This window comes from Ruania albidiflava DSM 18029 (genome assembly GCF_000421225.1).
Lineage (GTDB): Bacteria > Actinomycetota > Actinomycetes > Actinomycetales > Beutenbergiaceae > Ruania > Ruania albidiflava.
Genome location: NZ_ATWL01000017.1, coordinates 1 through 56,656, shown reverse-complemented (window position 1 = coordinate 56,656; position 56,656 = coordinate 1). Strand labels below are relative to the sequence as shown.

The window sequence follows — 56,656 nt, the reverse complement described above, 5'->3', positions numbered from 1 at the left end:
CCAGACTCAAGGGTTTCGGCTCGCGCCTCATCGCTAAGTCCAGAAAGATCCAACGAACGACGGACGACCTCACGGCGCGTACGTGTTTCGCCGTCGGACAAAACCTGGAGCACCGGCCGTACGAACACGGGCCAGATCGGCACTTCGGACACATCGCTCATAGTTCTCCTCGAAACGCGCGGGACTGCAGGGAGGCAAAGAGCTCGTCGTCAGCGGCGACTGCGCGCTCGGCTAGAGCATGCTGATGCCGAGACTTGATTACCCGCTCGGAGAACTGCAATTGCGTTGATCGGTCTGCGACGGGAATCGGGGTGGCTTCGAGGACTGCGGTCTCTAGGCGCTTGGTGCCATGTGCTGCGGTTGCCACGCGGGCAAGGAGCCACTGCGACTTGGCCCGCAAGGAAGCAGCAAGAAAGTCCACATCAAGATCCTTGCGGGGTAGCACTGCCTTGAGGTCCTGATTGATCGTCGATGTCACACGCAGGACCGAGATAGGCAGAGTATGCGCGAGAATCATCCCGCGGACAACGAGGGCAACCGAGTCTGGTGGAAGCAGCCTTAGGTTGGTCTCTGTTGGTACCTTCTCAGATATGTGGTCCTGTGCATCGGTCAGATCTCGCCTCTTCAGATCCTTTGGACTAAACCAAGGGAGTTGGCCGTCCCAGAACTCCGGTCTGCTCTTGGATGGCGTACCACCGCTGTAGAAGGTCGCGAGTTCCCCCAATGTAGTGGTCGGTCGACCCCGGTCGCCGAACATGTCGTGGAAGATCGCCTGGGTGAGGGAGTCGAGGTGGGCGAGGACTTGGCGACGCTTGGCGCGGAGCGCGTCGGCGTGGTCGAGGATGGCGGCGATGCGGCGCTGCTCTTGGAAGGGTGGGAGGTCGACCTCCAGGCGGTACACATCGTCGCGGTTCAGCCCGGGCACTGCAGCAGACTTGTTCATCGTCTCCATACCGAGCGACCTGAGCATCCAGTACATCCAGCGACGATCGAGATCCTCGCGCTTGGCTTTGACGAAGTAGGCCGTGTCGATCGGCCACGCCGATCCGTCGATCCAGGTCACGCTGCCGATGCTTCCCTTTCGGCCGACCACGATGGTGGGCGCGTCCGTTAGGCCCTTGGAGTGTCCGCCGACAACGCCACCAGAACCGACGACCGGCACATCACCACCATCCCGGTCAGACGCCGTGAGAGCCTTGCCGTACGACAGTTCCAGGATCTCTCCGACCGTTGTCACTGCAGCATCGCCTTCAGCTCATCCATCCCCTCGGCGATCTCGCCGTTCAGCTTCTCGATGTCGGCGATGATCTCCAGCGGCGGGCGGTGTTCCACCTCGTCGTAGACGATCTCCTTATACCGGTTGATGGACAGGTCGTAGTCCTGCTCGATGATCTCTGCCTTCGGCACGCAGAACGACTGCGCCGTCCGAGCCCGCTCTCGCTCCGTCGTCGTGCGCTCGGCCCATCGCTTCCGGACGTCGTCCAGATCGTTGGTCTCCACCGGATTGCGCTTGTCATCCAGCGAGAAACCGTCCGCCTGCACGTCGTAGAACCACACGTGGTCCGTGCCGCCGGAGTCGGTCTTGGTGAAGAACAGGATCGCGGTCGACACTCCGGCGTACGGCCGGAACACACCGCTGGGCAGCTTGACCACACCGTCCAGCTTCTGCTCCTCCACCAGCGTGCGCCGCAGCGTCTTGTGCGCCTTCGACGAACCGAACAGCACACCGTCCGGCACGATCACGGCCGCCCTTCCCCCGGACTCGAGCAGCCGCAGGAACAGCGCGAGGAACAGCAGCTCGGTCTTCTTCGTCTTCACCACCCGCTGCAGATCCTTCGACGTCTCCTCATAGTTCAGCGAGCCGGCGAACGGCGGGTTAGTGAGAATCAGCGAGTACTTGCTGTTGTCCTCACTCGCCCCTTGCGACAGCGAGTCGCGGTAGCGGATGTCCGGCGACTCGATCCCGTGCAGCAGCATGTTCATGCTGCCGATGCGCAGCATCGTGCTGTCGAAGTCGTAGCCGTGGAACATCGACCGATGGAAATGGCTGCGCTGCTTCGCATCCCGCAGCGCGCTGGGGTGGTGCTCGCGCACGTACTCGCTGGCTGCCACCAGGAACCCGCCCGTGCCGCACGCCGGGTCGCAGATCCACCGTTGGTGTCCCGGTCCGCCATCGGGATGTCGTCGAGCATGTCGACCACGCGGCTGAGCAACGCCGCTGTCGGGATCGTGAACCGCGCATCCTTCATGTGCTCGCCGTAGGTGGACTCCTCACCACCCAGCTGCCGCAGGAACGGGAACACTTCGTCGGACACCGTCTGGTACATCTGCTCCGGCGCCAGGTCCTTGAGCCGACCCCAGCGAAGATGGGTCTGCCCGGGCAGGAACACCGGGTTCTCGAGCGGCTGCTTCGTGGCGCGCGCCTTCCCCTCGGCGAGGGTCTGCAGGTCATCCAGACGGCGCATGAACAGCAGGTAGGTGATCTGCTCGATCACCTCCAGCGGATTGCTGATCCCCCCGGACCAGAAGGCGTCCCAGACGCGATCGACCTTGCTGCGCAGCTCACCTGTGATCACGCGTTCAGGGTAGTAGGTACCGACGACATCAAGTTGCTGCTCCACCGCTGAGCCATGCCCGTGCACATGCGCACCCGCCCCGCGAATGTGAGGCTGGGTCCAGGAGGCAGCCACTATGGCCGAGGACAAGCTCAGCGACTACCGCAAGAAGCGGAGGGGCTCGCGCACCGATGAACCCGCGGGCGCCGGCAAGGACCGCCGCTCTGGTTCGTCGAACCGCGGCGGGGGCTCCAGGGGCGGCACGAAGCAGCCCCGCTTCGTGGTCCAGCGCCACGACGCCTCCAGCCTGCACTTCGACTTCCGGCTGGAGATCGACGGTGTGCTCGTCTCCTGGGCGGTGCCCAAGGGCCCCTCGGTGAACTCCGCGGACAAGCGGCTCGCGCACCGCACTGAGGACCACCCCCTGGACTACGTCGACTACGAGGGGCGGATCGAGGAGGGCTACGGGGCCGGCACGGTGATCGTCTGGGACACCGGCGGCTTCGAGAACCTCACTGAGACCGCCGGCGAGCCGGTCAGCGCCGGGGAGGCGCTGGCTGCCGGACACCTCAAGGTGGAGCTGTACGGCCAGAAGCTCACCGGCGCGTTCGCGCTCACGCACACGAAGATGGGTGGGGACGAGGCGAACTGGATGCTGGTGAAGGTGGACGACCACGGTGCGGACCGCCGTCGAAAGCCCACTTCCACACAGAACGAGTCCGTGCTCACCGACCGCACCAACGCCGACCTGCAGGAGTGAGGCGGCTCACCATCCGTCCCGGCCAGACCGGCTACCCTGGTCAGGCAGCACGCGCGCGACGGGACGACCCGATCGCCGAAGTACGAACGGGGACGACCTCGTAGAACACAGGCATCACCGATGTCCGCTCTTCTACGCTCGATCCTCACCCCTGCCGCCCTGGCCCGGCTCGCCGTCGGCTGGAGCGCCGTCCTCGTGATGGCCCTGGCGGCCCCGCTGCTGACGCCGCCGGTCCCGGCGCTGCTGCTGATCGCGCTCCTCGCGGCGATCATCGCAGTCATCCTCGGCTGCGCGTTCGGCGTGGTGGGTGAGGCCGAACACCTGGCCCGCCGCCTGGGTGACCCGTATGGCTCTCTGGTGCTCACCCTGTCCATCGTGACCATCGAGGTCATCCTCATCTCCGCGGTGATGCTCGGCCCGGGTGTGCACACCACGATCGCGCGGGACTCGGTGCTGGCGGTCTCGATGATCATCCTGAACCTCGTGGTCGGGCTGTGCCTGCTCGTCGGCGGCCTGCGGCACGGCGGGATGAGGCACAACCGCACGGGCACGTCCGCCTACCTGGCGATGATCGTGGTGCTCGCTTCCCTCGCCTTCGCGCTACCTGCGGTGATCGGCGTCGACGGTTCCTACACCCCGGCACAGGAGATCCCGATCGTGCTGCTCACCGTGGGCGTGTACGCGTTCTTCCTGTTCCGGCAGATGGGCGCTCAGGCCGGAGACTTCCGCGAGGTCGACCCGCGCGTGACCATCGGGACGGCGGAGCTCACCGGGGCAACGCAGCTCGCCGGGGCAACGGAGCTGACCCGGGCAACGCAGCTCGCCGGGGCAGGCGAGCGCACCAGCATGACGGCGGAGCTCACCGGGGCAGCGGACCCTTCTCCGGCGCAGGGCATCCGCGAGGTGCTGGCTGAGCACCGGGGCGAGGTGCTGCTGCGTCTCGGCCTGCTGGTCACCACAGTGCTGCCGATCGTGCTGCTCTCCCAGCACATGGCCGCCCTCCTCGACGACGGGCTCGGCCGCCTCAGTGCCCCGACCGCCCTGTCCGGGGTGCTGATCGCGATGATCGTGTTCCTGCCGGAGTCGATCACCTCCGTGCGCGCCGCCCTGGGCGGGGAGATCCAGCGGGTGAACAACCTGTGCCACGGCGGCCTGGTCTCCACGGTGGGCGTGACCATCCCGTCGGTGCTGGTGATCGGACTGCTCACCGGGCAGCAGGTGGTGCTCGCGGAGTCCCCGGTGAACCTGCTGCTGCTCGGGGTGACCGCGGGGCTGTCGGTGACCACCTTCAGCGCACGCCGAGTGACCGCCATGCACGGGGCCGCGCACCTGGTGCTGTTCGCGGTGTACGGGCTCGCCCTGTTCTCGTAGCGTCCGACGATTGACGCGCAGCCGTGGGTTCCGCACTGTGGAGCTATGGCAAACGGCACATCCGCACCGGTCACGAGCGGCTTCACGATCCAGCTGTACGTACCCGCCCAGGCGACTGCTGCAGCACGCGAGTACTACGTGGACCTATTCGGTCGTGAGCCGGACTTCCAGCCGCATGACGACTTCTTTGAGTGGGCACCGGTCGACGGGCAGGAGTGCTGGGTCCAGGTCGCAGCGCACCCCGAACCCAGTCCGCTGACGAACCGGATTCGGTTCCGCGTGCTCGATCTGCAAGCTGCGGTGGCCTTTCTCGATGATCGCGCCATCGTGCACTCACAGCCTTCGCAGCTTCCAGGAGTCGTCGCCTTCGTGAACTTCACGGATCCCTGGCACAACCGGCTCGGCTACTACCAGGACCTCGTGCCGTCCGGGCTCCAGCAGGAGCACCTCGGCACATCCGTGAACGACGCCTCCCAGTTCACCAGTGTTCCGGGCGTGTCCGACAGCTGAGAAGCCTGGGGATGCTCCCTCAATCGGTCAGCCGACGCAGACGTTCTGCTGCCTTGGTCAGCGTCTGCCGGCGGCGCCCGATGCCGGCCCAGGGGTCGTCGATCTGCGCCAGCCGACGCTTGATCGACCTGATCGTGTGCCCACCCGGCGCCACCCGGGAGACCTCGTCCCAGCCGATCGGAGTGGCGACCGGAGCGCCCGGGCGGGCCCGGAGCACATAGGGAGGGACCGCCGTCTGGCCGTAGGCGTTGCGCTGGATGTCCACCAGCACCCGCTCCCCCCGCTTGTTCTTGCGGGCCTCGAGGGTGAGCAGGTCCGGCGCCCGGGCGATGAGCACCTGGGCGAAGGACCTCGCGAACTCGCGTACGCCGTCGAAGTCCCGCTCCGGACGCAACGGCACGAGCACGTGGTACCCGCGGGACCCGGTGGTCTTCACGAAGGAGGTGAGGCCGATCTCGTCGAGCAGCTCGCCGACCGCAGTCGTGGCCCTGCGCACGGCGGCCAGGCCCGGCACCGACGGGTCCAGGTCGATGATCAGCTGGTCCGGCTGGTGCAGGTGCTCGGCAGTGGCCAGCCACACGTGCGGGGTGAGGCAGGCCTGGTCGGCGAGGTAGACCAGGGTGCGCTGGTCCTCGATCGTCACCTGCTGCTGCGCCCCGTCGGCAGTGTCCACCTCCACGCGGGTGACGAAGTCCGGGAAGTGGCCGGGCACCTTCTTCTCGTAGAACGAGCTGCCCTCGATCCCGTCCGGGAACCGTTGCATGCTGATCGGCCGGCCGCGCAGATGTGGCAGCATCGCCTCGGCCAGGTCGGCGTAGTAGCCCGCCACGTCCGCCTTGGTGACCGCCACAGCCTCATCGGTGGCCGGGTACATCTCCTTCTCCGGCCTGCTGATCCTCACGCCGGCGATGGTGATCTCCCTGCTCATCACGCCTCCCGGACCACGTCGCGGGCGGCCTTGTCGGTGCGCAGGCCCTGGAACCGCGGGTGGCGCAGCTGGTTGGCGGAGGTCCACTCGGTGAACGCCACCTGGGCCACCAGCTCCGGACGCACCCAGTGCACCCCGACCGAGGGCAGCTTCCCCCGGGTGCACGGCGAGCTCTTCACCTCGAGCCCGGTCAGCCGGGAGTGCAGATCCTGCAGCACCTGCTCAGTGAACCCGGTGCCGACCTTGCCGGCGTACACGAGCTCCTCAGACCCACCCGACCGGTCGTAGTAGCCGAGCAGCAGCGCACCGAGCGCTATCCGGGTTCCCTCCGGCTCGGTCCAGCCGACCACCACCAGCTCCTGACCCGCCTCGCACTTGAACTTCAACCAGTCCTTCGTGCGGCCGCGGGCGTAGGCGGCGTCCGTGCGCTTGGCGATCAGCCCTTCCCAGCCGCGGCCGCAGATCTGCCCGAAGTACTCCTCACCCGCGTTCCTGCGGTGCGGGGTCCAGCGAACCGGGTCGGTCCACTGCAGCAGCGTCCGCAACCGGCGCTTGCGTTCGGTGAGCGGCTCGTCCCGCACGTCCTGGCCGTCGAGGCTGAGCAGGTCGAACACGTAGTAGTACACCGCCACACCGGTGGCCCGGGCGCGGCGGGCGTCGGAGACGTGGATACGCGGCTGAAGCCGAGCGAAGCTGGTGCGCGACCCGGAGAAGGCGACCACTTCGCCGTCCACGATGAAGTCCGCCCCTGCCCCGGTGAGCGCATCTGCCACCTCCGGGAACGCCGTCGAGGCATCGTGCCCGCTGCGGGAGTACAGCCGGGCGGATCCGCCCTCACGCACAGCGAGGCAGCGCTGACCGTCCAGCTTCCGCTCGTAGATCCAGCCGTCGGCCCAGAACCGCTCATGGCTGAGCGTTGCGAGCGCAGGTTGCGGCGTGCTGGCCATCTGGGCCTCCTGTCTCCCCGGGGCCGGAGCGGCACTCCTCCCGGCAGGATGCGACGGCGGGATCGGCCCTGCAACCGGAGATCGTTCAGGACAGCGCTTCGCAGACGACGTCCGGGGTCTCGGCCAGCCACTGCTGGGCGCCGGCAGGGTCGCCTTGGCCTGCGTCGGTCAGCGCAGTGTTCACCATCGAGTTCACCTGCTCGGCCGTGAGGGAGATCTCCGTCAGGCAGGCAGCCAGCTCCGGCTGGTCGACAGAGAAGCCATCTCTGGCGTAGGCATGGATCGACTCGGGCTCACCGAACGCGGCCTCCGGATCCTCCAGGAACCGCAGCGGCAGCTCGTCCAGCGCCCAGTGCGGCGACCAGAAGGTGGCGGCGACGTTCTCCCCGGCGTCCACTGCCTGCGCAACGTCCTCCAACAGGTCGGCGGTCGAACCGTTGCTCACCGTCAGGTCTTCCAGACCGTATGCCGGCACCGCCTCCTCGTTCGTGAGCCACACCAACCCGGATTCTGCCTCGATACCGAGGATCTCGCCGTCGAACTCCTCAGCATGGTCAGCCAGCTCTGCCAGCGAGGTGATCGGCGCGTCCTCGTTGACCACGATGCCCATCCGAGCCTCGTCGAACCAGCTGCCCAGATCCTCCAGGTCCTCACCATGCTGGTCGATGTACTCCTGGTTCGAGGGAACCCAGGACCCAAAGCTCATGTCCACCTCCCCGTTCGCCAGGGCGGCGTAGAGGACGCCAATGTCCGGAAGCTCGACGATCTCCGCCGCATAACCGGTCGCCTCCAGCGCCTGCGCCCACACCTGCGAGGCGGCGACGGTCTCGTCCCAGCCCTGCGGGACGCCGATGCGCACCGAGGCGTCCCCGGCCGTGCCGCTGTCGGGGCCGGTTCCATCGTCTGCTGCGCCGTCATCTGCTGCCGCGGCCTGCTCCTCGAGCTCGGAGACCTGCCGCTCCAGCTCCGCGATGCGGTCGCGCTGTTCCTGCACCTCCGACGCCGTGACCCCACCACCGAGCACATAGAAGCCACCAGCGAAGCCGGCCACCCCACCCAGCACCAGGGCGAGGAGGCCAGCCAGCAGCAGGTGCCAGGCACGCAGGCCAGTGCGCGGCGATCTGGGTGCACCGGGTGGGTGCGGCTGGCCAGGGCCACCGCCTGGTGGGCCGCCATAGCCCGGGCCACTGCTCGGTGGGCCGCCGTGGCCCGGGCCACCGCCGTAGCCCGGTGCGCTACCATACGGCGCCCCCGGAGGCTGGCTGCCATGCTGGGGAGCGCCGTAGGCCGGCCAGGAGCCAGCTGTGGGGTACGCCCCCGACTGGGCCGGGCCATAGGAGCTCGGTGCATCGGGCGGGTGCGTCATCACAGAGTCCAAACGTCAGCAGGTGCCGAGGCACTGGGGGACTCCATGAACGCGCGGGCCCCCGGCCGCTTGCGAACATCCGAGGCATCGTAGCGTGCCGATCCGGGCAGAGCACAACGGGAGACCCTGCGCCGGGGTGGGCGGCGGACACCCTCGGCCACCTGTCGGCGGGTCCGCCAGTACGCGAGAAGATAGGTGACCATGACCGTGGTGGACTGGTGGGCTCAGGTGCTCGGCGCCGCGGGTGACGTGTGGGCACTGCGCGCACCCGAAGTGCTGGAGCTCGGCCCACGGGCGTCGATCCCGGTAGCTGCTGGTGTCGCCGTGCTGGCTGGTATCGCCACGATGATCGGGCACACCGTGGTGTTCGCCATCAACCGGGTGACCGGCCTGCGGATGGCCGCCGGTATGGCCCTCGGAGCGCTCTACCTCACCGTGCTGCGCAGCCTGACGGCTGTGGTGATCGCGCTGCTCGCCCTGACCGTCACCCGTGGGGCGGTGGACGGCGAGCTGCTGGCGGTGGTCTACCTGCTCGCCGTGGCTCCGCACCTGTTGGCGTTCCTGGTGTTCATCCCACACTTCGGTCTGGTCATCGGCCGGCTGCTGGAAGTCTGGACCCTGGTGTGCCTGGCGGCGCTGCTGGTGCACGTGCTGGCGATCGGCCGGCTGCCGGCGGTGGCGATCGCCGGTGCGGCGTGGCTCACCGGCCAGCTGCTCTCCCACCTGCTGGCCAAGCCGCTGGCGGTGGTCTCCTCTCGTGCCTGGTCTATGGCTACCGGTCGGGACACGTTCATCACCAGCCAGGACATCCTCGCCGGCGCGCCGTTCGTGCCACTGCAGCGCGAGGAGCCGACGACATGATCGAACGGGCCTTGCTCGCGGTGTTCGCCGTGCTGGTGCTGCTGGCGTTCCTGGCGCCGATCGAGTCGTTGCGCTGGTGGTCCCGCCGTCGAGATGAGGTCACCCTGGGATCGTTCGCGCACCCCGCGGCCGACGACGGCGCAGCCACCCAGGTGCAGAACGCTCACCTGTTCGTGGTGTACCTGTCCGGGATCGGCACCGTCGATGGGCTGAGCGGGTCGCGACGAGAACGGGCCGTGCTGACCGCTGTGGCCGAACGGGTGCCCGATGCTGTGGTGGCGGCGGACGTCTTCCCCTACGCCGTGGAGAACCGCGGCCTCACCCAACGTGCCACCACCTGGTTCTGGGGCCGGCTGCACCGGTGGCAGCGTGTCCCGGTGGCCGCCTGGCCGGCCAAGCTCATCAACGTGCGCAACGCGCTGCGCGTGCTCGTCTCGGCCGACCCACGGTACGGACCGACGTTCAACCTGGCCGTGGCCCAGGAGATCACCCGGTCCCTGACCCGGCACGGATACGACTGGTCGGCCCGGCCACCGGTGACGGTGATCGGCTACAGCGGCGGCGGGCAGATCGCGCTCGGGGCGAGCGGGTACCTCGCGGCGCTGGACATCCCCACCTCGGTGGTGTCCATCGGCGGGGTGCTGAGCAGCGACCCGGCACTGAACCGGGTGCAACGGCTGTGGCACCTGTACGGGTCGCGGGACCGGCTGCAGCTGCTCGGACCAGCGGTGTTCCCCAGCCGATGGTGGCTCTCCCCCCTGTCCGCATGGAACCGGGCGGACCGGGAGGGTCGGATCACCCGCCGTCGGATCGGCCCGATGCGGCACATGGGCAACGGCGACTACTTCGACCGGCATCACCGGACAGAAGACGGCACCAGCTACCGCAACCTCACCGTCGACGCGCTGGTCGAGGTGCTCTCGCCACACAGGTGACCAGATGGGAATACCCCTGAGATGCCAGACCCTTGCACGGGTATGAAGTTTGACGAGTTGCGCACGATGTTGGCGAGCACCCCGGTCGTAGCTCTGGTGACTACGCGCAGGAGCGGCGACCCCGTCGCGACACCGATCTGGACGATGGTGATCGATGGCGTCCCCTACCTGCGATCCGCCTTCGGGCCCGGTTCATGGTGGTACCGACACATCCGAGCGGGTCGCCCGGTGGCGTTCGCGCTCGGTGATGGTGCGATCGCCGAGCGGGACCGTGCCGCAGCACTGGCGCTACCGCGCGTCCCGGTGGCCGTTGCCGGGGTCTCCGGCGAGGACGAGGTGCAGGACCGGATCGACGCGGAGATCCTGCGCAAGTATGCCGGCGCACCTCAGTCATCGATCGACGCGATGCTCAGTGCCGACGCCCGTGGCTGCACGCTCCGGATCGAGCCTGCGACGACCTGAGCGATCGTGCTGCGCGATCGTGAGCGATCTAAACGTTCGCCTGCTACCACTTACCACCGACATTTCCACGAGCACAGAACCACATCTACTCAAATCTGTGGAAATCTTGTCGCTGTCCACATTTCATCACTATCGCGTGTCGAGGCTCGGTTCGCTGCACCTTATTTCGTAGAATGTTTGTACGAGCAGAGCCATAGGAGCACGGGGAGGTGAACAGTGGTGACAGATTCCGTCGATGAAGCAGCCGCTCCGCCGGAGGTGTCGCTGGGCGCTCTTCTGCGGGCCGATCTTCCGGTGCAGCTCGCCGCTCTGGAAGCCCTCGGTGAGGCGATCGCTGGTGCGGACATCCAGGACGAACGCGACCGCTACTGCGGGCCCGAGCTCGGCGAAGCAAGTATCCGCGTCCACCGGATCTGCTCCCAGCTGACCGGTAAGAGGTATCAATGGCTGCTGGCCGAAGAAGCCGACGGCCGCTGGGCAACCTCCGCATTCCGCCCCCGCACCTTCGCCTCCCACGTGGCCCAGTCCCACCACATCTCCTACGCCAACGCCAACCACACCATCCGCCGCGCTCGTCAGCTGCGCGACGAGATCCCCCGCTTCGGCGCGGCCCTGCGCGCCGGGCGGGTCGGACCCGACCACATCGAGGCACTGGCCACCACGGCACTGACCTCACCCACCCGCATCGCCGCCCTCGCTGAACCGGTCGGCAGCACCGAGTCCGAAGGTGGTGACACTCCCGCTGTACCCGACAACGACCCGGACGACGCTGCGTCTACGGCAGGCGACGACTCCTCAGACCCGAGTGCGCAGCACAGCCAGACGGTGGAGGACTTCCTGCTCGAGCAGGCTCGGCAGCTGACGGTCAACCAGGTCCGCCGCCTGGGCCACCACTTTGCGCGTGTTGCCGACCCGGAAGCCGATGAGCGCGGTTACCGCGACGCCAAGCAACGTGAGTACGTCGAGCTGGTGCGCACCCTGGACGGCTGGCACCTGTCCGGCTTCCTCACCGAGGAGAACGGTCGACTCATCCGCACCGCGATGGACGCTGTGATGAGCCCGCCTGCACCAGACGACGAGCGCACCGGCGAGCAGCGCCGCGCTCAGGCTCTCGCGGATGTCGCGCATCTGGTTCTGGATCAGGGCCTGGCCGGCAACCGTGCGTCCGTGCGGCCGCACCTGGGGGTGCTCATCGGAGCCGCCGAGCTCGATCAGCTGCTGATCAACGCTCACGAACCCGACCCGGGCACTCCTGACGCCGCACGCTCTGCTGGTGCCTCGTGGGAGACCCCCGCACTCGCGGACCTGGCCGGCATCGACTGGGCCGGCCGCCTGCGCGAACAACCGCCCACTTTCGACGACGGCACCGGCCCCGTACCACCGGCACTCCTACGCCGGCTGGCCACCTGCGGTGGCATCTACCGTGTGCTGTTCTCACCCGAGGGCGAGATCATCAACCACGGACGAGAACGCCGACTGTTCACCCCCGCCCAACGCCGAGCCCTCATCGCCCGCGACAAAGGCTGCACCTGGCCCGGCTGCACCGCCCCACCAGTGATCTGCGAATCCCACCATGCCCGCATCCACTGGGCCGACGGCGGACCCACCAACACCGCAAACGGCGCACTGCTCTGCTACCACCACCACGCGGTGGTCGACGCCCGGTCGATCAGCATGACCCGCCGCGACCACCGGTGGATCTTCACCCGACCAGACGGCAGCCTCATCAACCGGGACCTCCATCCGCCTGGGGAGCGAGGCATCTGGTCAGACACCGGATGAGGGCACCACGTGCCGGGAGAACTCGGCGGCCGCGGAAGGCTCCGCAGGCCGGGAGAGCTCAGCGAATCGTTCCACCGCATCCATCACCGCACTGAACCGCGGCGAGTGGAAGAAGTCGAAGTTGTGGTGCGTCCCGGGCAGCAGCGCACAGGCGACCGGTGCCTGGGACACCGCACGCAGCTTCTCGGCGAACGCGCTGACATCCTCGTGCAGCACCAGCGGATCCACCCTTCCGTGCACGATCAGGAACGGCGGAGCGTCCGGGGTCAGGCACTCCAGTGGTGACCGCGGGCCAGGACCGGTCCCCACCCCACCGTAGTAGCCGTAGAGCCCGATCACCCCAGCGACGTCTGCCCCGGTCAGGGCCACCGTGGACGCGAGATGGGCACCCGCTGAGCCACCCGCCAGGAACACCCTGCCCGGGTCACCGCCGTGGTCGCCCGCCCGCGCCCGCAGCCAGGCGAGCGCGGCGCGGGTGTCCGCCAGCTGCTCGGAGTAGTCCCGGCCGAGGCGGTAGTTCGCACTCGCCACCACCCAGCCCTGAGCAGCCAACCGGTAGAGCAGCGGGTGGGCGCCGAGGGCCTTGCTGCCGATCCGGAAACCGCCGGAGTGCAGGTACAGCAGCACCGGCGCACCTGTGCCGCCGCTACCTGACTGGCCCAGCTGCGGGCGGACGGTGCTCCGAGCCACGTAGAGGTCGATGCGCCGGCCTCGACCGGGACCGTAGTGCTGGTTGGCGATGCGGCGCACGTCCGGTCGCCAGGACACGAACGGCACCAGCAGGATGCGCCACCACACCGGGCGGGTGTAGCTCGGCGCTGCCGCCGAGCCGAACGCCTCCACCAGGGCCGCGGAGAGAGCACCCCGTGCCAGACGCATCCGCAGGCCCAGCCGGGCGAGCACCGCCAGGTCCAGCAGGATGATCACGACGGCCGCCCACCACACCGGCAGGTTGGTACGCAGCTGGAGCACCGCCGTCGTACCGGAGAGAAGCCAGTACAGCCCGAGCACCGGGTACTCGTTGATCCACCACCCGAATGCGAACTGCAGGTTGAACGGCATGCTGTGCCGCGGGCGCGGTGGGTACAGTGCCAGGCCCGCGTGCAGACCGACGATCAACGCGGTCGTCAGTGCGCCAGTCATGTGCTGCTCCTCGGTCCGGGATGGTGACCGATCCAGACTGGCGGCCGGGCCCGTCGAGCACATCGGCCCTCCGGCGGGCCCAGCACCGCCATTGGTAGGGGGTGCGGGCGTACGATCGCAGGGGTGGAGGTCCTCCTGGTCGGTGCAACGGGTGTGATCGGTCGCGCCCTGCTCCCGGTGCTGCTCGACGACGGCCACCGGGTGACCGGGACCTCCCGCTCGGCAGCGGGCGCGTCGCGCATCGATGCCCTGGGCGGAACAGGCGCCGTGCTGGACCTCTACGACGAGTCGGCCGTGCACCGGGTGCTCGACCAGGTCCGCCCGGAGGTGCTGATCAGCCAGGTGACCGACCTGCCGGACGATCCGGCGCAGCTGGCTGGCTCCCGGGCCGCGAACGCCCGCGTGCGCCGGGAGGCCGTCCCCGCCTGGTCGCTGCTGCCGCCGAGCGGGGTGTGGTGCACATCCTGGTGCAGAGTGTGGCGTGGCCGCTGACCGGTGCCGGGGCACAGGCCGTGGCCACCATGGAGCAAGCCACACTGGATGCCGGCGGCACGGTGCTCCGGTACGGCCAGCTCTACGGCGAGGGCACGTTCCACCCGGTCGCACCGGACGGGCCGGCAGTGTCGGTGCAGACCGCTGCCGCACGGACGGCGGGCCTGCTCAGTGCCGGCTCCGGCATCGTGACCATCACGGACTGACGTCCCCGCCGGGCCGGCGCGCATACAACCGGTAACGCCGCTGGGTGATCCGGATCGAGGTATGCTCCGCGAGCTGACGCAGCGCCTTGCGGTGGTCGTCCACGCGGAAGTCCGGAACGTCCCAGGGCACCAAGCCCAGGTACACCACCAGCGCCTCCACGTCGGCGAACGTCATCCGACCGGCCCACTCCTGCGCCTCGTCCACCACCAGTCCGGCAGCGGTAGCAGCCTGGCGATCGGCGTCCAGGCGCACGTGTGGGTACTGCATCTCGCCGCCGAACCAGTCCCGCAGCTCCTGCGCGTCCCGCCCGTCGACCTGCTGGTCCAGCAGCACCCCACCCGGGGCGAGCACACGCGCCACCTCGGCGAGGTCCACGGCCTCGTGGCGGCACATCACCAGGTCGAGGCTGGCGTCCTCGAACGGCAGCCGGTCCCCGGCCTCGGCATCGTAGGACAGCACCGGTACACCGATCGGGGCCAGGTTCTCAGTGGCCACCGGCACGTTGGGCGGCCAGCCCTCAGTAGCGGTCAGCAGCGGACGCTCCTCCTCCGGCAGCCCACCGAGAAGGCGCAGCACCCGCTCCCCACCACCGGTGCCCAGGTCCACCGCACGCCGGGAGCGGCGCAGGGCAGCGAGGCAGTCCGCCTCGAAATCCCACGGAGGATCGTCGGCAGTCAACCGACCGTCGAGCACGGAGAAGTCCCAGCCCCGCATCTGTGCCCCGGTGTGGGCGCGACGGAGGCGGTCAAGGTCGTCACCGGCTCCCGTCACCGCCTGTCCTCAGTCATCAGCTGTCCTAGCCGTCTCCCCGGTCGCAGGATGCCCGCTCGGCCCGAGGGGCACCATCACTGCCCAGATCCACCTGCACCACGTCGTCGTACACACGCCGTTCGGTGCGCACGAGCTGGTAGTTCTCGTCCAGGACCGGGAACACGTACACCGGGCTGAGCCTCAGCTCGGCCCCGCACCGGGTGTTGCGCAGGTCCATCTGCAGGTGCCCGTAGTGCAGACCACCATCGACGAGCTGTGGGTTGCCGTTGGCGTCCAGCTGCCAGGTCTCCGGCTCGTCCGCCGAGGCCGACCACTGCGAGTGGGTGTTGAAGTCGATCGGCACGTACTCGCCGTCGTCGTTCTCGGCGAGCTGTTCGCCGCGCAGGCCGTCCGCGGCCACGCCCACGTCGTAGACGTTCAGGCCCACGCCGTCGCCGTCCTCGTCCACCCAGGACCGCTCGAACATCTCGTCGTGGCCGGAGATGACGGCCGCCACGCCGTACTCCTCGAGCATCGGGGTGTAGGCGCGCATCGCCACGCCGGACTGGTTGTCGGCGTAGTCCTCGTGGTTCGGCGGGGTGCCGTGCACTCCCGAGGAGTAGGCGGCGTGGTGGAACTGCACCAGGATGATCTGGCCCTCCTCGCGCGCGTCGGCGAGCTGCTGCTCCGCCCAGTCCCACTGCGCGTTGCCCGGGTCCATGTTCGGCAGGTCGGTGTCGGCCGGGCTGGCGTCGAACACTTCCGCGTAGGCCTCGGCGTACTCCTCAGCGGTGAAGCTTCCCTGGGTGTCGGTGCTGAGCCGTTCCGGGGTGAGGTTGGCATCGTCACCGGAGAACGGCTCCCCGGTCAGCACCCCCTCGTCCAGGTTCTCGTCCGGGACACCGTTGGTGGAGTCCAGGGTGATCACGGTCAGCGGCCCGTAGTCGAGCCGGTAGTAGGAGTCCTGGTACTGCGGGTTGCCAGCATCCCCGGGGGTGCTGAAGTAGTCGTGGTAGCGGTTCCGGGCGATCACCGACGGGCTGCGGTCCTCCGGGGTGCCGTACCCGTCGTTCAGGGCAGCGAAGGTCTCCCAGTTGCCGATCGCGGTGACCAGCGGCGTGGTGGCAGCGAACGTGCCGTACTCCCCGGCGAAGTGCCGCCAGAACTCGTCCCACGCCGGCTGGTAGCCCGAGCCCTGGGTGAGGTCGCCGGTCACCAGCAGCAGGTCCGGGTCTTCCTCGGCGATGACACCGAGGTTCTCCACCAGTGCCCGTTGCTGGGTGATCGGGTAGCGCAGCGTGAACTCCTCGTACCGGGTGGTCGAACCGTGCGTCTGGTCCCAGAGCGACCCGGGGCCTGGCCGCGGCACGGAGTCCGGCGTGTAGCCGTCCGGGTGCAGCTCCCACTCCCGCTGCTCCACGGTGCCGTAGGGCTCGGTCTCGGTGTCGGAGAATGCCGCGAGCCGCAGGTGCTGCCACTCGTCCGCCGTGGGTGCGGTGCTGAACCGCCCCCGGAACTGCTCACCGCCCTGCTCCACGGTGTACCGGTAGGTGTGGTCCGGCCGGAGACCGTCCACGGTGACCGTGTGCCGGTAGCTGTCGTTCGACCACAGCCAGGACCCCTGCTCCAGGCCCGGGATCTCCTCGCTGAGCTCAGCGTCGGTGTACTGCATCAGGTCCAGGTACTCCGGCTCCGAGGTGAGGTCCGCGGGTCCACGCAGGCCCGGTCCCACGACCCTGATGGTGCCGGGTTCGTCGATCTCGGAGACCCAGCTGATCGTCATCTCCTCGCTGGCGGGGTTCTGCAGGTAGGGCAGCACCCGGAACCCTGGTGCGGGTTCGGCGGCTCCGGCTCCCGCGGCAGAGGTTCCCGCATCGTCCTCCGCCCCCTGGCTGGCTGTGCTGCCGGGTGGGGCAGCCGTTGCTGTCGTTGCTGCCAGTGGCAGGACAGCCAGTCCCGCGACCGCCGCTGCACGTGCCCACGTCCTCATGGTTGCTCCTGCTTCTCCCCGTAGAGCCAGGCCCGACCCGAGCGTTGCCGGCCGCGTCCGGCGCTGTGTCACGACGACGGAACCGTGCCGTGGCTGGCAACGTAACAGCAGGTGCCACCACTGTCACCCCCTCGACCCCGGCGACCACCAGGACCACACCGGCCCACGCCGTCGACCCGGCCAGCAGCAGCAGGAGCGCGGCGAGGATCGCCAGCACCAGCTTGCCGATGAGCCGGTACGGGTGCGACAGCCGTCGGGGCGCCCGCGGGGGTCTGGTCGGCCCGGGTCGGTCACCGTGCCGCCTCGACCGGCGGGCCGCCGATGCCGATCTCGTTGCCGTCCGGATCGGTGAACAGGAACTTGCGGACACCGTTCTCGTAGGTCTCCCGGTGCACCGGTTCGATGCCGTGCCCGGCAGCGGCAGCCACGAACGGTTCCGGGTCGGCCAGGAACAGGGTGACCATAGCGCTGCCGGCCCGCTCAGGAGCAAGCTCCACGTACACGTGCCGCCGCTCGGCCAGGGTCCACACCTTCTCGGTGTCGTTGGGCAGGAACGACTCGGCGCCGGCGAAGAGTCGGTCGTACCAGGCCACGGCGCGGTCCAGGTCACCTACGGCGACCCCGGCGAACAGGTCCAGCTCCATGATCGTCCTTCCTCGGCTGCGCATCGACGGGCGGTGCGACAGACTGTCCCATATGGCGGTGACGATCCGACAGGGCAATGACGTCGATGCCGAGCGGCTGAGCGAGCTGCTGGTTCGCAACCGCACGTACTTCAGCACCGGCCAACCGGCATTGCCCGAGGAGTACTACACCACTGCCCACCAGGCACGGGTCATCCGGGCGGACGCGGAGAGTCGCGCAGCGGACCGGAGCGCCTTGTTCCTCATCGAGGCCGACGGTGTGCTGGTGGGTCGGGCGAACCTGAGCGCGATCATCCGCGGTGCGTTCCAGTCGGCGAGCATCGGTTATCTGGTGGATGAAGAGCACACCGGTCGGGGCATCGCCACGGCGGCCCTGCGACAGCTCACCGGCTACGCCTTCGACGATCTCGGGCTGCACCGGCTGCAGGCGGAGGTGCTCCCGGACAACGTCGCCTCGAAGCGCGTGCTGAGTCATCTCGGCTTCTGCCACTACGGCACCGCTCCGCACTATCTGCGGATCCAGGGCCGGTGGCAGACGCACGACCTGTACCAGCTGATCAACCCGGCGCCCGAGAGCTGACCAGTCCTTCCAGCGGTGGACGGCGGACCCGCCGTGCGTTCCTGGCCGCACCGGGGCGAGCAACGCACGTGGGGAAGGGGCTCAACGGTTCCTGCGTGGCAGGCGCCCCCAGGGCTTGTACACCGCCAGGCCGGTGGCCAGGCCCAGCACGGTCAGGGAGACCGCCGGGGGGAAGAACAGCCAGATCACCTCGGCCCTGCTACCGGTGCTCCCCGTACCGGTCGACCTGCTGACCGCTTCCCCGTGCGCCACCACCTCAGGCATCCGCGGCTGCAGCGCCACCACGATCAGCACGCACAGCACCACGGTGAGGACCAGCTTGACCAGCACCCACCAGTACCGCACCAGACCCCACCGGGTGGCCAGGCCCAGGAGCAGACCGGTGGCCAGGCAGACCAGCGCCACGACGAGCATCGGAACCACCGCGAAGGTGCCGAGCGCACGATAGGCGAGTCCCGCCGTCGAGCCCTGACCGAACCACCCGACCAGCACGAGCACGGCGACGATGACGTCGATGCCCACCCAGGCCCCGGCGGAGAGCAGGTGCGCCACCAACACTGCCTTGCGCAGCGGTGGACGTAGGTGCGACCGGCTGTGGTGTGAGCGTGCGCCGGCGGTGGTCGGAGTGGGAGTGGTGGTGTTCATCCCAGCAGCCTCGCCGCTGGAGCGGGCAGCGCCATCCGCTCGCTGGCGCAGCTCCGGCTACGTCGGTGGACGTACCCAGGTCTCCCGCCCGCCCCGGTGGACCGGCCGGAACGTTCACCCCTACGCTCCCGGACGTACGCCAAGAGCCGCTCCGGGACGGTCTCGCTGCAGCGCCGACAGCAGCATCGTGGAGTCGCTGGCACTCCCGCCGGCACTCGCGAAGGAGAGACTCATGGTCGACACCACCACTACTGCCCTGATGCTGGCCGACGGGCCGTGGCACCACCTGTCCGGTCCGCCGTTCCCGTTCTTCCTCATCCCGCTGGTCTGGTTCCTGCTGCTCGCCGGGATCGTCACGGCAGTGTTCTGGAGCCGCCGCCGGCGTGAGCTCCGGGCCGGTCTGCGTGCTGGTGAAGCGGTGCTGGCCGAACGGTTCGCGCGGGGCGAGATCGGCCCGGAGGACTACGCCGCACGGCTGCGGGTGCTGCGGGCGAAGTGAGCCGCGCGGACACAGCTCAGCACAGGGAGGGGCTACGTTGACTGCGGGACCCAGACTGCCCCCGAAGCCCCAGGAGGGGGTGCAGCACCAGTGACGCGAGCCGCGATCCCGCCCGGTTCCCTCCGCGGGTTGGTCGTCGACGGCCTCGTGGCGGCAGCGGTGGCCACGTTGACGTTGGTCACACTGCCGTTCGTAGGCTCCTGGCAGCAGCATCCCGGCCGCCCCCACCTGGGGGTCAGCGTGGTCGGGCTGGTCCTCCTCGCGGCGGTGGCCACCACGCTACGGCGGCGCTGGCCGGTACCGGCGATGCTCGTCGCCGCTGCTGCGACATCGCTGTACCTGGTGCTCGGCTACCCGTACGGGCCGGTGTTCGGCTTCCTGGTGCTCACCGTGTACATGGTGGCCCGCCTGGCGCCACTGGGCGGGGCCGCCGCCTGGTGCGTGCTCGCGCTGGCGCTGCTGGCGGTGCACCTGCTCACCGGCGCGTCGATCGGCCTGGCGGGACTGGTGCCGGCGACCGCCTGGGTGGCGGTGCCGTTCTCGGTCGGGGCGGCACGCCGGGCCGTCGCCGGAGCGGCGGTGCGCGAACGGGAGGCGGCCGACCAGCGCCTGGTCGATGCCGAGCGGCTGCGGCTGTCCCAGGAGGTGCACGACGTGGTCGGCCACGGGCTGGCGGCGATCCAGCTGCAGGCGGACATTGCGTTGCACGTGCACCAGACGCAGCCGGAGCAGGCGCAGGAGGCGCTGCGCCGGATCAGCCGGGCCAGCGGTGCGGCGCTCGACGAGCTCCGGGCAGTGCTGGCCGCTGTGCACCCGGAAGGCGGTGGTTCCACAGCCCCCACACCCGGGCTCGCCCAGGTCGATTCGCTGGTGGACCGGGTCCGGCTCACCGGTGTGGAGGTAACGCTGCAGACCACCGGCACACCGAGCCCGCTGCCGGCCGCCGCTGACGTGGCCGCCTACCGGGTGCTCCAGGAGGCGCTGACGAACGTGGTGAAGCACTCTCCGCACCCGGCCGCCAGAGTCAGCATCGAGCACCTGCGCGAAGCGGTCCAGCTGACCGTGACCAACCAGGCGCTGGCCGCGGGTGAGACCGTGGGGATGGGCATCTCCGGGATGCGCCGCCGGGTGCTGGCCGTGGGCGGGGTGCTGCACGCCGGTCCGGACCGTGACCGCGGTACGTACACCGTGCGCGCCCGCTTCCCCCGAGCACCCAAGGAGGACCTGTGATCTCGGTGCTGCTGGTCGACGACCAGGACCTGGTGCGGATCGGGCTGCGCACGCTGCTGGAGAACGAGGAAGACCTGACCGTGACCGGGGAGGCGGCCGACGGGATCGCGGCGGTGCAGACGGCCCGGGAGCAGCGTCCGGACGTGGTGCTGATGGACATCCGGATGCCCGGGATCGACGGTCTGGAGGCGACCCGCCGGATCGTCGCGGACCCGTCCCTGGCGCGCACACGGATCCTGCTGCTGACCACGTTCGAGCGGGACGAGTACGTGTTCCAGGCGCTGCACGCCGGGGCGAGCGGGTTCCTGCTGAAGAACACCCCGCCGGGAGGGCTCGTGGATGCGGTGCGTACGGTCGCCGACGGCGGAGCTCTCCTCTCCCCGTCCGTCACCCGCACGCTCATCCAGGAGTTCACCCAGGCCGCGCCGCGGCCGGTCACGCCGCACCCGCAGCTGGGGGCGCTGACCGACCGGGAGCGGGAGGTCGTCGGCCTGGTGGCGCAGGGGCTGACCAACTCCGAGATCGCCGACCGGCTGGTGCTCAGCCCGGCGACCGCGCGCACGCACGTGAGCCGGGCGATGGTCAAGCTGGGCGCGCGGGACCGGGCCCAGCTGGTGGTGTTCGCGTTCCAGTCCGGGCTGGCGTAGGACGCGAAACCAGACGCACCACGAAAACGAGCAACGGACCTCCAGCTCGTTGATGTCAGTGATGGACGGAACCGGGGTGACCTGGATAGTCTCGTCGCCGGCGACGTCGCCACGGGGAGGAAGTTCGATGCACAGCAGCAGGAACAGGCTCGTGTCCCGAGCCGTGGCGGCTCTGACCGCCAGTACCGCCATAGTTGCCGCGCTCCTGAGCGCACCGGCGAGCGCGGAGGAGTCCGCCGCGCCCACGCCACCGACGGACGGTGCACCGGTCACCGTGCCCGCACTGCAGCAGTGGGCCCCTGGCGGTGAGGACTTCAGGCTCGGGCGCGGGGCGGTCCACCTCCAGGTCGACCCACAGTACGCCGACGACCTCTCCGACGACGCCGACACGTTCGCCACCGACCTGCAGGCGCTCACCGGCCGGCGCGTGGTCGTGCAGACCAGGTCTGCGCCGCCTGGTCGCGGACCCGGAGTCATCTGGCTCACGCTCGACCCGGCGTGGACCGAGCATGGTCCGGAGGCGAGCCGGATCACGGTGGACCACGACGTCACCATCACTGGCGCCACTCACGACGGCGTGTTCCTCGGCACCCGCAGCGTCCTGCAGATGCTCACCGACGAGCCGGTCATCCCCGGCGGCGTCGCGACCGACTGGCCCGGGTACGCCGAGCGCAGCTTCATGATCGACAACGGCCGCCAGTACTTCTCCCCCGAGTGGGCGATGCGGCAGATCCGGGAGCTCGCCTACCTGAAGTACAACGAGTTTCACTGGCACATCGCGGACAACGCCGGCTTCCGGATCGAGTCCCGCACGCACCCGGAGATCGTCTCCCCGGAGCACTGGACCCAGGAGCAGGTCACCGAGCTGGTGGACTACGCCGCCCGGTACCACATCGAGATCATCCCGGAGATCGACATGCCAGGGCACATGCAGCATGTGCTCCGCGAGCACCCCGAGCTGCAGGTGGTCGATGCCGACGGCAACCGGAACACCCGCAACCTCGACCCAACCAATCCCGACGCGCGGCAGTTCGTGCAGGAGATCCTGGACGAGCTGATCCCGCTGTTCCCCGGCCGGTACGTGCACACCGGAGGTGATGAGTTCACCAGCGACTGGGATGCCTACCCGGTGCTCACCGAGTGGGCACAGGAGCGCTACGGCCCGGCGGCCAACGCCCACGATGCAGTGCTGGACTTCACCAACTTCGTCAACGACGTGGTCCGCACGCACGGCAAGACGATGCGGATGTGGAACGACGGAGCCCAGGGGGGTGTAGTGCTGGAGGCGGACACGAACATCGTGCTCGAGTACTGGTCCGACCAGCACGGCGACGTGCGGGCCCAGGAGTTCCTGGACCGCGGGTACCAGCTGGTCAACGCGAACCGGAACGTGCTCTACGACGTGCCGGGGGCGACGCCGACGTGGAACAACCTGGACCCGCGAGAGATCACTGAGGACTGGGACATGTCCACCTGGCACGACGCCACCGCACCGAACACCACCGACCCGCACGCGGAAGGCATCCTCGGCGGCCAGATCCACCTGTGGAACGATAGCCCGGGCACGGCCACCGAGGAACAGGTCTCCGGCCGGTTGCACATGCCGCTGCGGGCCATGGCGCAGCAGCTCTGGGACTCGACCCTCGACGGCGGGTGGGATGCCCTCGCCGGCCGCGCGTTCGTCGTCGGAAAGGACCCTCAGTGGGCACTGCTCGACGGTCCGGAGGCTAACCTGGCTCACGGCGCCCTGGTGTGGTCCTCGGACCGGGAACGCCCCGACTGCCACGAGTCGATGCTGACCGATGCAGACACTGGCACCCGCTGGTGCGGTTCGAAGACCGCGCCGCAGACCGTGGTGCTGGACCTCGGTCACGAGGCCGACCTGGGCACGGTTGTCCTGGACTGGGAGGCGGCGTATGCCAGCGGGTACACCGTGGCGGCCTCGCCGGACCTGGAGAACTGGACCACACTCACCGAGGTCACGGGCGGCGACGGCGGTGTGGACCGCCTCGAGGTGGACGGGCATGGACGTTATCTGCGCCTGGCGATGACCGAGCGGGGCACGAAGTGGGGCTACTCACTGTACGAGATCGAGGTCTACGCAGCCGGTGCGCTCCTCCCGCGCGACGTCCAGCTCAGCCTCGACCCTGCGGTCGTGCTCACCTCAGCGGGTGGGACCGGTAGCACCACCCTGGTAGTCAGCAGCACCGCCGACCAGGCAGCAACCCTCCGGTGGGTGGCCCAGCCACCGGAGGGGGTCACCCTGGAGCCGTCCTCCGGAACCCTGCGGGTCGGCGCCGGGGGCAGCACCTCGGTGGACGTGCAGGTGAGCGGGCCGGTGGAGCCCGGGACGAGCGCGGTGCCGGTGGAGCTGACCACCCAGGACGGTCGGGAGACGGTCACGATCGCGAGGACGGAGCTGCTCATCACCGTGCCGTTCGCCGAACTCGCCGATGCGTACGCGAACGTGGCGGTCACGAACGACGGCGAGGAGAGCCCGCCGGGTCTGGGCGTCGGGTTCGACGGCGCTGGCTCCTCCTACTCGGCGCAGGCCCTTGCCGACCAAGGTGTGACCCCGGGTAGCGAGCTCGCCCGGGACGGCATGGGTCTCACCTGGCCGGATGTGCGGCCGGGGAGCGCGAACAACGTGCTCGCGAATGGGCAGAGCGTGCAGATCGGCGCGTCCGGCAGCCAGATCGGGCTGCTCACGGCGGCCACCTACGGTCCGGTGAGCGGCGACTGGGTGGTGCACTACACGGACGGCACCTCCGAGACGGTCACGTTGAGCACGCCGGACTGGAGCCAGTCCAACCCGGACGCGTCGGCGCTCGTGGCGATGCCGTACCGGAATACTCCCAGCGGGCCGACAGACCGGAACACCCAGGTGCACTTCCAGACCATCCCGGTGGACGCCGACCGCACGGTGCAGGCGATTACCTTGCCGACCGTCTCGGCGACCGCCGTGCGAGGCGCCCCGGCGCTGCACGTGTTCGCCATCGGTATCGGGCAGTCGTGAGCACCGGCGAGCTCCACGGCGCTGACGGGGCCAGCGACTGGCAGGTGCTGGCCGGGACGGCGAGCGCGTGGTTCGCCGCGCAGTGATGCGCCCCTTACTGCGCCATGTCGAAGAAGCGCGCGTAGTGCCCCTGGAACGCCACCACGATCGTGTCCGTGGGCCCGTTGCGGTGCTTGGCCACGATGATGTCCGCCTCGCCGGCGCGGGCGGACTCCTTCTCGTACATGTCCTCGCGGTGCAGCAGGACGACGACGTCCGCATCCTGCTCGATCGAGCCCGACTCGCGTAGGTCGCTCATCTGCGGCTTCTTGTCCGTGCGGGCCTCCGAACCACGGTTCAGCTGGGAGATCGCGATCACCGGTACCTCGAGCTCCTTGGCGAGCAGCTTGATCGCCCGGGAGAACTCCGAGACCTCCTGCTGGCGCGACTCCACCCGCTTACCCGAGCTCATCAGCTGCAGGTAGTCGATCACCACGAGCTTCAGATCATGCCGCTGCTTCAGCCGTCGGCACTTGGCCCGGATCTCCATCAGCGACATGTTCGGGCTGTCGTCGATGAACAGCGGCGCCTCGGACACTCGGCCCATGGTGCGGGCCAGCCGGGTCCAGTCCTCGTCCCGCATGGTGCCCTTGCGCATGTTCTGCAGCGGCACCTGGGACTCTGCCGAGAGCATGCGCATGGAGATCTCGTTGCGGCTCATCTCCAGGGAGAAGATCACCGAGGTCATGCCGTGCTTGATCGACGCCGACCGGGCCACGTCCAGCCCCAGCGTTGACTTCCCGACGGCCGGCCGGGCCGCCAGCACGATCATCTGTCCCGGGTGCAGACCGTTGGTGAGCAGGTCCAGGTCGGTGAACCCGGTGGGCACGCCGACCATGCCCTCGCCCCGGTGCGAGGCGGCGTCGATCTCCTCCATCGTGGAGTTGATGACGTCCTTCAGCGGCACGTAGTCCTCGGCAGTGCGCCGCTCGGTGACCGCGTACACCTCCGCCTGGGCGGTGTTCACCAGGTCGTCCACGTCGCCGCCGTCGGTGGCATAGCCCAGCTGCACGATGCGGGTGCCGGCGTCCACCAGACGGCGCAGCACCGCACGCTCGCGCACGATCCGGGCGTAGTAGCCGGCGTTCGCCGCCGTGGGCACTGAGGACAGCAGCGTGTGCAGGTACGGTGCCCCGCCGATCCGGGCGAGCTCACCCCGCTTGGTCAGCTCCGCCGCCACGGTGACCGCGTCCGCCGGCTCCCCGCGGCCGTACAGGTCCAGGATGGCGTCGTAGATCGCCTCGTGCGCCGGCCGGTAGAAGTCGTTCCCGCGGAGCACCTCGACCACGTCGGCGATGGCGTCCTTGGACATCAGCATGCCGCCGATGACGCTCTGCTCGGCGGCGACGTCCTGCGGTGGGGTCTTCTCGAAGCTCTCCGGAGCGTCCGGGATCTCGGTGATGCTCATCTGTCACGCCCCGCTGCCATCACCGACTCCTCCATGTTCGCCCAGCACCTCGTCCGCACACCCACACCTACCAGCACCCACCGACACCAGCGGTTCGCACCGCCGGCACCGGAACGCGACCAGCACCGGCACCCACCGCTCGAGCGCGGACGGCAGTGACCGTACGCACCCTCGTCCTCCTCCAGCAAACCACCCCCTGGGGACAACTGCGCCACCCCTGTGGACAACGTGCGGACAGAGCGGCAGGTCCCTGTGCACAGCCTGTGACTAAACGTGTGGATATGTCCGTAGGATCCGCATCAGGACAGGCCTGTGGCCACCCACAGGCTGTGGACAAGAACTACTCGGAGGATTGGTGGACGACACGCCGACCGGCCGCTCGCTCGATCGGCGGATCCTCGACCTCGCCGTACCCGCGCTCGGTGCGCTGGTCGCCGAACCGCTGTTCATCCTCATCGACTCCGCAGTGGTCGGGCACCTCGGCACCGCCCAGCTCGCCGGCCTCACCCTCGCCTCCACCCTGCTGGTCACCACGGTGGCGTTGTTCATCTTCCTCGCCTACGCCACCACCGGGGCAGTGGCCCGCAAGCTCGGCGCCGGGGACGAGCGCGGAGCGCTGGCTCTCGGCCTGGACGGGATGTGGCTCGCCCTGCTGCTCGGCGCCGTGCTGCTCGTGCTCGGCCTGGCCGGTGCCGATCACGTGGTGGCGTGGATGGGCGCCTCGGCGGAGGTGGCCCCGCACGCGGTCGCCTACCTGCGCGCCTCGATGCCCGGTATCCCCGGCATGCTCGTGGTGCTCGCCGCCACCGGTGCGCTGCGTGGCCTGCAGGACACCAAGACCCCGCTGCGGGTCGCTGTGATCGGCGCCATCGCCAACGCGATCGGGTCGGTCACCCTGGTCTACGGCCTGCACCTGGGCATCGCCGGGTCCGGACTGGCGACGGCGCTCGCCCAGATCGGCATGGCCCTCGCCCTGGGGTGGGTGGTCGTGCGGGCAGCGCTGGTGCGCCAGGTGTCCCTGCGCCCGGCGGTGGGTGGCATCCTGAACAACGCCCGCGCGGGCTTCCCGCTGCTGGTCCGCACCCTCACGCTGCGGGTGGCGATCCTGCTCACCGTGGCGTGCGCGACGGCGTTGGGCGAGGTGCCGCTGGCCGCTCACCAGGTCGTCAACTCGGTGTGGGGCCTGGCCGCGTTCGCTCTGGACGCCCTCGCCATCGCTGCCCAGGCGCTGGTCGGGCACGGGTTGGGCGCCCGCCAGCCGGACACGGTGCGTGCTGTGGTTCGCCGCTGCCTGCGCTGGGGGACGATCGCCGGGGCCGCGCTCGGTGCGGTGATCGCCGGTCTCGGCTGGCTGCTCACCCCGCTGTTCACCTCAGACCAGACCGTGCAGCACGCCGCCGCGCTGGGTCTGGTGGTGATCGGCGTGCTGCTCCCGGTCGCCGCCTGGCCGTACGTGCTGGACGGGGTGCTGATGGGTGCCGGGGACGGCGCCTATCTGGCCTGGGCAGGCGGCATCGCCCTGGTGGTCTACCTGCCGCTGCTGCTCGCGGTGTGGGCGTGGGCCCCCGGTGGCGCGCTCGGGCTGGTGTGGCTGTGGGTCGCCTTCGCCGGCGGGTACATGCTCGCCCGGGCTGCCACCACCTGGCTGCGTGCTCGCGGTAGCGCCTGGATGGTGCTCGGAGCGGCCTGAGACCCGCACCACCACGGCGACCACGCACACGCCGGTGCCGACAGCACCGGGGTATCTGACCGGACGCTGCTGGACCGGATGTGGGACGCGCGTGCGCGACGCCCCCTCACCGACCGCGGTCAAGAAGGACTACTTCGGTTCCTCGTCCACCGCGATGTCGAAGCCCACGTTGCCGTCCTCGGCGACGTCGGTGACGGTCATGGTCACGCCGTAGGCCTCGGCCATGCCCTCTGCGGTCAGCTCGCACTCGATGGTCGCGCCGACCTCCGCCGGCAGGTCCTCCGGGCAGCTGATGTCCGGGCGCTGCCCGACCTGTTCCTCCAGCTGGTTCTCCGCCTGCTCCTCGACGTCTGCGGCGGGTACGGCCGCCTGCCCGGAGCAGGCGGCGAGCAGGGCGAGGGCAGCCAGGCTGCCGGCGGCGGTGAGGGTCTTGCGCATGCGGTGATCACTCCAAGTCGTCGGTACGGGACACCACGTTCGCAGGTCCGCACGCCGACGACCATGGGCAGGACTATCCAGTGGTAGAACTCCCCGGAGGCAGCGAAGAGCCCCGGTGCACGTCCGCACCGGGACCCTTCAGACGCTGCGGGGGCTCAGGCCTCGGCCACGACCTGCACGTCCACAGTTGCGGAGACGTCCTCGTGCAGACGGATCTGCACCTGGTGGTCGCCGAGGGACTTGATCGGCTGGCCGACCTCGATCTTGCGGCGGTCCACGGTCTGGCCACCGGCGGCGATCGCCTCGGCGATGTCCTTGGTGGTCACCGCGCCGAACAGGCGGCCGTTCGCACCGGCCCGGACCTGCACCACGACCGGCTTCGCCTGCAGCGAGTCACGCACGGCGTGCGCGTCCTCGATGGTGGCGATGGCGTGCTTGCGGCGCGCCGCGGTGATCTGGTCGATCTGCTTCTGCCCGCCCTTGGTCCACGGGGTGGCCAGGTTGCGCGGCAGCAGGTAGTTGCGGGCGTAGCCGTCCTTGACCTCGACGACGTCCCCAGCGGTGCCGAGGCCAGTGACCTCGTGGGTGAGAATGAGCTTGGTCGCCATGGCTGTTCCTCCTTGCCTCAGCGAGCCGAGCTCGAGTAGGGCAGCAGAGCCATCTCGCGGGCGTTCTTCACGGCCTTCGCGATCTGCCGCTGCTCGCGGGTGGACACACCGGTCACCCGGCGAGCGCGGATCTTGCCGCGGTCGGAGATGAACTTGCGCAGCAGCGCAGTGTCCTTGTAGTCGATGGGGCCCTCGAGCTTGGTGGTCTTGAGGGGATTGGCCTTCTTCTTGATGACCGGCTTGCGAGAGTCTCGCTTCGCCATAGTGGTACTCCTTCGATGCACGCACCCAGACCGGGTGCGATCAGGTGATGATCTAGAAAGGGGGCTCGTCGCCGAAGCTGGAGCCACCCGTTGCCCACGGGTCGTCGGCCGGGCCGGCGGTGCCACCGCCGCCCGAGTAGCCGCCGCCCTGGTTGCCGCCGCCGTAGCCGCCGCCCTGGCTGCCGCCGCCGAAGCCGCCTCCTCCACCGCCACCGGAGAAGCCACCGCCGCCCCCACGCTGGGAGCGGGTGACCTTCGCCGTGGCGTAACGCATGGACGGGCCGAGCTCGTCGACCTGCAGCTCGACGACGTTGCGCTTCTCGCCCTCGCGGGTCTCGAAGGAACGCTGGACCAGACGACCTTGGGCGATCACCCGCATGCCCTTGGTGAGGGACTCCGCGACGTTCTCCGCAGCCTCACGCCAGATGGAGCAACGCATGAAGAGAGTCTCGCCGTCCTTCCACTCTCCCGTCTGGCGGTCGAACTGCCGCGGGGTGGACGCGATGGTGAAGTTGGCTACGGCCGCACCCGAGGGGGTGAACCGCAGCTCCGGGTCAGCCGTGAGGTTTCCGATCACGGTGATGACGGTGTCGCCTGCCATGACGCTCCTAACGAAGTCGCGCTCAGTGCGCGTCGGGTCGGATCAGCTTGGTGCGCAGGACGGACTCGTTGAGGCCGAGCTGGCGGTCGAGCTCCTTGGCGAGCTCGGGCGTAGCGTGCATGTTCACGACGGCGTAGATACCTTCCGACTTCTTCGCGATGTCGAAGGCCAGCCGGCGCCTACCCCACACGTCCGTCTTGTCGACCGTCCCACCACCTGAGGTGATGACGTTCAGGAACTTCTCGAGCGCGGCCGGGACGGTCCGCTCGTCGAGCTCCGGGTCGAGAATGACCATCAGTTCGTAATGACGCATACGGGAACCCACCTCCTCTGGTCTCAGCGGTCACGGTCCTTCCGTGACAGGAGGGTGATGCGTGCTCTCACAGCTGCGCCGGCCACGGCACTCACCGGGGTCGGCGCAGACGAGATACCGGGCCAGTCTACCGGAACCGCCGGTGGTCGGCGGACGTGATGTGGACGACGGTCGCGGGCCCTCAGCCGCCAGGGGTCAGCAGGTCAGCGAGCGAGTCCTCCAGGCGCCCGGCAGCTCCCGACTGGCCAGCGCCGTCCCCGCTGCCCGGTCCGCCACCTGCCTGACCACCGCTCCCGCTGTCCCCATCACCTTGACCGCCACTGTCACCGTCGGACGAATCGTCGGTGGGAGGCGGCGGCGTGTCCGTGGGTTCGGGTGCGGGCGGCGACTCGGACTCTTCCTCGGTGGGGTCCTCCGTGGGCTCCTGCGTGGTCGGATCCTCGCTCGGCTCCTCGGTGGGCTCCTCGCTGGGCTCCTCGGACGGTTCTTCGCTCGGGGACTCCGACTCCTCCTCAGAGGGCTCCTCGGACGGCTCCTCCGACGGCTCCTGGGTCGGTTGCGGGTCCACCGGCGGCACGTAGACCTGCTCCGGTTCGGTGCGGTCCGGGAACTCCTCCACCGGCAGGTCCGCCACCGCTGCAGTCATGTACTGGGTCCAGATGTCGGTGGGGTAGCTGCCGCCCGAGATCGGAGCGACACCGCCCCACCCTTCGGTCATCGAGATCTCCTCGCCGTCCTCACCCACCTGGTACATCGCCACCGAGGTGGTGATCTGCGGGACGAAGCCGACGAACCAGGCCGACTTGTAGTCGTTCGAGCTGCCGGTCTTACCCGCTGCCGGACGGCCGATCTCCGCGGCGGTGTGCCCGGTCCCGCCCTGGACCACCTGCTGCATCGCGTAGGTGGCGTCGGCGATCACGTCCTCCTCCACCTCTCGCGTACCGTCGTCACCCCCGGTGTAGAGGGTCTCGTCCTCGGGGTTGGTGACGCTGCTGACGATGAACCGGTCGTGGTGCACGCCACCGGAGGCGATCGTGGAGTAGGCCTCCGCCATGTCCGCAGGGTGCGGGGAGGCAGTGCCGAGCACGTTCGACAGGTACGGATCCAGACCGTTCGTGTCTTCTGGGAGGCCGAGCCGCTCGGCCACGTCCACCAGCTTCTCCGGACCGGTCCGGTCGTTGAGCTGCACGTACACCGTGTTCACCGAGTACTTGGTCGCAGTGATCAGGTCGATGTAGCCCCGGTTGATGGTGTCGAAGTTCGGCACGGTGTAGCCGTCGATCGTCATCGGTGAGTAGCTGGCGAACCGGTCGTCGAGGGTGGCCTCGTTCTCCAGCGCGGCGATCAGTGCGAACACCTTGAACGTGGACCCTCCCTGCGCCACGTCCTGGGTGGCGTTGTTCCGCTGCCGCTCCAGGTAGTCGTGCCCGCCATAGAGAGCAAGGACGCCGCCGGTGTCGTTGTCGATCGAGGTGAGCGCCACCCGCACGTTGTCCGGGGTGTCCTCCGGCAGGTCCTCGGCTGCCTGCACCGCCTGCTCCTGCAGGTCGGCGTCGATCGTCGAGGTGATCGACAGGCCGCCGCCGTCGATGTCGTCCTCGGTGAACCCGTGCGCGAGCAGCTCGTCTCGGATCATCACCAGCAGGTACCCGTTCGGCCCCGCGTAGACGTCCGAGCCTCCCGGGTCGACCACGTCTGGGAACTCCTGCTCGTCGGCCTCGGACTGGGTGATGTTCCCGTTGGCGACCATGTAGTCGAGGGTGCGCTGCCACCGGGCCTGCGCCTGGTCCGGGTTGGTGGCCGGATCCCAGTTGCCGGGCGAGGGGATGATGCCGGCGATCAGCGCGGACTCCGAGAGGGTGAGCTCCGAAGCGGGGTGGCCGAAGAACTCCTGGGACGCCCGCTCGATCCCGTAGGCACCGCGACCGAAGTAGATCGTGTTCATGTAGTTGCCGAGGATCTCGGACTTGCTCTGCTGCTGGTCGATCTTGATCGCCAGGATCGCCTCGCGGAACTTGTCCGCGTAGCCGTCGGTCTGGCCGGTGTAGTACCGCTCGACGTACTGCATGGTGAGGGTGGACCCGCCCTGCGTGTCGTTCCCGCGCAGGTTGTTCCACAGCGCACGCAGGATGCCGACCGGGTCCACGCCCACGTTGGAGTAGAACCGGCGGTCCTCGCTGGCCACGATCGCCTGACCGACGTGGTCCGGGAGCGTGCCGGGATCGATGATCTCCCGGTCCACGTCCGCGAAGGTCCCCATCGGCGTCTCACCGTCGGCGTAGTACACCGTGGACCCTTGGGCCAGGGCGAAGTCGTCCGGCTCCGGTACGTCGATCATCAGGTAGGCGACGAAGAACAGCACCACCCCGAGCACGCCGCAGGTGAGGATCGAGCCGACCACGAACCGCCAGCTCGGCAACCAGCGGTGGATCGGGCCCTTGTTCGGGCGCGGGTAGTTCCAGAACCGGTTCGGCTCCTGGTACGGGCCGCCCTTGTAGCCCTTCTTCCGAGAACCGGCAGCCGCAGACCCGGAGGAAGCACGCCGCGACGACCGGGACCCTCCCCGGGTGCCGGCTGCTGCCCCAGAGGCTGCGCCGTCACCGGCTGCACTGGACGTGCGCTTCCACACTGGTCGGGCAGACCCCGCGGACCCCGAAGCCCCGGACCTGGGCGGCACCGCCCCGGTGGAGCCCTGCTGGGAGCGGTCGTGCACGCTGCGACGGGTCGGCTTGCGCTCACCTGACCCGCCGGATCCCGATCCGCGTCCTTCTGCCACTGTGGCCCTCTCCTGTTGCTGGTCGGCGCCCGGCCCCCAGACCCGTCGCCCCACAGTATGCGCGGGAAGCCTGAGAATCTGCGCGGCCAGGCCGCTCTTCACCGAGTTCGCACAGAATCCGCCACGCGCAGGTGAGCAGTACCACAACCACCCAGCAGCAGACACTCAGCACCTGACATTTGACCAGATTGTTCGTTTTCCTGTATCAATGCGATACATCGGAGGTGACGAGTGTCCACGCGCGGCGAAGTACTCGAGCTGGCGATCCTGGGCCAGCTGCAAGAGGCGCCGATGCACGGCTACGAGCTGCGCAAGCACCTGAACGTCACCCTCGGCACCATCCGCACGCTATCCTACGGCTCGCTGTACCCGTGCCTGAAAGCACTCGTGGCCGGCGGATGGATCGAGCAGGCGGACACTGCTGCCCCACCACACGCCCTTGCCGGCCGCCGGGCACGGATCGTGTATCGGCTCACCACAGCGGGCAAGGAACGGCTCGCGGACTCCCTGGCTCAGGTGGATCCGGGTGCCTGGGAGGACGAGTCGTTCGCGGTCCGCTTCTCCCTCTTCCAGGAGACCGATCCGCAGACCCGGCTGCAGCTCCTCGAGGGCCGGCGAGCGCGCATGCTGCAACGCCGTGCCGCGATGCGCGAGCGGGTGCGGGCCGACCGGGAGCGCCGGGACCGGTACACGCTCGAGCTGCAGCGGCACGGACTGGACCTGATCGAGAAAGAGATCGGCTGGCTGGAGGAGCTGATCGTGGCCGAACGCACTGACAACCCCCTGCAAGACAACCCTGAGGAGAACCCATGACCAGCATCCGCGTAGCGATCGCGGGAGTCGGCAACTGCGCCGCATCCCTGGTGCAGGGCGCGCACTTCTACGCCGACACCGATCCGTCCGGCACCGTGCCCGGCTTGATGCACGTGCAGTTCGGCCCCTACCACGTGCGCGACATCGAGTTCGTCGCCGCCTTCGACGTGGACGCGAAGAAGGTGGGCTTCGACCTGTCCGAGGCGATCGTGGCCAGCGAGAACAACACGATCTCGATCGCGGACGTGCCCCCGCTCGGGGTGAGCGTGCAGCGCGGGCCGACCCTGGACGGGCTGGGTTCGTACTACGCAGAGACGATCGAAGAATCGGCGAGCCCCGCCGTCGACGTGGCCCAGGCGTTGCGGGACGCCAAGGCGGACGTGCTGATCTGCTACCTCCCGGTCGGCTCGGAGGCTGCGGCCAAGCACTACGCGCAGGCGGCACTGGACGCCGGCGTGGCGCTGGTCAACGCGCTGCCGGTGTTCATCGCCAGCGACCCGGAGTGGGCAGCGAAGTTCACCGAGGCCGGGGTGCCGATCGTCGGCGACGACATCAAGTCCCAAGTCGGAGCCACGATCACGCACCGGGTGCTGGCCAAGCTCTTCGAGGACCGCGGTGTGACGTTGGACCGCACCTATCAGCTCAACATCGGCGGCAACATGGACTTCAAGAACATGCTCGAGCGAGAGCGGTTGGAGTCGAAGAAGATCTCCAAGACCCAGTCGGTCACCTCCAACCTCACCGGGTCGCTGGCCGGGAAGAAGGAGGACCGGAACGTGCACATCGGGCCCTCGGACTACGTGGCGTGGCTGGACGACCGGAAGTGGGCGTACGTACGCCTGGAAGGTCGGGCGTTCGGTGAGGTGCCGCTGAACCTGGAGTACAAGCTCGAAGTGTGGGACTCGCCGAACTCCGCCGGCATCATCATCGACGCGCTGCGTGCGGCGAAGATCGCCAAGGACCGGGGTGTGGGCGGACCGGTACTGGCCGCGTCGAGCTATTTCATGAAGTCGCCGCCGGAACAGTACGACGACACCACCGCTCGCGCGCGGGTGGAGGCGTTCATCACCGGGGACATCGAGCGCTGACCCCCTCCTGACGACACTGCTCGTCGATCTGGCTACGGATCGTGGCCAGTTCGACGAGCAGCTTCGGTGAGCCGGCCGAGGGGTCGTCCGGTCCCAGACCCCGGGGACACTGCTCAGTCGAAGAGGTCCTCCAGCCAGCTGCGTCGGCGCCGCGGCCGACCGTAGCCGCCGCGATAGTAGTCCTCTGGCGACGGTGCCGAGGGAGCGGAGCCGAAGAAGCCACCGTGTGACCGGTAGCGCTGCTGCGGTGAGTAGCCGGGCTGCGGGGCCGGTGGCGGGAGGGGACCGTCGTCGAAGGCGCCCCCGTAGGGCAGCGGTGCAGCCGTGGGCCCAGCGCCTGCCGGTGCACCGGGCGGGGGCGGCGGTGCGCTGTGCTCCTGCGCAGCCCGGTCGAGGATCTTGTCCAGCTCGCCACGGTCCAACCAGACACCACGACAGGTGGGACAGTAGTCGATCTCCACCCCGGATCGTTCACTCATCACAAGCACGGCATCATCCACAGGGCATCTCATCAGTGGGCTCCTTCCCGTCCGCCTGTCCAACGACCGCGACCGGCAGAGAGTTCCCGCCAGGTACGCTGCGCCACGACACGCTCAGGCACCAGGCACCGCACTGCTGCACAGCTGCATATCGGTAGCGTTGCCCCTCGACACGCCGAGACAATGTAAGGAAGCGACCATGTCGGCGAACGCCGATCCCGCTGCACGTCCCAGACTCGAGCTCTACGGCGGTCGGTGGACCGCGTTGATCCCCGCCCTGGTGCTCATCGCCGTGATGTGCCTCCTGTCCTTCGCCGAACGCGCGGCCGTACCTGCGTTCTGGGTGGGCGGCTTCGCTGCCCTGGTGGTGGGCCTGGCTCTGGCCCGCAACCGCACGACCTTCGCCGAGACCGTGGTGCGGGGCATGTCCGACCGGACCGGCGCCGTCGTGATCGTCGCGTTCATCTTCGCCGGCATCTTCGGCACGATCATGAAGGCCGCCGGGCTCGTGGACGGGCTGCTCTGGCTCGGGCTGCAGACCGGGCTCACCGGGGCTGCGTTCACTGTGCTCACCTTCCTGCTCGCCTGCATCTTCGGTGCGGGCACCGGCACCAGCGTGGGCACGGTGCTGGCGATGGTGCCGGTGCTCTACCCGGCTGGCGTGTTCCTCGGTGCCGACCCGACGATGCTCGCGCTCGCCCTCATCGCCGGCGGCGCCTTCGGGGACAACCTGGCCCCGGTCTCGGACACCACGATCACCTCCGCCTACACCCAGGACGCGGAGATGGGCGACGTGGTCCGCACCCGCCTGCCGCTGGCGCTGGTCGCCGCGGCAGCCGCAGCGGTGGTGTTCGCGTTCACCGGTGGTGGCGGCACTGTGCAGGACTCGCCGCTGAACGGCGAGTCCTCCCCGGTCGGGCTGCTGCAGGTGATCCCGTTCGCCATCGTGATCGTGCTGGCGCTGCGCAAGCAGCACATCATCGTCTCCCTCACCTGGGGCATCGTCGGCGCCATCGTGATCGGGCTGCTCACCGGCGGGCTGGCCCCTGGCGACATCTTCTCCCTGCCACCGGACCGGGACACCTCCACCGGGCTGATCCAGGACGGTATCGCCGGCGTCACCGGAGTGGTGATGCTGGTGCTGCTGATCATGGCGCTGGCCCAGGTGCTCGCCGAGAGCGGCCTGATGGCGGCCGTGCTGGAGCGGCTGCAGAAGAGCGCCGCCCGCGGGGTTCGTTCGGCCGAGCTGACCATCATCGCGATCACGATCCTGTTCACCATCCCGCTGGGCGCGAACGCCCCGGCGATCCTGCTGGTCGGACCGACCATCGGCAGACCGCTCGGCGAGAAGTACTCCCTCAGCGCCGCACGCCGGGCCAACCTGCTGGACTGCTCGGCATGCACGATGTTCTACATGCTGCCCTGGCACAACGCGGTGATCGTCTGGTTCGCCACCACGGTGGCCACCGCCTCGGAGTTCGGCATCGAGGCACCGGAGATCACCGCCGCCTTCCTCAACCCGTACGCCTGGGCGCTGCTGGTGGTGATCGTGGTCTCGGCGATCACCGGGTGGAACCGCAGCTATCAGCGCACGCCTGAGCAGACACCGGCAGCATGAGCGCGCAGGCGTTGCCGGACGACCCTGCCGCGGCACAGCTCGTGATCGGCGTGCTCGGCGGTATGGGCCCTGCCGCCACGGCCCACTTCCAGACCCGGTTGGTCGAGCTCACCGACGCCACCCGGGACCGTGACCACCCCACTGTCGTCACCTGGTCTGACCCAGGTGTCCCGGACCGGGTCGCGGCGCTGCGTGGCACCGGCCCGAGTCCGGTGCCGGTGCTGCGCGCCGGGCTGGGTGTGCTCACCGCTGCCGGTGCCCAGGTGCTCACCGTGCCGTGCAACACCGTGCACCCTTTCCTGCCGGAGGCGCTGGAGGGATTCGACCAGCTGCACCTGGTGGACATGATCCAGGCCGCTGCCGAGGAGGTGGCCGGCGCCGGGATGTCCACAGTGGCGGTGCTGGCCACAGCCGCCACACTGGAGCACGGCATGTACGCCCGCGCGCTGGGCGAGCGGGCCGTGCGGGCCCACAGCCCCGGGGCGGGCACGCAGCCCGCAGTGCTGGAGCTGATCGCGGCGGTGAAGGCCGGCACTCCGGTGCGTGGTCTGGTCGGCGAGTATCGTCGGCTGGTCGCCGAGCTCGCCGAGGCCCAGTGCGACGGCGTGCTGGTGGCGTGCTCGGAGATCTCCGCCGTGGCAGCGGCAGCCGCTGGCGAGGGAGCCCAGCTCTCGCTGCCGTCGGTGGATGCCGTGGACAGTCTGGTGCGGGTGGCCCTGCGGGCCGCAGGGTTCATTCCGAAGGCGTGAACCGCTCGTCCAGGTGTGCCCGGAGCACCGCCTCGTCCAGGGTGCCGCCGCGGACCATCACCCCGTAGGACAGACCGCCGGCTCCGTCCGGGTTGGCGCGGGCATCACTGACCGCCGCGCGCAGGTCCTCTAGCAGCGTCTCGAGCACTGCCGCATGCCGCGGGAAGGTGACGAAGTGCAGGCTGGAGGGTTGCTCCTGGGTGTCGATCCACCAGCCGCGATCGCCCATCGCCCCGGCGAGCGCCGGCACGGAGATCTCCGGGTGGGCCGCGGCGAACACCCCCATCGGCGGATCGCCGAGCACCTGGAACCCATGCTCGGCCAAACCGGCCTGGATCGCCCGCGCAGTGCCCATCACCTGCGCGACCAGCTCCGCGTAACCGGACCAGCCCAAGGCGCGCATCGCCGTCCAGGCCGCGGCCGCGGCACCCACCGGCCGGGTGCCGACCACCCCGGAGGCCGCATACGCCCCACCGGGCCAACCGGTGGACACGTAATAGCTCGCGTGCCGCAGCTCCGGCTCAGCGAACAGCAGCACGGAGGCGCCCTTGGCGCCGTAACCGTACTTGTGCAGGTCCACTGACACCGAGGTCACTCCCGGCACGTCCAGCCCGAACTGCGGTGGCGGCGCGCCCGCGGCGTCCAGGAACGGCAGGAACAGCCCGCCCATCGCCGCATCCACGTGCACCCCGATCCCGCGGGCGGCAGCCTGCTCGGCGACCTCGGCGATCGGGTCCACCACCCCGTAGGGGAAGCAGGGCGCGGACAGGCAGATCGCTGCCGTGTCCGGTCCGGCAGCATCGAGCAGCTCGGCCACGTCCGGCAGACCGTCGGCGTCCACCGGCACCAGAGTCAGCTCCAGGCCCAGGTAGTCCGCCGCCTTCCAGAACCCAGGGTGGGCGGTGACCGGCATCACCAGGCGGCGGCCCCGACCGGTGTCCCGGTACCCCTTCATCGCCACCATGATCGACTCGGTGCCGCCGGTGGTGAACACCCCGTAGGCCGGGCTGTTCGGCGCGACCACAGAGGCGACCATCGCGACCACCTCGGACTCGAAGTGCTGGGTGGAGGGGAAGGCGGAGGCGGACAGGGCGTTCTCGTGCGCGAACCGCGCGGCCGCCTCGTCCACCAGGTCCTGGTGCCAGTCCGGGGAGTCGTACACCAGCGACCAGGAGCGGCCCCCGCGCCAGTCCACATCATCTGCGCTGGCCTCGGTCCAGGCTGCGCGCACCTCGTCCGGGGACAGTCCGTGCTCAGGAAGTCTCACTGTTCGACCATACCCACGCCGCTCTCCCGGTCGCGCAGCCCGAGGCGGACGAGCAGACGCCGCAGCGGGCCGGTGAGCACCAGCAGCAGCCCGCTGCTCGGCGCCCGGGTGCCGATGTACAGCGCGATCATCACCCGGTCGGTGGGCATCGAGGGCCCGGTCATCGCGGTGACCACCGGCAGGAACACGATGTGCCCATCCAGGCCAGGTTCACCACACCGCGACGCCCGTCGTTCGGGGTGTCCGCCCGGAAGATCCGGTGGTGGAGGAACCCGAACATCCCGATCAGCACGAAGCTGAGCGCGAAGGCGAGGAACTGGCCCTCGTGCTCGACGAACCGGGCGCTGGTTGCCTGGAGGGTGCGCATCTGGCCGGGATCCTCGTGCGATCCGTGGTCGGAGAATGTCTTTGTCATCGCTGCCCCGCTCTCGGCTCGACCGGTCCACAGCGTAGAACCTTGCCGTGCCGAGACCGCTACGACCGGCCGGCCACGGCAGGACCAACGACGGCGAACCTCACCTGGCCACGGTGCGCTCCGCCGTCGTGCTCATCCCGCTGGGCAGGCCTGCTCGCAGCGGTCGCCACCACGTACCGCGATAGCCTGCGCCACGTGAGGATGTGGACGGACCTGCGTACGGTCGCCGTGCACCGCGACTTCCGGAGGCTGTTCGCGGTGCGTCTGGTGTCCCAGTGCGGGGACGGGATGTTCCAGGCCGGACTGGCCACCTTGTTCTTCTTCTCTCCGGAGAACATGGCGACCGCCGGTGCGGTGGCTGCCGCGTTCGCGGTGCTGCTGCTGCCGTTCACGATCGTGGGTCCGTTCGCCGGACCGCTGCTGGACCGGTGGCGGCGCCGACAGGTCCTGCTGCTGGGCAACGCAGTGCGGGTGCTGCTCACCCTGGTGCTCGCTGTGCTGATGGCCACCGACGGCGTCTCGGTGGCGGTGTACGTGCTGGCGCTGGTCACGCTGGGGGTGAACCGGTTCCTGCTCGCAGCACTGTCCGCAGCACTGCCGAAGGTGCTGCCCAAGGAGCAGCTGCTGATCGCGAACACCCTCACCCCGACTCTCGGGGCGGTCTCCGCCGTGGTCGGTGCAGGTATCGGGTTCGCCCTCGGTCTGGTGCTACCTGCTGGAGCGATGCGTGACGGGGTGGTGCTCGTGGTGGCAGCGGCGCTCTTCGGTGGCGCCTCGGCGCTCGCGCTCCGGCTCGGCAGGGACCAGCTGGGCCCGGACGAGCGAGCCGCCACCGGCCGCGGGATCCGGCAGGCCTGGGCGGACGTGCGCGCCACCGCCCGAGAGCTGGTGGCCGGCGCCCGCTACCTCGTCGCTCGCGGCACCCCGGGTGCAGCACTGGGGATCATGGCGTTGCACCGGTTCCTCTACGGGGTGAACTTCATCGCGCTGATCCTCATCTCCCGCAACCTGCTGGTGGATCCCACCGACGCCGCAGCAGGGCTGGCGATGTTCGGGCTGCTGTCTGGCATCTCGTTCGCCGGCAACGGGCTGGCGATCGTGCTCACCCCGCTCGCGCACGAGCGGATGAGCCCCTCCACCTGGGTGGTGGTCTGCCTCGGCCTGGGCGCGGGCAGCCAGGTGCTGCTGGCCACACAGCCGGTGTTCGCAATGATCGCGGCCGCTGCGGTGCTGATGGGGCTGGCGGTGCAGGGGGCGAAGATCGCGGTGGACACGATCGTGCAGACCGATACCGACGACGCCTACCGGGGCCGGGCGTTCTCCCTCTACGACACGTTGTACAACGGAGCGTTCGCTGGCGCCGCTGCCCTGGCTGCGGCCGTGCTCCCGGACACTGGCTACTCGCGCGGCACGTTCCTCGCCCTGGCCGTGGTGTACCTGGTGCTGGCTGTCGGTTACCGCCTGGTGGTGCGCAGCCTGGGCGACCGGCCACGCACGGTGCCGCTCACCATGCCCCGGTAGACCCGCCGACGCCGGAAGGGACCACCGCCCGATGTACCGGCCGGTGCTCCAGAGACCCCGCTTCTCCAGAGATCCGGTCGCCCCAGAGGCCCGCACGGAGGCGATACCTAGCCCGCACTGTCGACACCGCAGAGCACGACACCGCGCCCCCAGCACGACTGAATCGATTCACGACGAGAGTGCGTGGTCGGTGGCGGGATGCCGGAAGCAGTGGCGGGGGTGGACCCACGGCTTCAGCGGGGGTGGACCCAGGGCTTCAGCGGGGCTGGGCCTCCCACCAGGTGAGCAGCTCCTGGCGAGCCTCGTCCTCGCCGAGGGGGCCGCGCTCCATCCGCAGCGCCAGCAGGTGCTGGTAGGCCTGCCCCACCTGCCGGCCCGGTCCGATGCCGAGGATCGCCATGATCTGGTTACCGTCCAGGTCCGGGCGGATCGCGGCCAGCTCTTCCTGCTCCGCGAGCGCGGCGATCCGCTCTTCCAGGTCGTCGTAGGCGGCGGACAGCCGGGCGGCCTTGCGGCGGTTCCGGGTGGTGCAGTCCGCACGGGTGAGCCGGTGCAACCGCTGGAGCTGGTCCCCGGCGTCGGTGACATAGCGGCGCACCGCCGAGTCGCTCCAGGCCGCTTCACCGTAACCGTGGAACCGCAGGTGCAGGAACACCAGCTTGGTGACGGCGTTGATGGTCGCCTTGTCGAACCGGAGCGCCTTCAGCCGCTTACCAGCCAGCTTGGCGCCGACCACCTCGTGGTGGTGGAAGCTCACCCCGCCGCCGGGTTCCATCCGCCGGGTGGCCGGTTTGCCGATGTCGTGCAGCAGGGCCGCCAGGCGGAGCACCAGGTCCGGGCCGGGGACGGGACCGTCCGGCCCGGTCTCCAGGTCGATCGCCTGGTCCAGCACGGTCAGGCTGTGCTCGTAGACGTCCTTGTGCCGGTGGTGCTCGTCGATGGTCAGCTGCAGGGCGGGCAGCTCCGGCAGCACGTGGTCGGCCAGGTGGGTATGCACCAGCAGCTCCAGGCCCCGGCGAGGTTCGGGGGCGAGCATCAGCTTGACCAGCTCAGCCTGCACCCGTTCGGCCGAGACGATCGTGATCCGCTCGGCCATCGCCGACATCGCCGACATCACGTCCACGTCTACGTCGAAGCGCAGCTGTGCGGCAAACCGGGCCGCGCGCAGCATCCGCAACGGGTCGTCGCTGAACGACTGCTCAGGAGTGGCTGGCGTGCGCAGCACCCCGGCCGCCAGGTCAGCGAGTCCGTGGAACGGGTCGACGAACACCAGGTCGGGCAGACGCAGCGCCATCGAGTTCACGGTGAAGTCCCGGCGGGACAGGTCACCGTCCAGCGTGTCCCCGTAGACCACCTCCGGCTTGCGAGAGTCCGGGTCGTAGGCCTCGGTGCGATAGGTGGTCACCTCCACCACCGCCGCTCCCTTGCGGGCGCCGATCGTGCCGAACTCCCGGCCCATGTCCCAGGTCGCCTCGCCCCAGGTGGCCAGGAGCTCCTCGGTCTGCTCCGGGTGGGCGGAGGTGGCGAAGTCCAGGTCCACGCTGGCCCGCCCGAGGAATGCGTCCCGCACCGGTCCGCCGACCAGCGCCAGCTCGTGGCCGGCGTCCGCGAACAGCTGCCCCAGCTCGATCGCCTGGGGTGCGTACTCGGCGATGACAGTGAGCGCAGTGCGCAGCAGCTCCGTCGGGCTCACCGGAGCGGCAGAGGAGTCAGTGTGGGGCACAGCGTTCTAGGGTGCCACGTTTCCGGACTGGTCGGCCATGCGATGCACCCAGACGCCGCCGGTGCCGGGTCGCTCGGACTCGCGGGACTGCGCCGTCGGCATGCCCTGCCAACCGGACGGCACACCCACGCGGATGCCTCAGCTGCCGGTGCCCTTGATTACAGTGTCGTTATGTCCGCTGCTGTTCCCACCCCCGGGCCCCGGGTGCCCAGGCCGCCGATGGCGCGGCTGCGGCACCCGGACACCCGACACCTGCCGGTGGTGGACGAGACCTCCGCCGGGGGCCTGGTGGTGGACGTGCACGAAGGCCGGGCCTTCACGGCGATCATCGCCCGTCGCAACCGTGCCGGGCGCCTGGAGTGGTGCCTGCCGAAGGGGCACCTGGAGGGTGCGGAGACCGCTGAGCAGGCCGCCGTCCGGGAGATCGAGGAGGAGACCGGCATCACCGGGCAGGTGCTGCTCCACCTGGCGACGATCGACTACTGGTTCGCCGGTCACGACCGGCGGGTGCACAAAGTGGTGCACCACTACCTGCTGGAAGCTCTCGGCGGCGAGCTGACCATCGAGAACGACCCGGATCACGAGGCGGAGGATGTGGCGTGGGTGTCCCTCGCCGAGGTGGCGAGCCAGCTGGCCTATCCCAACGAGCGGCGCGTGGTCGCAACTGCGCGGGACATCCTTGAGGGCCGCCCGTGACGGCCGCGCGGTGAGGGCCGCCGTACGCGCGCGATCGGGCACCGCACCGGCGCGCGGGCCGCGCTGTGGTGTGCTCAGCCGGGTACGCCGCGCCACCGGCGTGCTCGTCGCCTGGCTGGTGGTCGCTGCCACGGTCCTGGGCGGCTGGACCCCCGCGCATGCGGACGAGGCACCGCAGTCGATGGACGTGCAGATCACCGACATGACCCCGGCGGTGCTGCGGCCGGGCGATGACTGGGTGATCCGCGGCACCGTCACCAACACCGGCAGCGAGGAGCTCTCCGACCCAGTGCTGCGGCTCCGGTTCCAGACCTACGTGCCGAGCACCCGGTCCGCGCTGGCGGCGTGGAACGTCTCCGGGGACTCCCTGATCACCGTGGTGCTGGCGGCCCAACAGCTGGGCACCGATCTGCGCCCCGGAGAACAGCACAGCTACGAGATCACCCTCACCGCCGAGGAGTCGCCGTTCTACCCCGGTGCCGCCTGGGGCCCCCGGGGGATCGCGATCGAGGCCACCTCCGGGGACGTGCAGGCGGCCGAACGCACCACAGTGCTCTGGTACCCGGACGAGCAGCAGGTGACCGCACCCACCGAGCTGTCCGTGCTGGTGCCGCTGACCGCCACCGCCCAGGAGTGGACGGAGGCCAGCAGCGAGGGCACCACGTTGGCAGAGGCAGCGGCCGACCGGCTCGGGGCGGTGCTGCAGGCAACTGCCAACCCACGCATCTCCTGGGCGCTGGATCCGGCACTGCTCGAGGCGCAGCCGTTGGGCGCCGAGGCCGCCACCCGCGCGATCGACAGCGACGTGGAACCCGGCGCCGACGAGACCTCCGCCGACCAGGACCAGAACGGGCCCACCGGCGATGCCACCACCTCCGGGCAGACCGGTGGAGCAGACGAGGAGAGCGGTCAGGAGACCACCTCCGCGGAGGAGAACACCGGCACCAGCAGCCCGACGGGCACCGACCCCGCCCAGGCGAGCACCGACGACGGTGGCACGACCTCCCCGGAGGAGCCGACGTCGTCCGCAGACGAAGCGGAGGCACCGACCACCGGGACCGAGCTGGTCGACCAGCTGGCGAACGAGTCCGGTCGGCACGACCTGATCGCCCTGGCCTATGCGGACGCCGACCAGGCCAGCCTCAGCACCGACGCGGGCAGCCAGCTCGCCCGCGCTGGGCAGGACCGGTCCGGCTACCTGTTCGGAGCCCACGACATCCACCCGATCGAGCAGGTGCTGTGGCCGAGCCGCTACGACCTGCAGTCGTTGGACACCGTCGCCCGCTCCGGGGTCGACACTGTGGTGCTGCCCGCGGACAGCCAGCCGGCCCCCGACATCACCTACACCCCGTCCGGGCGGGCCGAGGTCAGCACCGGTGCCGGGACGCTGGAGACCGCCCTGTGGGACACCGGGCTGAGCGGGCTGTTCACCTCCGACCTGACCCCGCTGCAGATCCGGCAGGACCTGCTCGCCCAGACCGCGATCATCACTCGGGAGCGACCCTCGGACGGACGCGGGCTGCTCGCCGTGGCCGCCGATGACGTGGGCATCGACCCAGAGCGGCTGCACGCGGTGACCGAGGCGCTCGCTGCTGCGCAGGACGCCCCGTGGCTACAGCTGACAAACCTGCGCTCGCTGCTCGGCCGCACCGACTCGAGCGAACCACGCGAGGAGGTGCCCGCCGAGCCCACCACCGAACCGGCGCTAGACCACGAGGCGGTCGAGGAGATGAGCCAGGTGTGGTCCACCCTCGAGGCGCACGTGGCGATCACCGACGCCCCGCAACGCTACCTGGGCACCGTCGGCCCGAACGTGCTCGGCACCGTCTCGGCGACGCTCGCCTCCCACCCGGACACCCAGCAGCTGCTCCGGGAGGCTGCCACCGATTCCGAGCAGCAGCTGCAGTCCGCCCTCACCGTGGAGTCCGGTTCCTCGGTGCTGCTCGTCTCCGCCGCCGGCGACCTGCCGATCAGCATCCAGTCCCAGCTGCCGGTACCGGCGGACGTGACCGTGCGCCTGGTACCCGCCGACCCGCGGCTGCGGGCCGAGCAAGAAGTCACCGCCACCCTCCGTCCGAACAGCACGACGACCGTGCGGATCCCGGTCACCGCAGTCTCCAACGGGAACGTGGACGTGCACTTCGAGGTGCTCACCCCGGGCGGGCAGGTGCTGCTGGCCAGCGGGGAGCCGTTCAGCGTGCGGGTGCGCGCCGACTGGGAGAGCACCGGCACGGTCATCGTGGCCAGCCTGCTGGTGATCGGCTTCATCATCGGTCTGATCCGCACCATCCGGCGCGGTCGCCCACAGACCCGTGCCGCAGCCGCCGCAACCTCCGGGCAGAAGGTCACCGTCGAGGACGGCCCTGCTGCTACCGAACCGCCCACCACCGACGAGCACGATGACCGCCACCGGGCAGGCCACCGCCCGCCCACCGACCCGCACGAGGACGGACCCTGATGGCCGCACGCACCGGACTGGCCGGCTCCGCGGCGCTGATGTTCTCCGGCACCCTGGTCTCCCGGGCGCTGGGGCTGGCCCGCAACGCGTTGATGATCGCTGCGATCGGCGTGACCGGCAGCGGCGCCGCCGACTCCTTCTCGGTGGCGAACAAGCTGCCGAACATCATCTACATGCTGCTCGCCGGCGGCATCCTGAACGCGGTGCTGGTGCCGCAGATCGTGCGCGCCATGCGGCACCGGGACGGCGGCGCGGAGTACGTCAACCGCCTGCTGACCGTCGCCGGGGCAATCATGCTCGGCGTCACGGTGGTGCTCACTGCTGCCGCACCGTTGCTGATCTCGATCTACGCGGCCGAGTTCCGCAACGGTCCCTGGGCCACGCTCGCGGTGACATTCGCGGTGTGGTGCATCCCACAGCTGTTCTTCTACGGCATGTACACACTGCTCGGGCAGGTGCTCAACGCCCGCAGCAACTTCGGTCCGTACATGTGGGCACCAGCGCTGAACAACGTGATCTCCATCGCCGGGCTGGTGGCCTACCTGGTGGTCTACGGATCCTACGAGGTGGGGGCGGTGCCGGCCGACGCCTGGGACGGTGGCCGGATCGCAATGCTCGCCGGACCGTACACGTTCGGTGTGGTGATGCAAGCGTTGATCCTCGTCGTGCCGCTGTATCGGTCCGGGTTCCGGTACCGACCACGGTGGGGGCTGCGCGGCAGCGGGCTGGGCTCGGCGGGCAAGGTGGCGATGTGGGCCTTCGCAGCGCTCGCCGCCGGGCAGGTGGGCTACCTGGGCGTGTCCAACCTGGCGGCCGCGGCGGGTACCGAGGCAGCCACCGGCGGCGCCGTGGACCCGACCATCGCCGGCAACGCCGCCTACGACAACGCCTTCTTCATCTTCATGCTGCCGCAGTCGCTGATCACGGTGTCCCTGGTGACGGCACTGTTCACCCGGCTCTCCGAGCACGCTGCGGGGCAGCAGACGTTCCGGGTGCGCGACGACCTCTCCCGGGGTCTGCGCACCCTGGCGGTGTTCACGATCTTCGCCGCTGGGGCGCTGGCGGTGCTAGCGATCCCGCTCACCCAGGTGGTGCAGTTCGACCAGGCAACGTTCGCCTCCTACCGGGCGATCGGGCACGTGCTGGTGGCGATGCTCATCGGGCTGCCTGCGATCGCCGTGTGGACGATGGCCCAGCGGGTGTACTTCGCCTTCGAGGACACCCGGTTCCTGTTCTACATCCAGGTGCCGATGGCGCTGGTGCAGATCGGCGGCAGCCTGGCCTCGTTCCTGCTGCTCGAGGTGCACTGGTGGGTGGCCGGCGCCGGGCTCGCCACGACCGCATCCAACACGCTCGGCGCCCTGGTGGCCTACCTGGCGCTGCGCCGCAAGCTGCCGAACCTGGACGGTGGCCGAGTGCTGCGCACCCATCTTCGGGTGCTGCTGGCCGTGCTTCCCTCGATGGCCGCAGGCTGGGGGCTGCTGCACCTGTGGGGCGTGCACACCTCGTTCCTGGGTGCCCTGCTCCGGGTGCTGCTCCTCGGCGGGCTGATGGCACTGATCTACTACGTGCTGCTGCGCCGGATGCGGGTGACCGAGCTGGACCAGCTCACCGAACGGGTGGGCGCGATGCTCGCCCCGGTCACCCGCCGGCTGTCTCCGTTGACGAGACGGCTCAGGATCCCCGAGCGCGCGCGTACGATATGGGCGACGATCGTTGCAGCAGACACGGGGAACGGAGGGCCGCGGGTGGACCGAGCCGCTGAGCTCGCCCTCCAGAGCGGGGACACGGTCGCCGACCGGTACGTGCTGGACGCGCCGGTGGCCACCGGTCTTCCGCATGCCTCCGCCTGGGTCGGGCAGGACGAGATCCTGCAGCGGCCGGTGCGGGTGACGGTGCTTACCGGTACCCACCGCGAGGAGGCCCTGGACGCGGCCCGGCGAGCCGCCCTGGTCCGCGACGACCGGTTGGCCCGCATCCGCAGGGTCGGCAACCACGAGGACGTCGCCTACGTGGTCACCGAGCCGCTGGACGGTGCCTCGCTGGCGGACCTGGTGGCTGACGGGCCGCTACCGCATGCGCAGGCGCGGGCACTGGTCGGGAACGCGGCCACCGCGCTGGAGACCGCCCGCAAGCGCGGGGTGCACCACCTGGCGCTGAGCCCCCGGTCCGTGCACCTGACCCACGACGGGCAGGTGGTGGTGACCGGACTTGCGCTCGCCGCCGCCCAGTCCGGTATCGAGGTACCGGACGCGGCCACTGCCGCACGCGCGGACGCTGTCGGCCTGGTGCAGCTGCTGTACACCGCGTTGACCGGTACCTGGCCGGGGGAGGAGCCGCTGGCGGCCGGCGTGCCGCTGGCTCCGCGCTCCGGCGCTGCGGTGCACCCACCCGCCGAGGTAGTCGAAGAGGTGCCGCACGACCTGGACACGCTCTGCTCGGTCACCTTCGGCCCGCACCAGGACGGTCCCTACACCCCCGGTGAGCTGGTCCGCGAGCTGCAACCCTGGGACCGGCTGGAACCGCTGCCAGGTAACGCAGAGGATGCTGCCGATGACGGCGCGACCCACCGGGGCAGCGCTGGTACGGCTGCCGTGGTCGGTTCCGTGGCCGGCACCGCCATCCTGCCCACGCCGGGGCGGGGGCTGCGCACCGGTGCCGCCGCACCCGCAGCACCGGCTCCGGGCGGCCCTGCACCTGGGATGCCCGCCGAACCACCGACCGGCGCAGCGCCGGGTGGTGCTGCCGCACCAGCCGAGGAGTCGGACGCCACCTCGGCACCCACGGCGAGCGCCGGGGACCCTGGCGTGGTCGCGGCACCGCAGGACGACCCCGCCCCGCAGGCCGACGGTACGGGCGAGGCTGCCGGCGGGCCACCTGCTGGAGTGCTTCCGGCCCCTGGATCCCCGCCGTCTGCTGCCCACCACGCTGGCTCCGCTCCGGCGCGACCGGTACCGCCCACCCAGGGCTGGGACCTGCCCGCCGCCTCGTCGCCGGCGGCGGACGGCCGGTCCGGGGAACCATCGCGCACACTTGCCGACGACCTGTCTGCAGCCGCCGGAAAAGTGGCGGCCGGAGCAGGTAAGGTTGCGGCCGGTGCGCGGGGCCTGATCGACCGGGTTCGCCCCGACGAGGAGGTCGAGGAGGCGACGATGCTGCCTGGTTCAGGTGACGACGGCCCGTCCCGCCGGGAGCGGTTCAACCCGACCCCGTGGGTGATCTTCGGGATGATCATCATCCTGGTGCTCGCGCTGATCCTGGCGCTCGGGTCGCTGCGCGACGCCCGCACCTCCTTCCGTCCCGAGGACGTCACCACGCCACCGCCTGCGCAGACCACCGAACCGACACCGGAGGAGACCACTGAGGAGCCCTCCCCCAGCCCCACGCCGAGCCCGACGCCCACGGCGGCCGACATCGAGTTCGAAGAAGCGGTCTCCCTCGACCCGTCCACCGGCAGCGGGGACAACGCAGATCTGGCCGAGCAGGCGATCGACGGCGACGCGGACACGATCTGGCGTTCCCTGCGGTACGACAACCCCCAGTACGGGATGAAACCAGGGCTAGGTTTCGCCGTCATGCTGGAGCAACCTACGACCGTGACCTCGGTGACCTTGGACGTGCAGGGTGAGGGCGGCGTCGTCCAGATCCGCAACACCAGTCCGGACGACCCGAGCGGCGGTGAAGTGCTCGCCGAGGGCGCGATGGGCCCGGACACCACCTACACCTTGTCCGAACCGACCGAGCTCGAGGCGATCGTGCTCTGGTTCCCCGAGCTGCCAGAAGCCGCCTCCGACGGGCGCAACCGGATCGAGCTCGCCGAGATCACCGCGAACTGACAACAGAACACCTCACCCGCTCGAACACCTGGCGACCGCGGAACAAAGCGGCCACCGCCGGTGGTTGACTGGGTGGTAAGCCATTCTCAGCAGAAGGACCGTCCATGCCTCAGGCACCCGATCCCCACGACGTCATCGTCATCGGCTCTGGCCCCGCCGGGTACACCGCCGCTGTGTACGCTGCCCGCGCCGGACTGGAACCGGTGGTTTTTGCCGGTTCGATCACCGCTGGCGGTGCGCTGATGAACACCACCGATGTGGAGAACTACCCAGGGTTCCCCGACGGTGTCCTCGGTCCGGAGCTGATGGAGAAGATGCAGGCGCAGGCCGAGCGGTTCGGCGCCGACGTGCGCTACGAGGACGTCACCTCGGTGCAGCTCGAGGGCCCGGTGAAGACTGTGGTGAACGACGACGGGGAGCAGTTCACCGCACGCGCAGTGATCTTGGCGACCGGATCCGCGTACAAGGAGCTGGGCGTCGCCGGGGAGAAGGAGTACTCCGGGCGGGGGGTGAGCTGGTGCGCCACCTGCGACGGGTTCTTCTTCCGTGACCAGGACATCATCGTGGTCGGCGGCGGGGACTCGGCGATGGAGGAGGCCCTCTTCCTCACCCGGTTCGGCCGCACCGTGACCGTGGTACACCGGCGGGACGAGCTGCGCGCCTCGAAGATCATGGCTGACCGGGCGCTGGCGGACGAGAAGATCACATTCGCGTGGAACTCCGAGGTCGCGGCGATTCACGGTGATGAGAAGGTCACCGGAGTGACCCTGCGGGACACGGTGACCGGTGCGGAGCGCGAGGTCGGTGCCACCGGCATCTTCGTGGCGATCGGCCACCTGCCGCGCACCGAGCTCGTCGAGGACCAGGTGATCCTGAACGCCGAGGGTTACATCGACGTGGACCACCCCAGCACCCGCACCAACCTCGACGGCGTCTTCGCTGCTGGCGACGTCGTGGACCACCACTACCGCCAGGCGGTGACCGCCGCCGGCACCGGCTGTGCGGCTGCCCTGGATGCAGAACGTTATCTGGCCGCCAAGGATGCGGAGGCCGCCGCCGACCGCGCCCTGGTCGGCTGACCCACCATCTGATCGGAGAACTGAGATGTCTGCTATCACCGCTACCAGCGACGCCACCTTCCGCACCGATGTGCTCGAGGCCGACAAGCCGGTCCTCGTGGACTTCTGGGCCGACTGGTGCGGTCCCTGCCGGCAGGTCGCCCCGATCCTGGAGGAGATCGCGGCAGAGAACGCTGAGAAGATCCACGTCCGCAAGCTTGACGTGGACGCCAACCCGCAGACTGCTGCCGCCTACAACGTGGTCTCCATCCCGACGATGAACGTCTACGCCGGCGGCGAGGTGGTCAAGACGATCATCGGCGCGAAGCCGAAGAAGCAGATCCTCGCCGAGCTGGCCGAGTTCCTCGGCTGAGGCCGGGCCGGAGTCACGCAGTGGCTGGGTCTGCTGTCGTTGTTGATTCTGCGCTCTGACCAGCGCCTACTCCCATGGCCGCTGATCCGGGGCCGTTCAGGGCACCGTGACTGGGACTGTGACGATCGGTTCGGCGAACTGGGACACCCGCGCAACCACCTCGACCTGCCACTCACCTGCGACTGGTAGGGACAGCTCCGCGGTGTACTCACCGGTGCTCGGGTCGAGCTCCGGACTCACCTCGAACGGCCCGAGGTCGTGCTCCGGAAGACTGACCTGGACGGCCACCTCCTCGGGAGTGGCGGGTTCGTCCTCGTACCTGAGGGTGAAGGAGAGGTCGTTGTCACCGACCTGTGCCGGCTCGACCACGCCATCGATCGCGAGTCCTTGGCCGACCGCGCTGATCGAAGCAGGTTCGGCAGCACCGGCCTGCTCGGCCGACATGTCGTGGTGCTCGTGCGTGGGGCTGAGGTTGGTGAGGAACCCGGTGATGATGAGCACCACGACCAGCAGCGCCGCTTCGGACTGCAGTGTTCGGACCAGGTGTCGCCAGCGCGGATGACCGGCTGGTCGGGCCGAGACTGCTGGCAGCAGCCGGAACCGGTTGTAGGCCGCGATGCCCAGCACAGGTGCGAGCACCCCGAGCTTGGCCAGGAGCGTCCAGCCGTACCCGGTGCTGACCAGCGTGCTGAAGGTTCCGACGATCCGGACCGCCATGATGGTGCCGCTGATGGCCAGGATCGCGACGGTCCAGGCGGCCAGAGCGGAGAACCGCTCGATGATCTGAGCGGCGCGCACGGGCCCGGACTGTGCACCGGCGACGACGCGTGCCGCCGCCAGCACGAGCAGCAGCCCGACAACACCACCGGCCCAGAAGCTACCGACCAGGAGGTGGCCAAGGTCGGCGGCGACCATCAGTGCCCGGGGCGCGATGAGCTGGCTGTGTCCGACCAGCACCGGTGCGCTGAGTGCGAGAAGGGCGGGCAGGAGTGGGAGCATGTGCAGCTGTCTGCGGTCAAACGTGCGGGTGGCCAGGGCATACGCTCCGACCACACCCAGGAGCACGACGGCAGCGGCGGTCACCGGACCCCAGAGGAGGCCGGCACGCCACGCTGCTGGGCTGATGATCTCCTGGAGCGGAGAGCCGGTGACGTTCAGCGCGGATACCGGCACCAGCAGGATGGAGGCCACCAGCGCCCCGGCCCCGGTGCAGCGCAGCACGAGTGCTGACCGTGCGTCGATGCGGCCACGGTTGCGCAGCACGATGCGGTCGAAGAGGTTCAGGCCGGCGAAAACGAGCAGCGAGACGTACTGCAGCCCCGTCAGCACGCTCACCGCCAACTGGGTTGCCTGCGGGCTCTGCTGGTCGGCAACCGGCACAGGAGCAGATCCACCGGCGTCGCCGATCGTGAACGAGATGGCTCCGGAGATCGGGTGCCCGTCCGCCGACACGAGACGGTAGCTCAGCGCATAGCGTCCGTCCTCGGCGTCGGCGGGGAAGGGCGCGACGACCTGTGTGTCGCTGACCTGCGCATCGACGACGACGGGCTCGTCCGCACCGATAAACAGTCGGACACCGCCGTCGACGAGCTGTACGGGTTCGTTGAACGTCAGCACCACCTCAGTGGGTGGGTGCTCGAGCGCGGCACCGTCCTCCGGTGTGGTGCTCAGCAGCTCTGCATGTGCCGATGCGGTCTGTGCTGCCACGACGATGAGCAGGCCGCTGAGCACGGTTGCTGCCACCACGCCGAGGGTCCACCGGATGATTCGCCTGTGCTGGTGCCTCCCGGTGCGGTGAGCCCTCACGCCTTGTTGCGCCCCCGGAACAGGGCAACCACCCCGAGGACCAGACCGATGGCGCCGATCGCCAACGCCGTGACCACGAGGGGCATCTGGTCCGAGGAGGCAGCAGATGCTTCCTGGTCACCGACAGTCTCAGTGGTGACGTCCGCGGTGTCGCTCTGCTCCGGAGAGCTGCTCTCGCCTGGTGCGACCACGTCGACGTTCGGTGCCGGAGAGTCCAGCTCGTCGGCATCCTGGCCGTCGTCAGGTATCTGCACCCAGGCGGTCTCGCCCTGCTCGCAGGTCTGCACAGTCGGGAAGTAGAGCGTGGAGCCGGCAGCGTCCTCCGGGATCTGCAGGGACAGCTCGAAGGTGTCCCGTTGCCCGTCCGGCAGCGGTGTGCTGGCCGTGTACACCACCTGTGCGACGCGTTCGGTGATCTCGTTGCCGTGGCTGTCGGCGATGGGCGCGTCGAGGTCTTCCATTACCTCCTCGACTGAGTACATGGCGTTGCGCGTCGGCGTGATTGCCTGGATCCCCTCGGGGACCTGGATTGCGACCTCGGTCGTGGCGCTGCCCTCGCACCCGTGTGGAACGCTGACCGTCAGGATCTCGTAGGCCCCGGCCTCCACAGCGTCTTCCGCGATGCTCACGTGCGCGTTCGCAGCAACGGCGCCTCCCAGGACGAGTCCGGCGGCGACTGCAAGCGTCCCGCCAGCCACGAGCGCGGACCGCCTGGTCCGTTGTGTCCTCATCTTGCCTCTCCCTCTCCTCCCGCACGGCACTGAACCGCCGGCTCAACCCCGCTGGATCCGCATCCGCCTGTCGGCGGCACTGACATCAGCCAGCACCGCCGACAGGTCGGTCATCCGTCCGCAGACCCGCCGCGTCTGGACCGAGATCGGCCCTTCGGTAGGCGGCCCTGCGGCGGCCACTCCTCAGGACCTGCCTGAGGAGTGGCCGGCGCCGGTTCTCACTGCATGGAGTAGTTGCACACGAACCGGTAGGAGGTGACCGTGGAGTCGTCCGCCTGGTCGACGAACGTCACCGTCACCGTGTTCTCACCTTCGCTGGGTGTGAACGTCACCGAGCAGTTGGTGGACTCTCCAGCAGCCAGCGTCTCCGCGCCACAGGTCATCTCACCCACATCGGACTGACCGCCCAGCGTGATGCTGCTCCCGGTGTTGTTGGTCACCGGAATCGTCATCTGGACCTGCTCACCGGCACCCTCCGGAGTGTCGGCGGCCGGGATGACCTCCACGCTCGGCTGGGTCACGGTGAAGTCCGCGGTGTTCGAGCCACCGTTGTCACCACCGTCGTTCCCGCCGTTCCCGTTGTCACCGCCGTCGTTCTCGGTGTCATCGGTGCCGTTGTAGGTGAGTGCGAACTCGAAGGAGCTCGACTTGGAGCTGTCCGCCTGGTCGACGAACGTCACCGTCACCGTGTTCTCACCTTCGCTGGGTGTGAACGTCACCGAGCAGTTGGTGGACTCTCCAGCAGCCAGCGTCTCCGCGCCACAGGTCATCTCACCCACATCGGACTGACCGCCCAGCGTGATGCTGCTCCCGGTGTTGTTGGTCACCGGAATCGTCATCTGGACCTGCTCACCGGCACCCTCCGGAGTGTCGGCGGCCGGGATGACCTCCACCACAGCCTGGTCGATGGTGAAGACCGGCGTGCCTGCACCGTCTTCAGGGTCACCACTGTCGTCCGAGCCGCCACCGAGCACCGGCAGGGAACCCAGCAGGTCATCGGTGGGCAGCGAACCCAACAGGTCATCGGTCGGCAGACCGTCCAGCAAACCGTCGGTGGGCAGGCCCTCCAGCAGGTCGCCGGTCGGCAGACCGTCAACCAGGTCACCCGTGGGCAACGAACCCAACAGGTCATCGGTCGGCAGGCCGCTCGTTCCATCGGAGCCATCGGTCCCGTCGGAACCATCAGAGCCGTCAGAGCCGTCAGAGCCGTCCGGCGCGGTGTAGGTGACCTCGAACTGGAAGGAGGCGGCCGTGGCGTCGTCCGTGCCATCGGTGAATGTCACCGTGACCGTGTTCTCGCCTTCCGTCGGGGTGAAAGTCACCGAGCAGGTCGTTGACCCCCCAGCAGCCAGCGTCTCCGCCTCACAGGTCATCTCACCCACATCGGACTGCGCAGCCAACGAGACAGTGCTTTCGCCATCGTTGGTGACCGGGATGGTGACGGTGAGCTGCTCGCCCACCCCCTCTGGTGTGTCAGCCGCGGCGATAACCTCCACCACAGCCTCCTGCACCGAGAAGATCACGTCACCAGGAGCGCCATCGGCACCATCGGCACCATCGCTCGGCTCTCCGCCCAGCACCGGCAGGTCGCCCACCAGGTCACCGGTCGGCAACCCGTCGAGCAGACCACCGTCGCCACTGTCTCCACCGAGGACGCCCGAGAGCGACTCCAGGGTGTGAATGTTCTCCGTGATCTGGAGGACCTCGAGGATCTCAGTGGGGTTCCCGCTCGAGACGCTCTCCAGCGCGGTCTCCCAGAGCAGTCGCCAGATGTCGACGTGGTCGCCGGCGAACGTCACGTAGTCATTGAGATTGGTCAGCGTCTCTGGATCGAGTCGGTCCAGAATGTCCGACGCGTCCGTCGTCTCCCAGATGTACGTGGGGTCCGTGAGCATCTCTGGTGTCGGCAGCCCGGGAATGATCAGGTCTGAAAGGTCGGCCAGCTCTTCAACCGACGGCACATTCAGAGTTGTCAGATCATTCGTGTCCAGCGGGATACCAATGCCACCACAAGATGTCAGCAGGGTCACATAATCCGTGCCGTGCCCCTTCACATGCGAAGGGTTGAAGACAGGGATCCATCCCAGCGGGCCACCGTAGATATCGATGATTGGCATGTCTGAGTTACCAATGGCACCGCTGGCCAGCGAGAGGACCAGATTCTCATAGGTGTCATCAGTGTGGAACTCATTGAAGTGAGAGAAGGTCCCGATCAGCGGAATGCCATCCTCGTTGGCCCACATGTGGTCCAAGAAGAAGGTGCAGGCGTCGCCGCCGCCCTCATGGCCTCCGTGACCGCCACCTCCATGGCCGCCCCCGTCTCCGTCGGCGGCACCGTCACCTCCATGCCCGCCATGCTGCCCTTCAGCATGGGCACCATCGGTTGCGTCAGCCCCGGTGGCGCTGACCAGCTGGGCGTCCGCCTCCTCGTCTGGTGCTGCCATCGCTGAGGACATCAGGCCTACGCTCGCGGCCGCAGCCACAGCCACGGACGCCATCGCGCGACCTGTCCGCCGGGTGAGTGTCGGCGACAGCTTCCTTCCTTGCTGTTCGTGCTCCGGAACACCTGTTTGGCGTTCCCATGTCTTGGATGACATGTTCTTCTCCATTCTCGATACTGCGATTCTTGGAATTTCTTGCCACCAAAAGATCGCGTCGTTCGTGGAATCAGTTGTCCCTCAGAGGTTTCAAGGGATGCCTTTGACAATCACTTGTTGATGGTTGACATCACTCCAATACTTGTGCGTCGGCCATCTGGCACGAAAGACCTCACAAGCCGCCGACCTCAGAATGAGACGAGCCCGGGGCTCCCAGGGTCTTGGCTCAGTGCGTCGCTGCTCGACGCCGCAGCAGCAGGCCAGCCAGGATCAGCATGGCCGCGATTCCGGCAAGCGCCCAGCTGCTGTCACCGGTCGATGGAAGCTCCGAGAGCGACTCCACCTGAACGGGGGAGACACCAACGGAACTATCGCTCGGACCGCTGATCTGAGAGATCCCGCCTGTGACAACGGATCCACCGGTGACGCCCCCACCTGTCACGACTGAACCGCCACCCACTGGGGTCACGCTCCCGCCTGTGACGTCAGAGACGTCCGAAATTCCCGCCGTGCCACTTGGGTCGGCACTTCCTGCCGGACGCTGATAGGTGAACTGGTAGGTCGCCGCCCTCGCCGGATCGGCCCCGTCCATGAGCACGACGGTTACGGCGTTCGTCCCGTCAGCTGGAGTGAACGTCACTGCGCAGGTCGCTGAGTCTCCGACGCCCAATGACGTCGCGTCGCAGGTCAGCTCACCAACGTCCGACCGAACGACCAGACTGTCGACAGGGGTGTCGGCGTTGTTGGTAACAGTGATCGTCAACCGAGCCTGATCCCCTACGCCGTCCGGAGTCTGGGTGGCCGGGATGAACTCGATGCTGGCGTCGTCCACGGTGAAGGTCACGGTGTCTGAGGCGTCATCGGAGCCGTTGGAACCGTCAGTGTCGTCGGTGTCCTGAGAACCGCCGGTCCCATCGGTCCCGTCAGAGCCATCGGAACCGTCAGTCCCGTCAGAACCATCGGTGCCATCAG

At 69.2% G+C, this 56,656-nt stretch carries 53 protein-coding genes and 1 pseudogene (1 of these 54 cut by a window edge); 26 read left to right on the top strand and 28 right to left on the bottom strand.

The window, feature by feature from the left end; all coding sequences use genetic code 11:
* From K338_RS0116045 to K338_RS26280, 4 genes and pseudogenes are all read right to left on the bottom strand, one after another.
* Positions 1-161: the 5' end (the start) of a restriction endonuclease gene (locus K338_RS0116045; RefSeq protein WP_022919182.1), read on the bottom strand. The gene continues 763 nt to the left of window position 1, outside the view; only the first 161 of its 924 coding nucleotides appear in the window; the start codon lies at positions 159-161; its stop codon lies beyond the left edge, outside the window.
* Entirely contained in the window at positions 158-1,237 is a 1,080-nt protein-coding gene (locus tag K338_RS24745; RefSeq protein ID WP_022919181.1) for a restriction endonuclease subunit S, read from the bottom strand. The genes K338_RS0116045 and K338_RS24745 overlap by 4 nt, the downstream gene beginning before the upstream one ends.
* Positions 1,234-2,112 (bottom strand): HsdM family class I SAM-dependent methyltransferase, encoded by an 879-nt coding sequence (locus tag K338_RS23360; RefSeq protein WP_245542990.1) that lies wholly within the window; start codon positions 2,110-2,112, stop codon positions 1,234-1,236. Before K338_RS23360 ends, K338_RS24745 begins: the two co-directional genes overlap by 4 nt.
* A 137-nt stretch (positions 2,113-2,249) precedes the next feature.
* Positions 2,250-2,576: pseudogene (locus tag K338_RS26280) on the bottom strand (type I restriction-modification system subunit M N-terminal domain-containing protein); the annotation flags it as partial.
* Between the two features lie 115 nt (positions 2,577-2,691).
* Between K338_RS26280 and K338_RS0116030 the strand changes: the two are divergent.
* The 3 genes from K338_RS0116030 to K338_RS23355 all read left to right on the top strand — a co-directional run bounded on the left by K338_RS0116030 (position 2,692) and on the right by K338_RS23355 (position 5,196).
* Positions 2,692-3,315 (top strand): DNA polymerase ligase N-terminal domain-containing protein, encoded by a 624-nt coding sequence (locus tag K338_RS0116030; protein WP_022919180.1) that lies wholly within the window; start codon positions 2,692-2,694, stop codon positions 3,313-3,315.
* Positions 3,316-3,435: 120 nt separating this feature from the next.
* On the top strand, positions 3,436-4,686 hold the full coding sequence (locus tag K338_RS0116025; protein ID WP_022919179.1) for a calcium:cation antiporter: 1,251 nt from the start codon (positions 3,436-3,438) through the stop codon (positions 4,684-4,686).
* 45 nt (positions 4,687-4,731) lie between these two features.
* A complete protein-coding gene (locus tag K338_RS23355; protein WP_022919178.1) occupies positions 4,732-5,196 on the top strand; it encodes a VOC family protein in 465 nt (154 codons plus the stop codon).
* A gap of 19 nt (positions 5,197-5,215) precedes the next feature.
* Here K338_RS23355 and ligD (K338_RS0116015) read toward each other — a convergent pair whose 3' ends face one another.
* The 3 genes from ligD (K338_RS0116015) to K338_RS23350 form a co-directional block, all read right to left on the bottom strand.
* Positions 5,216-6,124, bottom strand: coding sequence for a non-homologous end-joining DNA ligase (ligD, locus tag K338_RS0116015; protein WP_022919177.1), 909 nt, complete (start codon positions 6,122-6,124; stop codon positions 5,216-5,218).
* Entirely contained in the window at positions 6,124-7,071 is a 948-nt protein-coding gene (ligD, locus tag K338_RS0116010; protein WP_022919176.1) for a non-homologous end-joining DNA ligase, read from the bottom strand. The genes ligD (K338_RS0116015) and ligD (K338_RS0116010) overlap by 1 nt, the downstream gene beginning before the upstream one ends.
* 85 nt (positions 7,072-7,156) lie before the next feature.
* Positions 7,157-8,437 (bottom strand): glycine betaine ABC transporter substrate-binding protein, encoded by a 1,281-nt coding sequence (locus tag K338_RS23350; protein WP_084481364.1) that lies wholly within the window; start codon positions 8,435-8,437, stop codon positions 7,157-7,159.
* Positions 8,438-8,632: 195 nt separating this feature from the next.
* Here K338_RS23350 and K338_RS0116000 point away from each other — a divergent pair, with 195 nt between their 5' ends.
* From K338_RS0116000 to K338_RS0115985, 4 genes are all read left to right on the top strand, one after another.
* A complete protein-coding gene (locus K338_RS0116000; RefSeq protein WP_157612552.1) occupies positions 8,633-9,298 on the top strand; it encodes a hypothetical protein in 666 nt (221 codons plus the stop codon).
* Positions 9,295-10,233, top strand: coding sequence for a hypothetical protein (locus K338_RS0115995; protein ID WP_022919173.1), 939 nt, complete (start codon positions 9,295-9,297; stop codon positions 10,231-10,233). The genes K338_RS0116000 and K338_RS0115995 overlap by 4 nt, the downstream gene beginning before the upstream one ends.
* 42 nt (positions 10,234-10,275) lie before the next feature.
* Positions 10,276-10,695 carry a DUF2255 family protein gene (locus K338_RS23345; RefSeq protein WP_169579578.1) on the top strand — a complete coding sequence of 140 codons (420 nt, stop codon included), beginning with the start codon at positions 10,276-10,278 and terminating at the stop codon, positions 10,693-10,695.
* Between the two features lie 219 nt (positions 10,696-10,914).
* Positions 10,915-12,477, top strand: a complete 1,563-nt coding sequence (locus K338_RS0115985; protein WP_169579577.1) for an HNH endonuclease signature motif containing protein — start codon at positions 10,915-10,917, stop codon at positions 12,475-12,477.
* Here the strand turns inward: K338_RS0115985 and K338_RS23340 are convergent.
* Positions 12,463-13,620, bottom strand: coding sequence for an alpha/beta hydrolase (locus K338_RS23340; protein WP_022919170.1), 1,158 nt, complete (start codon positions 13,618-13,620; stop codon positions 12,463-12,465). The genes K338_RS0115985 and K338_RS23340 overlap by 15 nt on opposite strands.
* Positions 13,621-13,743: 123 nt before the next feature.
* On the opposite strand from K338_RS23340, the gene K338_RS24740 reads away from it, so the two are divergent.
* Together K338_RS24740 and K338_RS24735 are read left to right on the top strand one after the other, a co-directional pair.
* The gene (locus K338_RS24740; RefSeq protein ID WP_051154916.1) at positions 13,744-14,112 is read left to right on the top strand and encodes an NAD-dependent epimerase/dehydratase family protein; all 369 of its coding nucleotides are present in this window, start codon (positions 13,744-13,746) and stop codon (positions 14,110-14,112) included.
* Positions 14,097-14,318: a hypothetical protein gene (locus tag K338_RS24735; RefSeq protein WP_051154914.1), complete on the top strand. Its 222-nt coding sequence runs from the start codon at positions 14,097-14,099 to the stop codon at positions 14,316-14,318. The genes K338_RS24740 and K338_RS24735 overlap by 16 nt, the downstream gene beginning before the upstream one ends.
* Here K338_RS24735 and K338_RS0115970 read toward each other — a convergent pair.
* From K338_RS0115970 to K338_RS0115960, 3 genes are all read right to left on the bottom strand, one after another.
* A complete protein-coding gene (locus tag K338_RS0115970; RefSeq protein WP_022919169.1) occupies positions 14,308-15,090 on the bottom strand; it encodes a class I SAM-dependent methyltransferase in 783 nt (260 codons plus the stop codon). The two genes, K338_RS24735 and K338_RS0115970, sit on opposite strands and share 11 nt — an antisense overlap.
* A gap of 25 nt (positions 15,091-15,115) precedes the next feature.
* Positions 15,116-17,059, bottom strand: coding sequence for a metallophosphoesterase family protein (locus K338_RS23330; RefSeq protein ID WP_022919168.1), 1,944 nt, complete (start codon positions 17,057-17,059; stop codon positions 15,116-15,118).
* A gap of 290 nt (positions 17,060-17,349) precedes the next feature.
* On the bottom strand, positions 17,350-17,703 hold the full coding sequence (locus K338_RS0115960; protein ID WP_022919167.1) for a VOC family protein: 354 nt from the start codon (positions 17,701-17,703) through the stop codon (positions 17,350-17,352).
* A gap of 52 nt (positions 17,704-17,755) precedes the next feature.
* On the opposite strand from K338_RS0115960, the gene K338_RS0115955 reads away from it, so the two are divergent.
* Positions 17,756-18,283: a GNAT family N-acetyltransferase gene (locus K338_RS0115955; protein ID WP_022919166.1), complete on the top strand. Its 528-nt coding sequence runs from the start codon at positions 17,756-17,758 to the stop codon at positions 18,281-18,283.
* An 81-nt stretch (positions 18,284-18,364) separates the two neighbouring features.
* On the opposite strand, the gene K338_RS23325 is transcribed toward K338_RS0115955, so the two are convergent.
* Complete coding sequence (locus K338_RS23325; RefSeq protein WP_022919165.1) at positions 18,365-18,928, bottom strand: hypothetical protein; 564 nt, start codon at positions 18,926-18,928, stop codon at positions 18,365-18,367.
* Positions 18,929-19,160: 232 nt separating this feature from the next.
* Between K338_RS23325 and K338_RS23320 the strand changes: the two genes are divergently transcribed.
* From K338_RS23320 to K338_RS23315, 4 genes are all read left to right on the top strand, one after another.
* Positions 19,161-19,427: an SHOCT domain-containing protein gene (locus tag K338_RS23320; RefSeq protein WP_022919164.1), complete on the top strand. Its 267-nt coding sequence runs from the start codon at positions 19,161-19,163 to the stop codon at positions 19,425-19,427.
* Positions 19,428-19,517: 90 nt separating this feature from the next.
* On the top strand, positions 19,518-20,657 hold the full coding sequence (locus K338_RS0115940; protein WP_022919163.1) for a sensor histidine kinase: 1,140 nt from the start codon (positions 19,518-19,520) through the stop codon (positions 20,655-20,657).
* Positions 20,654-21,304, top strand: a complete 651-nt coding sequence (locus K338_RS0115935) for a response regulator transcription factor (protein WP_022919162.1) — start codon at positions 20,654-20,656, stop codon at positions 21,302-21,304. The genes K338_RS0115940 and K338_RS0115935 overlap by 4 nt, the downstream gene beginning before the upstream one ends.
* Positions 21,305-21,431: 127 nt before the next feature.
* The gene (locus K338_RS23315; protein ID WP_022919161.1) at positions 21,432-24,320 is read left to right on the top strand and encodes a family 20 glycosylhydrolase; all 2,889 of its coding nucleotides are present in this window, start codon (positions 21,432-21,434) and stop codon (positions 24,318-24,320) included.
* Positions 24,321-24,414: 94 nt separating this feature from the next.
* Here the strand turns inward: K338_RS23315 and dnaB are convergent, their stop codons facing one another.
* Positions 24,415-25,767: a replicative DNA helicase gene (gene dnaB, locus K338_RS0115920; RefSeq protein ID WP_022919159.1), complete on the bottom strand. Its 1,353-nt coding sequence runs from the start codon at positions 25,765-25,767 to the stop codon at positions 24,415-24,417.
* Between the two features lie 355 nt (positions 25,768-26,122).
* On the opposite strand from dnaB, the gene K338_RS0115910 reads away from it, so the two are divergent.
* Complete coding sequence (locus K338_RS0115910) at positions 26,123-27,457, top strand: MATE family efflux transporter (RefSeq protein ID WP_022919157.1); 1,335 nt, start codon at positions 26,123-26,125, stop codon at positions 27,455-27,457.
* Between the two features lie 129 nt (positions 27,458-27,586).
* Here the strand turns inward: K338_RS0115910 and K338_RS0115905 are convergent, their stop codons facing one another.
* The 6 genes from K338_RS0115905 to K338_RS23310 form a co-directional block, all read right to left on the bottom strand.
* Entirely contained in the window at positions 27,587-27,895 is a 309-nt protein-coding gene (locus tag K338_RS0115905; protein WP_022919156.1) for a DUF4333 domain-containing protein, read from the bottom strand.
* A gap of 155 nt (positions 27,896-28,050) precedes the next feature.
* Entirely contained in the window at positions 28,051-28,503 is a 453-nt protein-coding gene (gene rplI / locus K338_RS0115900; RefSeq protein WP_022919155.1) for a 50S ribosomal protein L9, read from the bottom strand.
* A 17-nt stretch (positions 28,504-28,520) separates the two neighbouring features.
* Positions 28,521-28,766, bottom strand: coding sequence for a 30S ribosomal protein S18 (gene rpsR / locus K338_RS0115895; RefSeq protein WP_022919154.1), 246 nt, complete (start codon positions 28,764-28,766; stop codon positions 28,521-28,523).
* Positions 28,767-28,818: 52 nt separating this feature from the next.
* Positions 28,819-29,367, bottom strand: a complete 549-nt coding sequence (locus tag K338_RS0115890) for a single-stranded DNA-binding protein (RefSeq protein WP_022919153.1) — start codon at positions 29,365-29,367, stop codon at positions 28,819-28,821.
* Positions 29,368-29,389: 22 nt separating this feature from the next.
* Positions 29,390-29,680: a 30S ribosomal protein S6 gene (gene rpsF, locus K338_RS0115885; protein WP_022919152.1), complete on the bottom strand. Its 291-nt coding sequence runs from the start codon at positions 29,678-29,680 to the stop codon at positions 29,390-29,392.
* 181 nt (positions 29,681-29,861) lie between these two features.
* Entirely contained in the window at positions 29,862-32,309 is a 2,448-nt protein-coding gene (locus tag K338_RS23310) for a transglycosylase domain-containing protein (protein WP_051154909.1), read from the bottom strand.
* A 378-nt stretch (positions 32,310-32,687) separates the two neighbouring features.
* Here K338_RS23310 and K338_RS23305 point away from each other — a divergent pair, with 378 nt between their 5' ends.
* Both K338_RS23305 and K338_RS0115870 read left to right on the top strand, forming a co-directional pair.
* The gene (locus K338_RS23305) at positions 32,688-33,269 is read left to right on the top strand and encodes a PadR family transcriptional regulator (protein ID WP_022919150.1); all 582 of its coding nucleotides are present in this window, start codon (positions 32,688-32,690) and stop codon (positions 33,267-33,269) included.
* Positions 33,266-34,357 (top strand): inositol-3-phosphate synthase, encoded by a 1,092-nt coding sequence (locus K338_RS0115870; protein WP_022919149.1) that lies wholly within the window; start codon positions 33,266-33,268, stop codon positions 34,355-34,357. Before K338_RS23305 ends, K338_RS0115870 begins: the two co-directional genes overlap by 4 nt.
* A 113-nt stretch (positions 34,358-34,470) precedes the next feature.
* On the opposite strand, the gene K338_RS0115865 is transcribed toward K338_RS0115870, so the two are convergent.
* The gene (locus K338_RS0115865; RefSeq protein WP_022919148.1) at positions 34,471-34,869 is read right to left on the bottom strand and encodes a TFIIB-type zinc ribbon-containing protein; all 399 of its coding nucleotides are present in this window, start codon (positions 34,867-34,869) and stop codon (positions 34,471-34,473) included.
* 166 nt (positions 34,870-35,035) lie between these two features.
* Between K338_RS0115865 and K338_RS0115860 the strand changes: the two genes are divergently transcribed.
* Together K338_RS0115860 and cuyB are read left to right on the top strand one after the other, a co-directional pair.
* The gene (locus tag K338_RS0115860; RefSeq protein ID WP_022919147.1) at positions 35,036-36,454 is read left to right on the top strand and encodes a Na+/H+ antiporter NhaC family protein; all 1,419 of its coding nucleotides are present in this window, start codon (positions 35,036-35,038) and stop codon (positions 36,452-36,454) included.
* Entirely contained in the window at positions 36,451-37,203 is a 753-nt protein-coding gene (cuyB, locus tag K338_RS0115855; protein WP_022919146.1) for a cysteate racemase, read from the top strand. The genes K338_RS0115860 and cuyB overlap by 4 nt, the downstream gene beginning before the upstream one ends.
* Here the strand turns inward: cuyB and K338_RS23300 are convergent.
* From K338_RS23300 to K338_RS0115840, 3 genes are read right to left on the bottom strand one after another with little or no spacing between them, the layout of a single operon-like run.
* Positions 37,187-38,470, bottom strand: coding sequence for a pyridoxal phosphate-dependent decarboxylase family protein (locus K338_RS23300; RefSeq protein WP_022919145.1), 1,284 nt, complete (start codon positions 38,468-38,470; stop codon positions 37,187-37,189). The genes cuyB and K338_RS23300 overlap by 17 nt on opposite strands.
* A complete protein-coding gene (locus K338_RS0115845; protein ID WP_157612546.1) occupies positions 38,467-38,634 on the bottom strand; it encodes a hypothetical protein in 168 nt (55 codons plus the stop codon). The genes K338_RS23300 and K338_RS0115845 overlap by 4 nt, the downstream gene beginning before the upstream one ends.
* The gene (locus K338_RS0115840; protein ID WP_157612544.1) at positions 38,631-38,885 is read right to left on the bottom strand and encodes a TMEM175 family protein; all 255 of its coding nucleotides are present in this window, start codon (positions 38,883-38,885) and stop codon (positions 38,631-38,633) included. Before K338_RS0115840 ends, K338_RS0115845 begins: the two co-directional genes overlap by 4 nt.
* Before the next feature lie 201 nt (positions 38,886-39,086).
* Between K338_RS0115840 and K338_RS0115835 the strand changes: the two genes are divergently transcribed.
* Positions 39,087-40,406: an MFS transporter gene (locus K338_RS0115835; RefSeq protein ID WP_022919142.1), complete on the top strand. Its 1,320-nt coding sequence runs from the start codon at positions 39,087-39,089 to the stop codon at positions 40,404-40,406.
* A gap of 256 nt (positions 40,407-40,662) precedes the next feature.
* On the opposite strand, the gene K338_RS0115830 is transcribed toward K338_RS0115835, so the two are convergent.
* Positions 40,663-42,129, bottom strand: a complete 1,467-nt coding sequence (locus K338_RS0115830; RefSeq protein WP_022919141.1) for a CCA tRNA nucleotidyltransferase — start codon at positions 42,127-42,129, stop codon at positions 40,663-40,665.
* Between the two features lie 171 nt (positions 42,130-42,300).
* On the opposite strand from K338_RS0115830, the gene K338_RS0115825 reads away from it, so the two are divergent.
* The 5 genes from K338_RS0115825 to trxA all read left to right on the top strand — a co-directional run bounded on the left by K338_RS0115825 (position 42,301) and on the right by trxA (position 50,550).
* A complete protein-coding gene (locus K338_RS0115825; RefSeq protein ID WP_211218249.1) occupies positions 42,301-42,825 on the top strand; it encodes an NUDIX hydrolase in 525 nt (174 codons plus the stop codon).
* Positions 42,826-42,835: 10 nt separating this feature from the next.
* Positions 42,836-45,283, top strand: coding sequence for a DUF6049 family protein (locus tag K338_RS0115820; protein ID WP_169579575.1), 2,448 nt, complete (start codon positions 42,836-42,838; stop codon positions 45,281-45,283).
* The gene (murJ, locus tag K338_RS26275; protein ID WP_022919138.1) at positions 45,283-49,119 is read left to right on the top strand and encodes a murein biosynthesis integral membrane protein MurJ; all 3,837 of its coding nucleotides are present in this window, start codon (positions 45,283-45,285) and stop codon (positions 49,117-49,119) included. The genes K338_RS0115820 and murJ overlap by 1 nt, the downstream gene beginning before the upstream one ends.
* A gap of 104 nt (positions 49,120-49,223) precedes the next feature.
* Positions 49,224-50,198, top strand: a complete 975-nt coding sequence (trxB, locus tag K338_RS0115810) for a thioredoxin-disulfide reductase (protein WP_022919137.1) — start codon at positions 49,224-49,226, stop codon at positions 50,196-50,198.
* Positions 50,199-50,223: 25 nt separating this feature from the next.
* The gene (gene trxA / locus K338_RS0115805; protein ID WP_022919136.1) at positions 50,224-50,550 is read left to right on the top strand and encodes a thioredoxin; all 327 of its coding nucleotides are present in this window, start codon (positions 50,224-50,226) and stop codon (positions 50,548-50,550) included.
* A 96-nt stretch (positions 50,551-50,646) separates the two neighbouring features.
* Here the strand turns inward: trxA and K338_RS0115800 are convergent, their stop codons facing one another.
* The 3 genes from K338_RS0115800 to K338_RS0115790 form a co-directional block, all read right to left on the bottom strand.
* The gene (locus K338_RS0115800; RefSeq protein ID WP_157612542.1) at positions 50,647-52,293 is read right to left on the bottom strand and encodes a copper resistance protein CopC; all 1,647 of its coding nucleotides are present in this window, start codon (positions 52,291-52,293) and stop codon (positions 50,647-50,649) included.
* Positions 52,294-52,352: 59 nt separating this feature from the next.
* Complete coding sequence (locus K338_RS23290; RefSeq protein WP_022919134.1) at positions 52,353-53,087, bottom strand: YcnI family copper-binding membrane protein; 735 nt, start codon at positions 53,085-53,087, stop codon at positions 52,353-52,355.
* A 218-nt stretch (positions 53,088-53,305) separates the two neighbouring features.
* Positions 53,306-55,048 carry a hypothetical protein gene (locus K338_RS0115790; RefSeq protein WP_027286924.1) on the bottom strand — a complete coding sequence of 581 codons (1,743 nt, stop codon included), beginning with the start codon at positions 55,046-55,048 and terminating at the stop codon, positions 53,306-53,308.
* Between the two features lie 219 nt (positions 55,049-55,267).
* Between K338_RS0115790 and K338_RS25695 the strand changes: the two genes are divergently transcribed.
* A complete protein-coding gene (locus tag K338_RS25695; protein ID WP_157612540.1) occupies positions 55,268-55,537 on the top strand; it encodes a hypothetical protein in 270 nt (89 codons plus the stop codon).
* Between the two features lie 373 nt (positions 55,538-55,910).
* On the opposite strand, the gene K338_RS0115780 is transcribed toward K338_RS25695, so the two are convergent.
* A partial coding sequence (locus tag K338_RS0115780; RefSeq protein WP_022919131.1) for an LPXTG cell wall anchor domain-containing protein occupies positions 55,911-56,656 on the bottom strand: 746 nt, incomplete at its 5' end.

Excerpts from the sequence above, each read along its gene's own strand:
- K338_RS0115960 (WP_022919167.1), bottom strand. The coding sequence starts at position 17,703 with ATGGAGCTGGACCTGTTCGCCGGGGTCGCCGTAGGTGACCTGGACCGC.
- rplI (WP_022919155.1), bottom strand. The coding sequence starts at position 28,503 with ATGGCGACCAAGCTCATTCTCACCCACGAGGTCACTGGCCTCGGCACC.
- K338_RS0115995 (WP_022919173.1), top strand. The coding sequence starts at position 9,295 with ATGATCGAACGGGCCTTGCTCGCGGTGTTCGCCGTGCTGGTGCTGCTG.
- rpsF (WP_022919152.1), bottom strand. The coding sequence starts at position 29,680 with ATGCGTCATTACGAACTGATGGTCATTCTCGACCCGGAGCTCGACGAG.
- K338_RS23325 (WP_022919165.1), bottom strand. The coding sequence starts at position 18,928 with ATGAACACCACCACTCCCACTCCGACCACCGCCGGCGCACGCTCACAC.
- K338_RS23340 (WP_022919170.1), bottom strand. The coding sequence starts at position 13,620 with ATGACTGGCGCACTGACGACCGCGTTGATCGTCGGTCTGCACGCGGGC.
- K338_RS0115955 (WP_022919166.1), top strand. The coding sequence starts at position 17,756 with ATGGCGGTGACGATCCGACAGGGCAATGACGTCGATGCCGAGCGGCTG.
- dnaB (WP_022919159.1), bottom strand. The coding sequence starts at position 25,767 with ATGAGCATCACCGAGATCCCGGACGCTCCGGAGAGCTTCGAGAAGACC.
- K338_RS0115840 (WP_157612544.1), bottom strand. The coding sequence starts at position 38,885 with ATGACAAAGACATTCTCCGACCACGGATCGCACGAGGATCCCGGCCAG.
- K338_RS0116030 (WP_022919180.1), top strand. The coding sequence starts at position 2,692 with ATGGCCGAGGACAAGCTCAGCGACTACCGCAAGAAGCGGAGGGGCTCG.
- cuyB (WP_022919146.1), top strand. The coding sequence starts at position 36,451 with ATGAGCGCGCAGGCGTTGCCGGACGACCCTGCCGCGGCACAGCTCGTG.
- K338_RS0116025 (WP_022919179.1), top strand. The coding sequence starts at position 3,436 with ATGTCCGCTCTTCTACGCTCGATCCTCACCCCTGCCGCCCTGGCCCGG.
- K338_RS0115825 (WP_211218249.1), top strand. The coding sequence starts at position 42,301 with ATGTCCGCTGCTGTTCCCACCCCCGGGCCCCGGGTGCCCAGGCCGCCG.
- K338_RS23320 (WP_022919164.1), top strand. The coding sequence starts at position 19,161 with ATGGTCGACACCACCACTACTGCCCTGATGCTGGCCGACGGGCCGTGG.
- K338_RS23350 (WP_084481364.1), bottom strand. The coding sequence starts at position 8,437 with ATGACGCACCCGCCCGATGCACCGAGCTCCTATGGCCCGGCCCAGTCG.
- K338_RS23330 (WP_022919168.1), bottom strand. The coding sequence starts at position 17,059 with ATGAGGACGTGGGCACGTGCAGCGGCGGTCGCGGGACTGGCTGTCCTG.
- K338_RS0115860 (WP_022919147.1), top strand. The coding sequence starts at position 35,036 with ATGTCGGCGAACGCCGATCCCGCTGCACGTCCCAGACTCGAGCTCTAC.
- ligD (WP_022919176.1), bottom strand. The coding sequence starts at position 7,071 with ATGGCCAGCACGCCGCAACCTGCGCTCGCAACGCTCAGCCATGAGCGG.
- trxA (WP_022919136.1), top strand. The coding sequence starts at position 50,224 with ATGTCTGCTATCACCGCTACCAGCGACGCCACCTTCCGCACCGATGTG.
- K338_RS0115870 (WP_022919149.1), top strand. The coding sequence starts at position 33,266 with ATGACCAGCATCCGCGTAGCGATCGCGGGAGTCGGCAACTGCGCCGCA.
- murJ (WP_022919138.1), top strand. The coding sequence starts at position 45,283 with ATGGCCGCACGCACCGGACTGGCCGGCTCCGCGGCGCTGATGTTCTCC.
- K338_RS0115865 (WP_022919148.1), bottom strand. The coding sequence starts at position 34,869 with ATGAGATGCCCTGTGGATGATGCCGTGCTTGTGATGAGTGAACGATCC.
- rpsR (WP_022919154.1), bottom strand. The coding sequence starts at position 28,766 with ATGGCGAAGCGAGACTCTCGCAAGCCGGTCATCAAGAAGAAGGCCAAT.
- K338_RS23345 (WP_169579578.1), top strand. The coding sequence starts at position 10,276 with ATGAAGTTTGACGAGTTGCGCACGATGTTGGCGAGCACCCCGGTCGTA.
- K338_RS0115905 (WP_022919156.1), bottom strand. The coding sequence starts at position 27,895 with ATGCGCAAGACCCTCACCGCCGCCGGCAGCCTGGCTGCCCTCGCCCTG.
- K338_RS23315 (WP_022919161.1), top strand. The coding sequence starts at position 21,432 with ATGCACAGCAGCAGGAACAGGCTCGTGTCCCGAGCCGTGGCGGCTCTG.
- K338_RS23290 (WP_022919134.1), bottom strand. The coding sequence starts at position 53,087 with ATGAGGACACAACGGACCAGGCGGTCCGCGCTCGTGGCTGGCGGGACG.
- K338_RS23355 (WP_022919178.1), top strand. The coding sequence starts at position 4,732 with ATGGCAAACGGCACATCCGCACCGGTCACGAGCGGCTTCACGATCCAG.
- K338_RS0115835 (WP_022919142.1), top strand. The coding sequence starts at position 39,087 with ATGTGGACGGACCTGCGTACGGTCGCCGTGCACCGCGACTTCCGGAGG.
- trxB (WP_022919137.1), top strand. The coding sequence starts at position 49,224 with ATGCCTCAGGCACCCGATCCCCACGACGTCATCGTCATCGGCTCTGGC.
- ligD (WP_022919177.1), bottom strand. The coding sequence starts at position 6,124 with ATGAGCAGGGAGATCACCATCGCCGGCGTGAGGATCAGCAGGCCGGAG.
- K338_RS0115845 (WP_157612546.1), bottom strand. The coding sequence starts at position 38,634 with ATGACCGGGCCCTCGATGCCCACCGACCGGGTGATGATCGCGCTGTAC.
- K338_RS0115890 (WP_022919153.1), bottom strand. The coding sequence starts at position 29,367 with ATGGCAGGCGACACCGTCATCACCGTGATCGGAAACCTCACGGCTGAC.